This window comes from Candidatus Hydrogenedentota bacterium, from assembly GCA_035416745.1.
In the GTDB taxonomy this organism is placed as follows: Bacteria; Hydrogenedentota; Hydrogenedentia; order Hydrogenedentales; family SLHB01; genus UBA2224.
On sequence record DAOLNV010000024.1, the window covers coordinates 1 to 57,671 of the forward strand.

The following is a 57,671-nucleotide window of genomic DNA, read 5'->3' on the forward strand; positions in this document are numbered from 1 at the left end:
ACGGGTTGCGTTCCGAGAGGGTCACATTGCGAAGACCAGAATGTTCTGGCAAGGCGCCGATTCTCAGGGTCCGTGCTGCAGGGGGCCTTGGGGTTCTTCGGGATGCCGCCCGAGGAGAGGCCGCGCTATGGGCTCGAGCATGGTGCTCAAGGCGCGCAAACCTGACGTCGCTTCCTGCGAATAAGCGCACAAAGCGCCCAAACCGTCATCAGGCACAGGACCGGACAGGACACCCACAGTCCCATGCGCAGCGAGGCCGGTTGGAAACGAAATTCGATGCGTGATACCCCCGGGTCCACGAGCACGCCCCGGAAGTTGTGGTAGACGGGAAAAACGGGAGTCTCTCCCCCATCCGAGTACGCTCTCCATCCGGGATAGTAGGCATCGGTCAATACCAGGACGGAGCGTGCGGGCGCATCGACGCGAACGGCGACCTTGGCAGGCGTCCATTGTTCGATGATAGCCGTGCCAGGGGCGGCCGGGCGGGTGTCCAAGCCAAAGGGCGGGACCGGGGCGTCGGTGATCGCGGCGGCGGCCGGGTTGAACGATTCCTCGTGCATTCGCAGGAAGAGCGCGTCGGGGTCTACAACCGTTTCGAGGGACTGCACGAGAAACGCGCGGGGCATGGCCCGCGAACTGCGGTAGATATCGATGCCGTCGGCCGTGCCGGTTCGTTCGAGACTGGACAGATCGGCGGGGTCCAGTTCCGCGCCTTCGGGAAACAGATAATACTGCAACGAACAGAGGGGCTCGGCCTTTCGCCAGTCGTCGGGATACGTCTTCTCGAGAAACTCCACAATGCGTTTTGGATAGAGGACGTCGTATCCGTGCAGTTGTTCGATGCGGTAATGCTGCATAAGGCCGGAATCGATTCCGGCTGTCAAGACGCTGATGCGCACGGGGTGTCCCTTGGCCTGGAGTTCAGTCGTGAGTTTAGTTTCGGGGTAGAGTTGCGTTGCCGGGATGGTGGGCAGGAGGTCGCGCGACGCGAACACCAGGTCAACGGCCAGGACGAGTGCCAGGAGCCCGGCGACTGCCCGGACGGGGACGCGGAAACACGCTGCCGCCGCAATAGCCATTCCAAGCGCCGCAAAGCATGCCGCAAACAGGATTTGACGCAATACGTAGTCGCTCAGACCTTGCATGGCCAGTACGCGTTTATGGAACAGAAACAGGCCGGCGGCCAGCAAGAAGGGCACGGCAAGCACGGCAAGGGGGACGGCGAGCTCGCGCAGGCGGCGTTTGGCATCGAGCCAGTGCTGGACGCCAAAGGCGCCGAGGAGGGGCAGGCCGAACAACGGGAAGGTTGCATACCAGTACTTCCATACGGGGAGCGCGTTCAACGCGGAGACGGGTTGCGAACGCAACGCGAAGAAGATACCGGCCAGACTGGGGACGGCCAACGCCAATGCTTGCGCGCGCATGCGGGCGGAGAGCTTGCCCCGGGCGAACAAGAGTGCGAGCGCCGTCCATGTCACCGCTCCGATGTACAGAAACGCGGTAGTATTCGAGTTGTCCGCCTCATCCAGCCAGAAGGTCTCGTGCGCGGAGATGCCGAAAAAGCGCGGAATAAGAAGGCAGACAAGGGTCTGCAGGGGAATTCCCGAGAACCTGGAGATCGTGTGTTGAAATGAGTCCAGCGAGATGTTGCTGTTGCGCACGTACTCGAGGAACGGCAGGATTTGGGGGGCACAGACAAGCAGGGCGAGCGCCCAGGCGCCGCCCGCGAGCATAACGGTTTTTCGAAAGGTGGTTGCCGGATGTTTTTCCAGGGTCACACGCAGGAAGAAATAGGCCCCGACGCCAAGACAGCCCATGAAAGCGGTTTCGGGATGACCGGTCAGCAACATGAGGATTGCGCCGACGGTCAGTGTGGTGAATCCGGCCCGGGCCCTTCCGAGGGCGAGGTACTCGGCCCCGAGGACAACCACCGGCATCAATGCCAAGACCTCGGGCAGCGGCCAATAGAACCAGTTCAGGCAGATGCCGCTCATCATCCACGCGAGCGAGAAAAAACGCGACGGTCCCGCGCTCAAGCCGATACCCCTTCCGCAGAGGTACGCCGTAACGCCGCAAAGCCAGAGACGCAACAGGAGGAAAACCGTGTCGGCGGTGAAGGGGTCGAGAAACCAGTGGGGGATGCGCAACGGAAAAAGAACAGCGCTCTGGTAGTTTGCAAGCAGGGGGACGCCGGTCGATTCGAGGGGGTTCCACAGGGGCCACTGGGCGTTTTCGTGGGCCATTTGTTCGGCGGCGTGGAGTTTGACGAAGAAGGACAGGTATTCATAGGGGTTTCTGTTCTTTGCCGGCGTCAGGTCAGCGGGACGGTAGTATTTCCAGGGCGCGTGCTCGTAAAGGAGCGCGCCCGGGATGGTCCGTTCGCCTCGAAGAAAAGTCGCCGGAAACAGGCAGGCGACCATGACAAGCAACAGCAGCGCGTGTGCCAGCAGCTCTTGCCATGTCATGTGATGCGTATCGTGATTCACGTTTCCGGTCCTTCTTCACTCCGGAGCCCGTCCGGCGCGTGGCCGGACGCTACTCAGCAGCGCCCCAACAGCCATCAACAGGCCGAATATCAATGCCAACGAGGAGATCGTCAATCCCACATAGAAAACTCCGGGTTCCATGCGGAACGTGACGGTGTGCCCGCCTTGCGGCACGATGACGCCCCGGAATACGTGGTAGACGGGCAGGAGTTCGGTCCGCTGCCCATCCACATACGAGTGCCAGCCGGGATAATACGCTTCCGAGACCACTAGAAGACAGCGCTCGAGCGCATCTACTTTGACGACGAGTTCGTTTCGCGAACGGCGGGTGACGTTGGCAGTCCCCAGCTCGGTGGCCGGCGTGTCAGGCAACGGGGATTGAGGCCGCACTTCGGTAAGCGCGACGGCTCCGGGGTCGTAGCCAAGGGACCGCATGCGCTCGAACAGGGCGTCTACGTCTTCAATAACTTCGAGCCGGGGCACGAGGAACGCCCGGGGATATGCGCGGGTGTTTTGCATCACATGAATGCCGTTGAGGGTGGTGACGTGCCGAAAGTACGGGTCAGCTGCCGCGAGATCGTACGATTCTTCTCGAAACAGGTAGTAGTTGACCGAGCACAAGGGTTCGATGGTCTCCCATGCTTCGGGGTGGCATTCCTCCATAAAGCGCATCATGCGGCCCGGGTAAATGCCGTCGCAGGTCCAAAGCTGTTCGAGGTCGTACATTTGGAGAAGACCGGGTTTAATACCTGCTGACGCCATGCTGAAACGCGCGGGTTTCGGCAGACCGGAAAGATAATCTGTAAGGGGTGTCTCGAAATAGAAACAGCTGCGCGGGGCTGTAGGGAGCATATCGCGAGCTGCAAGGCCGAGGTCCCCAGCCAGCAGGGCCGCAAACAGCACAATCACAGCGCGCTTTCGCAGGACCACCCACGCCATGGTGGCCACGACCGCTGCAACCAGGAAAAACGCGGCATAGAGCAACTGGTGGTGGACATATCCTTGAAGCTCCGGCTGCATGGCAAGGACGCGGCGGTTGAAAAGGTATAGCGCCGCCGGTATCAGCATGATTGCAGGAATTACAGCCAGCGGCCGCCAGATGTCCGCAATCCTGCGCCGCTCCCCAAACCAGTGTTGCAGTCCTAATGCGCCCAGAAGCGGAAGCCCGAACATGGCGAATACACAGTACCAGAGCTGCCAGACAAACCGGAAGCCGGGCAGGTTGTGCAGCGGCTCGAGCCATCCGATTTGGAAGACCAGTAAGAGCGACAATGCACAGGGTATGGCAAGACACACCACTTGAGTTCTGCGCTTGCGCGGCCATACGCCCCGGGCCGTGAGGAGGGCGATGCAAGCCCATACGACAATGCCCGGATAGATAAGTGTGACGTAGTTCGAGTTCTCGACCGGCGTCATCCAGAAATTGTCATCAGCTGTCAGACCGAAAAAACGCGGCACGAATAAGAGCGCAAGGCCACTGATCGGGATGGCTTTTTCAGCCGCGGTAGCGCGGCTCAATTGTTCAATGACGGCACTGCTGTGTTCGACATATTGAAGGAAAGGCAGAATCTGTACGGCGCACACGGCAAGAACGATGCACCACGCAGCGCCTGCGGCGGCCACGGGTTTCCAGAATGCCTGACCGTGCGGGCGTTGCCAAGCGAGACGCAGAACAAAGTACAGGCCTACGCCCACACTGCCTGTGAGAGCGGTTTCAGGATGTCCCGCAAGCATCATTGGAACCGCGCCTGCCAGCAATATGAAGAAGCCCTTCCGATACCGCGCGTCGAGGATGTATTCGGCGCCTAGAAAAACCAGGGGCAAGAATGCGATTACGCCTGGCTCGGGCCAATACTGCCACGTGACGTTGTACCCGCTCATCATCATGCCGATCGAGAAGAAGGCGGCTGGTGCGCGGTCCAAGCGTATTCCGCGGCCGCAAAGATAGGCGTTGAACCCGCAGAGCCACAGCCGTGCCAGGTAGTAGATGGTCGTCGCGAGATACATTTCGAAGACGACATGCAACAGCCGCAGCGGAAAGAATATGGCGCTCTGGTAATTGGCCAGAAGTGGCATGCCCGTGAACTGCAGGTGGTTCCAGAACGGCCACTCGCCGTCCCCAAACGCCTCGCGGGTAAGCTTGAACCAGAGATTGAACAGCGATAGAGCCTCCGAAGGCAACCAGTTCCTGGAAGGTACAAAGTCAGCCGGCGCGTATTCTTGCCAGGGCGCCATATCGAGCAATACGCGGCCCGGCAGGATGATTTCCCCCTTCACAAATGTTGCGGGAAACAGCACAGCCAGCAGGAGGACCAGGAGTATCCCGTGAAAAACGAGTTCGTGCCAGGTAATCAGTTGTGTTTTGACTGTCACGGCGCTCTTCTGCCATCTTTGCAGGGTAACAAGCAACGGTAACAGCGGGATTATACACATGTTTGCGTCTTTGCGGCGCTATTGCGCCAGAAAAGCCAAAACAGGAGCACAGACATGGCGTTTGACGACCAGCGCTACGAGCAACTGGACTATCGGCGGTGCGGAACCAGCGGGCTGTTTTTGCCCCCGATATCGCTGGGGATGTGGCACAACTTCGGCACACGGGCGGACCACGACACGTGCCGCGAGATGATGCGCACGGCGTTCGATTCAGGCGTGACCCACTTCGATCTCGCCAACAACTACGGTCCCGAACCCGGTAGCGCCGAGGAGCGTGTGGGACGCATATTGCGCGAAGATTTTGCCGGGTACCGCGACGAGCTGATCATCTCGACCAAGGCGGGCTACAGGATGTGGCCGGGGCCGTACGGCGAATGGGGCAGCAAGAAATACCTGGCGGCTAGTCTTGATCAATCGTTGAAGCGCATGGGACTCGAGTATGTCGACATCTTCTATTCGCACCGTCCCGACCCCGGCACGCCGCTCGAGGAAACCCTGGGTGCGCTCGATCTCATCGTGAAACAGGGTAAGGCCTTGTATGCGGGCGTGAGCAATTACCGGGGCGCGTTCTTCGTGCAGGCGGCCGAAACGGTGAAACGTCATGACTGGACGCCCATCACCATTCACCAGCCCTGCTACAACATGATGCACCGCTGGATCGAAGCCGGCTTGCTCGAATACACCGCTCAGTATGGTGCGGGCGTGATCGTGTTTTCGCCGCTTGCGCAGGGGCTGCTCACGAACAAGTACCTGGACCCGTCGAATCCCATTCCCAGGGCCTCGCGGGCGGCTGATCCGGATGGGTTCCTGAAGAAAGAGGCTGTGACAGAAGATGTTGTGTCGCGGGTGCGGAAACTGGCGAATCTGGCCCAATCCCGGGGACAGACCGTGGCGCAACTTGCGATTGCGTGGGTGCTGCGCGACCCGCGCGTCACCAGCGCGCTCATCGGCGCGCGTACGCCCGAGCAGGTGAAAGATTGCCTGGGCGCGCTCGATAACTTGGCGTTTACCAGAGACGAATTAGCGATTATCGACGCACTCTTCCCCGCGTATTGATAGCTTGTGCGGATAGCCGCCTGAGCTGCCAGAGTGCTCCAAGGAACGCAAACGACAGGGTTGCGGTCGAAATCGCCATGCCCAGACGAAAGCTCCACGGGGTGAATCGGAACTGGATGGTATGGCGGCCTTCCGAGACGCGCACGGCGCGGAACAGGCCATAAGCAGGGAACACGTCTGTGCGGGCGCCGTCGACCGAGGCGCGCCAGCCGGGATAGTACGCATCAGTCAACACCAGGATGCAGTCCTGCCCGGCCTGGGCTTCGATCACGACCTCGTTATTGCTTCGTTTGAGCACTTCGGCGTGTCCGGCGGCCGCATTTTCACTGGCAGGCAGGGGGGCCGGAAGGGGGCTTTCGAGCAGGCAGGTTTTTCGCGGGTCGAACGACGGGTCCATCATCTTATCGAACATGACGTCCAGGTTCTCGGCCGTTTCCGCATGCGCTACCAGAAAAGCGCGCGGAAACGCCCTCAGGTTCTCATAGACTTCAAGCCCGTCCGCTTTCAGCACCAACCTGAAGCGGTCGGGGTCATCATACGGCATTCGGGGGGGCTGTTCGGGGTCGTGGAGATAGAAACGGACACTGCAGACGGGCTCCATGGGCGCGGCGGCTTCGGCGGTGGGAAGGCCCAAGCGCCCGAGGAACTCGATGTTCCGCTGCGGATAGATGCCGTCGTAACCCCAGAGCTGCTCGATGCCGCATTGCGGAAACAATCCCGGATTAATCCCCGCCGTGACGACGCCCACGCGCGGAGCGGGGGCTTGCCCCTTGAGGAAGCGGGTAGTCTCCGTCTCAGGGAATACCCAGGAGCGCGGCGCGGTGGGATGGTAATCTCTAGCGGCGTAAATGAGGTCCCCCGCCAATACCACCGTCAAAAGAAATACAAAAAGTCTGGGCGGCAATAGCCGCACCGAGGCGATGAACAATCCCGCGCAAACGCCGATGAGGACGACGAAGGTCATAACTTCCCGCTGCACATAGGCGGCGATGCCAAAACTCTGCATGAGGGGGGCGTAGAAGGATTTTGTTGCGAAAACCACGGCGACGGGGACGGCGAGAAGCAAGGCAGCGACCCCTGCATGCCGCCATTTGCGCGGCCTCCTGTTCCATTGTTCCAGGCCGATGGCAGCGAGAAGCGGCAGTGCAAACGCCGGAAATACGACGTACCAGCAGCGCCACATGGCGTTCAAGGTCGAGAATTCCTGGATCGGATGCATGAATGTGAGATCCAGCGACATCAGGAATGCCAAGACCGCCGGGACCATCAAGGATACGGTCATGGGACGAAAAGACCGTCTTCCCCGAGCAAACAGGGCCGTGATGCCGCACCAGACCGCGATACCGGGATAGACGAGCGAAACAAACGTGCTGTTGATGAAACGCGGCTCGAGCTCCGACCAGAAATTCCCGTCTACCGTCGAGCCGAAGAAACGCGGCACCCATAATGCAATCAGCCCTGCGAACGGGAAAAAGCGTTTGTCGAAGTCGCTCTTATCGCGTGAGCCGGCTGTGTTTGAGTTGGCTACATACTCGAGGAATGGCACGATGACGACGACTGCGATGAGAATCGCAATGGCCCAGGCCCCTAAGGCCAGCAGCACCGCCCGCCCCACCGGTTGCCTGTTACCCGCCATCCAGATGACCCGCAGCAGAAAATAGACGCCGAGCCCCAGTCCGAAGGCAAAAGCGGTCTCGGGGTGGCCGGTCAACAACGTAAGAGTCGCTGAAACCGTCAGGAGCGCGAATCCGCGGCGTGAGCGGTCCCGCAACAGCCATTCGGCTCCGAGAAACAGCAGAGGCGCCCATGCGGCGTTGTCCGGCACCGGCCAGTACGCCCACAGGAGATTGAAACTGCTCAACATCCACGCCAGCGAGAAGAACCGTGACGTTCCGGGGTGAAGCCCGATCCCGCGTCCACAGATGTAGGCGTTCATGCCGCACAGCCAGAGCCGCAGCAAGACCGTCAGTGAGGTGGCGGCATATATCCCGAGAAAGGCGTGGAGCAGACGGGCGGGATAAAACGGGTTGGACTGGTAGTTGGCCAACTGGGGCATTCCCATCATCTCGTAGTTGTTCCAGAGGGGCCACTCCCCCGCCTTCAACGCTTCCTGGGTGACAAAGTAGGTCTTGGTGAAGAACACGAAGACTTCGTTGGTGAGCCAGTTTTTCGGGGCGACGGCTTCGGGCGGCATGTTTTGGGACCACGGCGGGACGGTCGTCAACCAGCCTCCGGGCAGCGCGAGTTCTCCGCGAAACGCCACGCCCGGAAACAGGATTGCCAGAAGCGCCAGCAGCACGAGGGCGTGCATGAGAAGCTCGCGCCATCCGAGGGCCGGCGGCGTTCTGTCTAGTCTGTCATGCATCGTTTCTCCCGTTTTCGCAACGACACGATGGCGAAAGGCAGACTTATCAGCATGGCGGCGGTGGAGATTGCCAGGCCGCCAAAGAACGATGCCGGCCGGTATTCGAATCGCACCTCATGCGTACCGGCGGGCAGAACGACCCCGCGAAATGCATAATTCGCGGGGAATACCGCGGCGGGCCTGCCGTCGATAGATGCTTTCCATCCCGGGTAGTAGGCATCTGCCAGCACAAGGATGCCGGGGGTTTCCGTTTGGGTTCTGACGTGAACATGGGTAGACCCGCGCTGCGTGATTTCAGCGTTGCCGGGAGATGCGCTGAAGGCGTATTCGCCGGCGGCGGGAGGCCAGCCCGCGGGCTGCTGCTGCAGCAAGACCCGGCGTCCGGGGGCGAAGTCCGGGCTTCGCATTATGGCGAACAGGTCATCTTCGTCAGGCACAGCCTCCGATTCATGGACGATAAACGCGCGGGGAAGCGCCATGTTGTTCTTATAGACCGCGATACCGTCGAACTCCGCGAGCCGGGTAAACCGTCCGGGCTCATCGAGCGGGAAAAGCGGGTCGTAGTCGGCGCGGTGAAGATAGTGTGACAGGGCGCACGCGGGCTCCGCGCTCACCCAGAAATCCGGATCGAGCCGGGCGCAGAACGTGCGGATACGCCGGGGAAACATGGCGTCGTATCCCCACCATTGCTCGAGTCCGTAAGGCTGGAACAGGCCCGTGCGTACGCGGGTGGAAAGCGTGTGCAGACGGCTTGGTGACGGCAGCCCCTCCAGGTACCGGGTCAACTGCGTTTCGGTGTTGAGCCAGCGCGCCGGGGCCGACGGCAGCATGTCCCGTGCCGCGAAAACCAGGTCGCCCAGCAACACGGCGAGAATCAATGCGGCAGAAATCCGCGCGCGGCGACTAAGGGGATGCAGCGCGAGGGCGCCCAGACCCAGCGCCACAAACAGGGCTGCCGCCGCCATCTGTGTTGAGACAAAACCCGCTTGGCCCTGCATTTCGAGCACGCGCTGATTAAAGCGGAAGAGGCCATAGACAGCGAGGCCAACCACGACAGCCAAAGCCGCGGGCCATAGGAGTGCGCGCAGCTTCCAGCGTTCCCGCAACCAGCAATCGATGCCGAGCGCGCCAAGGTAAGGCAGAGCAAACATCGAGAAACTGATGTGCCAGCATCGCCACATCGCGTTGAATCCGGGAAGCCGATGGATGACCTCGAGGAATCCCCAGTCGTACGCCATCAAGAAATTAAGACCCACGACCATAATCATGGCAAATACGCGATGGCGCTGGGAAGACCAGCGTGCTCGCGTAGCCGGCAGAAGCCCTATCCCAAGCCAGCAAACGATCCCGATATACGTTCCGGTTGCCAGCGTCGAGTTGTATTTCCCCCAGAAACCGCCATGCGTTGGGTCGCCGAAACCAAAGAAACGAGGCGCCCACAGCGTGGCGAGATGCGACAGCGGAAATGCGTGGGGATCCGGGGTCTCGCTGCCGCGGAGCATCGAAAGCGGCACGTATTCGATGAAAGGCAGAAGTTGCGGCGCGGCGACGCACAGTGCCAGCAGCCATGCGCCGCCCGCTGCCAGGAGCGGCTTCCAGGCGAGGTTCCAGGACGGCCGCGCGAAAGCAAGCCGCAGAAGGAAGTAGGCGCCCGCGCTGAATCCCATGCTGAAGGCGCTTTCGGGATGGCCCCCCAGCAGCATAAGAGCCGCCCCCCCCGCCGTTGCGAAGAAGCCTTTCCGGTACGAAGCCTCGAGGAGCAGTTCCAGTCCCAGGAGCAGCAAGGGGAGCCATGCAATGACGTCTCCATCCACCCAGTAGAACCATGTGATGTTGTAGCCGCCGGCCATGAAGGCTGCCGCCGCCACCGTGGCCGAGACTGGAAGCAGTCCTGTGCGGCGCGCAAAATAGTAAGCCGTCATGCCGCAGAACCATAGCTTTGACAGCATGAGCAGGGTGGTGGCCAGGTTTACGTTGAAGACCGCCAGCAGGAGCTTGGGCGGATACAACATGGCGCTCTGGTAATTCGCCAGCAACGGCATGCCAGCGAATTGGAGGTGGTTCCACAGGGGCCATTCGCCGTTCCTGATGGCATCCGCCGCGATGTGGTACCACACGCGGAAAAAGACCAGGTTCTCCTGCGCAAGCCAGTTCGTGACGGGACGGAAGTCTTCGGGGACGTATCGGTCCCAGGGCGGACTATCGAAAAGAAGGCCGCCGGGGACGGGTGTTTCGCCGTGCAGAAACACGCGCGGGAAGAACACCGCGAGGAGCGCCAGCATGGCCAGCCCGGCAATGCCCAATTCCCGCCATTCGGCCCGCCCCTTCATCGCGCGGGCTCCTTCGCTGACTTCGTGCGGATGAGACGGACCGCCGCGACGGCGGACGCCAGTAGCGCGATGACGGATACGGCCAGACCCAGCTTGAAACTCGTGGGAAAGTACCTGAACTCCACGGCATGGTCCCCGGCAGGCATGAGGACGCCCCGGAAAGCATGATTGACGGGAAACACGCGGGCCTGTTGGCCGTCAATTGCCGCTTCCCACCCCGGATAGTAGGCATCCGCCAGCACGAGGACGCAGCTCGCCTTCGAGGATGCTTGCAGGCGTACGCGGGTGGCGGTGTGTTCAAGAATTTCAACGGGGCCAAGGTCCGCGAGTTCAGCCGAGGGTGCTGGTCCCGGCAGTGGTTCCTCGACCACGGCCGTGTAACGGGGATTGAATCCGGCGCTCGACAATACGCTGAACCGCGCTTCGGTGTCGGGCACATCGAGGGCGCGGGCAGCGAGAAACGCCCTGGGCATAGCGCAGGTGTTTTCATAGACGTCGATTCCGTCCAGCGTAGCCATAGGGTTCAGGCATGCGGGGTCGTCTTTGGGCGGAGACGGCTGTGCGCCGGCAACGTAGAGGTAGTGCGTGATGGCGCATGCCGGCTCGGCGGCGTGTCCCGGAGCGTCTCCCAAAGCAGCTCGAAACTCCGAGATCCGCTTGGGATACATCCCCTCGTACCCCATCCAGGTTTCGATGCCGTACAGGGGGAAAAGCCCCAACGTTATGCCCGCAGTCTGGACGGACACCCGGGAAGGCTTCTCGAGCTTCTGAAGCCAATTGGTCAGGGCTGTGTCAAACAAGATTCGCTCTGACGGCGCGGTATGGTGGTAACCGTGGGCGGCATGCACCAGGTCCACGGCGAGAAGCACGGTTAATGCGGCGCAAAGAACACGCGGCCGGTTCCAGACGCTGCGGAGTCCAAGGAGAACCAGGGTTCCCGCAAAAAGGGCCAATGTGACCATCATGCGGCGCGCAACAAACGCGCTGAGCCCTTGCATTGATAGGACGTTATGCTCGAAAGCGAAATAGCCGCCAACGATAGCGGCGATGAGAAGTCCAATTGCGAGCGGCGCCGCCAGTAAGCGAAAGGGCGGCCGCCGCTGCCGCCAGTTCTCGAGTCCGAGCGCCGCGGTCAACGGCAAAGCGAACATCGGGAACGCCGCATAGTACATGGCCACGACAGAATTGAGCACCGGAAGACGGTTCAGGAAGTCGAAAACGGGGTGCCTCCAGGCCAGGAGCAGGAGTACAATCGCGGAACCCAGCAAGGCAAGCGCTGCCGGCATTCGCGACCGCCTGCTCTCGTTGTCCTTCCAAAACGCCAGAGGAAGGCAGGCCCAGACCGTTGCGCCAGCGTACAACATGCCTAGATAGGTTTGATTCAGCGAACCGTGCCAATAGTTGGCATCGGTGTCGGAACCAAAGAAGCGCGACACCCACAGGGCTGCCACGGCGGAGGGGGCGTACTGAAATGTCTCGACACCGCCCTGCATTCGTGTCTCCGCGGTAACTGTGTTTCGAAGGTATTCGAGAAACGGAAGTATTTGAGCGGAACAGATGAGCAGGATAGACACCCAGGTCGCCAGTGCGAGGGCGATCGGGGTCCACAAAGCGCGCCCGGTTCGGCGTTCAAAGGCAAGGCGCAGTAAGAAGTAAATCCCAAGTCCCAGTGCAAACACGAAAGCGATTTCGGGTTGCCCGGCAAGCATGAACAGCGAACCGCCCATTACAAATGCCGCGAATCCTTTCCGATAACGGCCTTGCAGCAGCCATTCGATGCCGAGGAAGACGATGGGCAGCCATGCGGCAACGTTGGTGGGTGTCCAGTAACACCAGACAATCGAGAACCCTCCCGCCATCCACGCGACCGAAAGAAACCGGGCTGTTCCCCGTGACATCCCGATTCCCCGCCCGAGAAGATAGGCATTGAATCCGCATAACCAGACATTGAGCAGAACGTAGACGGTCGTGGCGAGCGGCAGGGGCAGGAAGGCATGAAAAAGCCGCAGCGGATAAAACACCGTGCTCTGGTAATTGGCCAGAAGGGGCATGCCCGCGTTTTCGAGAGGATTCCAAAGCGGCCACTCGCCGTCCTCGAGCGACCATTGGGCGAGAGCGTAGGACTTGTGCAACGTGCAAAAGGCCTCGATCTCCGCGTAGTTCGCCCCCCGCCCCGTTGTCGGCCCGGCGTAGGAGCGCCACGGCGCAAGGCTGTACAACAGATCTCCCGGCAGGGCCATTTCGCCCCGCAGAAATACACCAGGAAAGAAGATGGCGAGAATGAGCAGCAATACCGCCGCGTGAAGCGCCAACTCGACAAGCGTCAGGCGCTCGTCCGGCTCGTTTATGGCTTTACCGTCCTTATCACGCATCGGCTGCGCTCCGTAACGTTGCCCGCCAAAGGAGCGTAACACCGAGAACCGCCGCCAGCAAGAGCGAAACGACGGATACCCAGAGGCCTACGCGAAAAGAAGCGGGCTCGTAAGCAAAGACGACGGTGTGCGCCCCTTTCGGTACGATGACGCCTCGGAATGCCGAGTTCACGGGAAAAATCTCCGCACGTTGCTCGTCGAGCCACGCTTTCCAGCCGGGGTAGTAGGCTTCGACCGCGACAAGTACCGCGGGCGTTTCGGCAGTGACGGCTATCTCCATGCGTGTCGAGGTGCGGGCGGTGACCGTAGCGGTTCCGGGATTTCCCATGGTTGGCTCGGGCAGATTGGGTGGCGCGGGAGCTTCGAGCAGCGCCATGGTATGGGGGTCGAAGGCGCCGGTCCGCGCAAACGCAAACATGTCGCCGACCGAGTCAAACACCTTGAGGTTATTAACGAGATACGCCCGCGGCATCGCCGTCTTGTTGCGATACACCTCGATCCCGTCGAATTCGGTGAGAAGTTCGTAGTTGCCGGGGCGTTCGCGGAGGGGGAAGAGCGGATTCTCCAACTCAGCGAGATGGAGGTAATGCGAGATCGCGCAGGCGGGCTCAAAGGTGTCCCAGAGTTGTTTGCCGAAGGTTACTTGCAGCCGCTTGACCCGAAGGGGATACAGTCCATCGTATCCGAGCCATTGTTCGATGCCGTAGACAGGGATCAGGCCGGTCTGCATGGCCGAAGTGGCCGAGCAGACGCGGTTGGGCTTCTGGATGGTCCGGAGGTAGTCCGTCAGGGGGGTCGGTGGAAACATCCAGGATTTCGGCACCGTGACATGCTGGCCATGCACAGCTGCCAGGAGGTCGCATGCGAGCAGTGCCGCAATACCCCAGCCGAGAATCCTCCGTTTGTCAGCGATGCAGTTAGCCGCGAGCAGGGCCAAGGCGGCTGCCGTGAAGACAACTGCGATGAACAACTGCCGCCGAACGTAGGGTGCGCTGCCTTCCATGATCAGCACGCGCGATTCGAACCGGTAGAATCCGTACACAAGCACACCCGCCAGCAGCGCCAGGAAGACCGCAGGCAACAGCTCCTTCAGCGAACGTTTCCGGGCGTACCACTGCTCGATGCCCAGCGCGCCCAACAGAGGCAGCGCGAAAACCGTGAAGCCGATGTGCCAGATGTACCACATTGAACTGAACACGGGCAGTTTCTGAATGGGTGCGACAAGCAAGCTGTTGAAGGCAAGCAGGGCTGCGAAAACCGCGGGGATGGCAACGCAGAGGGGCCGGACATAGTCGCGTTCGCCGTTCTTGCCGCGCACAAGTACCAGTGCGGCCCCCAGCCACGCGGCGATGCCCGGATAGATCAGGGTCGCGTAATTCGAGTGGTCGAGCAGCCGAAAATTCCCGTGGGGGGTGAATCCGTGGTACCGCGGTACCCAGAAGCAGAGGATAGCTCTTGGCGAAAGCGTGGTTACGGTCGATTCGCCTTCGGGCCGCGCCAGGAACGTGTAGCTTTGTGTGAGATACTCGAGGAACGGCAGCCATTGCACGCAGGTTATGAGCAATGCCACGCCCCACGCAAGGGCGGCGGCCGCGAGAGGCTCGGCCAGCCTGTGCCGCCAGTTGTGACGCAGAATCAGCCGTAACACAAAATAGATGCCTGCGCCGTAGCTCATGGTGAATGCCGTTTCGGGATGACCGGCGAGAAGAATCAGGACCGCCCCCGTAACCATGCAGGCAAAACCCTTCCGGATACGTCCCGCGACAAGCCATTCCGCGCCGAGGAACAGCACCGGAAGCCATGCCGAAACGTCCGGTTCCGGCCAATAGGACCAGAGAAGGTTGTAGCTGCCGAGCATCCAGCCAACGGACAAGAACCGCGCTGCGGGCACTCCCAGGCCGATTCCGCGTCCGCATAGGTAGGCTGTGGCGCCGCAGAGCCACAAGCGCAACACAAAAAACAGCGTGATGGCCGTGTAATTGTCGAACAGCACGTGGAGAAGGCGCGGCGGGTAGAACACGGCCGTCTGGTAGTTGGCCAGCAGGGGCATCCCGGTGTTTTGAAGGTGGTTCCAGAGAGGCCACTCGCCCGCTTCTAATGCGTCCTGGACCTCCTTGTACCAGAGGGTGTGTTGGCAGATGGAATCGAACAGAACCGGGTTCTTGTGGCCCTCGAAAGTCTCCGGGGCATGAAACTTCCAGGGGGCGGCAATGAACAGGATGTCGCCCGGCAGCGTGATCTCCCGCCGCAGGAACGTCCCGGGGTATACGGGCACGAGCAGCGCCACAAGCAGCGCCGTTTGAATAATCAGTTCACGCAAGGTCACGCGATTGGCATTCATCCGGCTCGCGCTCCCCGATTTCGCCGCCGGGTCCCTTGAATGACCCGGAACGCGCTGTACGCCCCGGCGAGCAGTGCGCCCGTCGAGGTGAGCAGGCCGATGCGCAGGCTGAGCGGGAAATAGGAATACTCGACCGTATGCCGCCCGGACGGCACAAGCAAGCCCCTGAAGGCGTAGTATGCCGGGAAGATTTCCGCCGGTTCTCCATCGATTCTGGCATTCCAGCCGGGGTAATAGGCGTCTGAAAGCACGAGAACGCAAGGATTCATGGCCTCCACCTCGACAACCACGCGTGTAGGTTGCCGCAAGGTAACGTTCGCCGTGCCGAGTACGCCGTCCTTGGGGGGCGTCAAAACAACAGGCGGGCCTTTTTCGGTGACGACCGCGTTCGAGGGGTTGAATTCGGGATCGCGCATGGTCTCGAACAGCGCGTCAATGTCCGGAATCACTTCCAGTTGCGGGACGAGGTAAGCCCGGCCGAAGGCACGCGTGTTTTCGTAGATTTCCATGCCGTCGACGGTGTCCACATATCGGAGATACGGGCGCTCGTCAAGTTTCAGCACGGGCTCCAACTGGGGGTAGTTGAGGTAGTACCCGATTGAGCAGACCGGCTCCATGGCGTTCCAGATACCGGTACCCATTTCGAGCTGAAACCGACGGATACGTTCGGGATACAGGCCGTCATAGCCGAGCCACTCCTCGATGCCGTAGTTGGCCACTGTGCCGGGCGGGATATACCCTTCCGCGACCCCGAAACGGCGGGGAGGCTCGATAGATTGTAAACGTTTAAGGAGTGCGGTCTCCGGAAACACCTGTTCCCGGGGCAGACTGGGGCGCAGGCCGCGCGTGGCCAGGGCGTAGTCGCCCGCGGCGAACAGCGTGAGGCAAATGAGCAACACGCGCGGACGCCGCACGAAGCAAGAGATGCCGCACAGAACGAGGCCGGCCGATGCGAGCCCGGCAGCGAGCCAGGATTCCCGGACCACGTACCCCCACATGTCTTTCATGACCAATACCTGTTTGTCGAACCGGAGCAGCACGGCAATAACGAGCGCGCCGGCGATCAAGGGCGGCAGGGCCCAGGCTGTCTCACGCAGGCGGCGCGGCCGCGAGAACCAGCGCTCGAATCCGAGCGTTGCCAACAGGGGAAAAGCAAACATCGCGAAACAGGCGTGGTACCATTCGCGCAGGGTATTCATGAGCGGCAGGCGGTGAACAAACTGCAAGGTGGGAAAATAGAAACTCAGAAGCAGGCCGAACGCTGCGGGAATCGCCAACGCGATGGCCATGTTCCGCCGTTCGCGGTCCTTCTCGCCGCGGTTAGAGCGCGTGAACATGAACATGGTCCCGAGCCACACCGCCATACCCGGGTACAGCATGCTGATGAGGTTGGAATTGCTGTTGGCGCCCGCCAGGAAATTGTCCTCGGCCCAGGTGCCGAAGAAGCGCGGCGCCCAGAACGCCGCTACCATTCCCGGCATGTAGATTTCGCCTCCCTCGGCCTCGTTGCGGGCGAATTCGCTGGTGCTGTGCACGAGGTACTCGAAGAACGGCACAAGCTGCGACGCGCACACCAGAAACACGAGCAGCCAGGCCAAAACACATACACCTATGGGGATAATCAGGCGCAGGCCCATGCGTCGTTGTTGAAACAGGCGAACCACAAAGTACCCCCCGAGACCGAGGCAGAACGTAAACGCTGTTTCGGGGTGGCCGGCCAGCAGCAGCAACGTCCCCGAGAACGCCACCGTGAAGAAGCCCCGCCTGTACTGCTCGCGGAGAACGAACTCGAGCCCGGCAAACAGTGGCGGCACCCAGATCGCGACGTCGGTTAGCGGCCAGTGGCACCAGAGCAGGTTGTAGCTCCCGAGCATCCAGGCTACCGAGAAGAAGCGGGCGAGCGCAGTGCTGAACGCGAGCAGGCGGGCACACACGTACCCCACCATCCCGCACAGGAAGAGTTTGAGGATGACATACACCGTCAAAGCCCAGTCAATCTGCAACACCAGCTGGAGGAGATGAACGGGGTAGAATACCGAGCTTTGGAAATTCGCAAGCAATGGGATACCAGTCAACTGGAGATGGTTCCACAGGGGCCATTCCCCGTTCCGGACCTCCTGTTGGCACAACAGGAAATTGGGGCGGGTGAAGAAGATGTGGTCAAACACCAGCTTGTTTTGCGGGAAATCCCACCCCTGGGGGGCATATTTGTCCCAGTGCGGGAGCGCAAAAAGGATATCAGCGGAAGAAATGACCCTGCCCAGGAAAAACGTGCCCGGAAACAGAACGGCCAGCATCGCCAGTAAGAGCGCGCTCTGCAGGAGGGACTCGCGCAGTGTCGGCCTGTTGTTTGAAGACTTCATTCGATACCGTATACAGCCTTGCTGCCGGAAAAACCACAGGATGTGCCGGACCCGAGACCGGCACGCGTCGAGTGCTAATTATTGTGAATACCGGCGATATCTTCAACCTCATGCAGCAACTCATGGAGCGCAAAAGGCTTGACGAGGCAGGCGCGGGCGCCCCGTTTAAGGGCGGACTCAACCGTGCGCGGGTGGTTGTCGGCAGTCACCACGATGACGGGGATGCCGGGACGAATATTCTGAATCTCCGTAAGCATGTTGGGTCCAGGCACATCTTTCAGTTCAAAATCCAGCAGGACCACGTCAAACAGGGCTGCTGCCACGGCCTGCATGGCGCGTACCGCATCCTGAGCGGCAATCACGGAGAAACCCCGGTTGCGCAAGGTCTCTTTGAGCACCTCACGCGTGGTTTCATTCTCGTCGATCAGGAGCAGCGAAGGCATGGGCGGGGCCTCGGGGTCTTCGAAGGGTGTTTCCCGAGCGCGCTTCACTTCCGGAGCGGGTTTGGGCGGTTCAGGCGCGGGGGAAGGCGGCTTCTGCCTTTGGGGCGCTGCGTCTTCCTGGCCGGACGGTGTTTCACGGCGAGCCGTGCTTTCCTTGCGGTCCGATATCATCACGGGCGCTGGTGCGGCCGGCGCCCCGGCGCCTTCCCTTTCTACGGGCAGCGTAATCTCGAAGGCAGCTCCCGCGCCAACCACAGGCGCCAGACGCAGCTCTCCGCCATGCTTGCGCACAATAGCCCGGCACACCGCCAAGCCCAGGCCCGTTCCCGGCACGTCCTCTCTCAAGCTGACAAAGGGCTCGAAGATCGCCTCCGCGTATTTTTTCGGAATGCCCGGTCCGGTATCCTCGACCCGGATATATATGCTTTTTCTATCTTGGCCTGCTGCCGTCTCAATCCTCAGTTGCCCGCCGGTCTGCGACATGGCCATCTCGGCATTCACGATGAGATTCAGAATGGCGTGCTCGAGTTGGTGCTTATCGGCGTTCACCCTGGGCAAACCGTCCTCGTAATCTTCGACGACAGTGATTCCCTTGGCGGCCAGGCGGTCGGAGAGGGTCGACATCACTTTGTGGAGAATGTAGTTGACAACCGTCGGGGCAGCCGTGGGCGTGCCGGGCCGTGCAAAGGCCATCAGGTCGCTCACGAGCTTACCCAGCGCGCGGTCTTGTTCGAGGATGGCTTCCGCGGCCCGATTCTCTTCCGGCGTATGAGTACGCCGAAGCAACAGGTGGGCCTGATTCGCGATGACGTTGAGGGGCCGCTGGAGAGCATGTGAAACGCCTACGGCGAACTCCGTCATGCCGTCAGCTTGAGCGCCGGGTCCGGAGGAAGCGGTGCGCGCGATTGCCTCGGCGAGTTCCTCACTCAACTCCCGGAGTTCGTCGTATGCGTGATGCCGTGCAATCACAGCTCCGCAGGCCCCCGCGAAAGCCATCAGTTTGAACTTATCCCACGAATAGTCCTCGAGCTTCTCAACGGGTGTCTCGAACATGACTTGGCCGTGGGTGACCCCGTCGGCCACCAGGGGAAGCATGAGAATCCCGTCTTTCAACTCGGGTTCAAACCTCTCCGCGCCTCGCCATCCGTTTTCCCCCATGCCGATGCCCAATTGGTCGAGGGCTTCGAGGGCGAGGATTTCCACCTCGTCCAACTCCTCCTCGGTGGTGGGGGACATAGGAATGCGGAAGCTCTGCGGAGGCGAATCTGGCAGGTCCCACGTCATTCCAGTCAGGTAGCGGTTTCTCTCGTCGAAGGCGCAACACATGCCGGGAGCCGCTTCCAGACACTCTCGGACCGCGGCGGCAATGAGCCCGAGTACTTCGTTAAACGTCTGCGACGGCCGAAGGCTGGTATTGAGCCGGCTGAGCGTCTGCAGCCATTTGATTTCTTTCTTGAGGGACGCGTTCTCCGCGTTCGCGTCCGTTTGCGTGAACGTGAAACTGGCTGCGGCTTTTGAGCGTTCTTCCACGGGCGCCGGCCCGCCGCCCGTGTCCGATTCCAAGATTGCAAGGCGCTGTTCCACGGCAACGCATGTTTGTTGGTGGAGGGATTCGATGCTTGCGTAATCCAATCCCAGACGCACGGCACGAGCGCGGACCTCTTTATGAAATACCACGGTAGGTTCCGGAACACCGCCGAGAATCCAATGGCTCATGGCATTAGCGAACCCCACCACGGACACCAAAGAGATGAGGCCGCGGTTTCCAAGAAGGGTGCCTGGCGGAAGGTGATGAAACCATATGGCCTGGCTTACCTGCCTGGGGAGGGCCCATCGTTCCGCAAGCCATTTCCCTGCCAATGCATGGTCCGCGTCGAACTCGTTCTTCTCGCGGGGCTCCATGTTGGCGGCGTCGCTGCTCTCAAGAAACGCGCAATAGTCCTCGGGCATAACCGTGACCATGGCAAGCCGGCCGATGTCGTGAAGCAGGCCTGCAACATACGCTTCGTCCGCCGGGACGATGCCGGTGTACGACGCGGTCTTTGCGGCGCACGTTGCGCATGTCAACGCATGACGGAGATGGTGCTCGATATGCGACTGATAGGGCTGGAGCGGCAGGCTGGCTGAGGTTGCGCCGAGAACTGCCCGGCGAAGCCCTTCGATGCCTGCCTTCCGTACCGCGTCCCGAAGGAGAACCGTCTCGGATGCGGCCGCGGACGCCGGCGTGTTAGCCATGCGCAATACGCAGCACGCGAGGGCAGGGTCCATCCCCGCAAGGGCTCCGGCGGTTTCGATATCAGGTCGAGAGCTGAAAAGAACTGACAAGGCCCGGCCCGCGGCCTTCATCGTGGTTGGCAGATGATCGATACCGGCAATCATCTGTTTGAGTTCCGGCTTGCTCACGCAACGAGTACCCCCGCGCAAAGCATAGCACGAACGGGTTGCGGAGGCGAATCTCATGATCGGCCGCACGGAAGACAAGCATGGGGAAAGATGGCGCGCCGTCTCCCGTACCCAAGCTCAAGGGGAATAACCCCCGTGAACTATTCCCCGGTCATCTGCGGGGTCCGCATACGGCGAACAACGAGACCGGCAAGCCCCAGCAAGAAGCCAATGCACAGGCAGAATATGCCCCCCAGGTATATCCCTACCGCCAATTGCCCGACGCGCATGCTCCAGCCTGCCGCAACGCAGCAAATGCCGATGACGCCGAGAGTGATGCCGGTAACCATATAATCAACGCGGCCATGACTGGAAGGGGCCGGTACGGGCAAGGCATCGCTCCCGGCGCCGCCGGGTTCGGTGAGTAGGCCGGGGTGGCGGTCCAACTCCTTTAGAACCGCTATCCGAACTTGGTAATCGACCCATGAATGCAGCAAATAGCGCAACGCGCCGGTGAGAAGCAAAGCCACCAGGCCAACAGGAATCACGATAGTGAGGAGGTCTGCCATTCTCTGTCCTTTCTCAACCATTTGGACGGGCTCAGCAACGGCCCGGTTTCACAGTCTTTCATAAGCTCTTGAAAAGTCGTTCACTTAGTTATCAGGTGACCTCGCCAAGTTAAGGAAACTGTGGAGCTGGGTCGCCAAACGCCCGTTCGGCTGACAGCAGAAGGATACCGAAACCCGTGACATATCCCGATCGCCTGTCATGGCAAGTGCCTGATATAACGTGAGATTCGCTCCCTCGCGGGAAAAACCTCGGGAATATTCGGTTAGCACCTGAATTGATTGGACTTGGCATTCTCTAGCAGTGAGAAGGACGGCGCGAGGCGAAACCGTACGGTCAGGCACGGCGTCTAAACGGATGTGATGAAAACGTACATCAAAAGTATCCTCTTGGCGGGCATTATCGCGGCGGTTATCGTGTTTTTCACGGTTCATGCCGTGGCCCCGACCCTTCCCCGGGTGGTGGGCCGGCCGGCCATCAAAGAAACGCGCAGTTTTTCGTGGCCGGGCTCACAGCGCTTCGAACTGGTCAATCGTGACGGCGAGGTGCGGGTATGGCCCCATTCAGCCAAAGAGGCCGCCGTGACCGCCACAGTCCGAATCTATGCTGTCGAGAGGGACGGCGGGGCGGTTGCCCGGACATATGCCGATTCCCTATTCGCCGTGACAGCCGAGAAAGACCGGATCAGGATTGTCAGCGAACCGGGCGAAAGGCCTGACCTGATCGATATGCGCGTGGATTACGATGTGTATGTGCCGTTTGGTACGGACCTTGACGTGGTCAGCGCGAATGGCAATGTCCTCGTTGCGGTCGGATGCGGCCAGGTAGACGTGCAGGGCCGCAACGCCGACATCTACATCAAGAAACCGGGCGGCATGGTGACGGCCAAGACCACCAACGGGCGCATCAACGTCATGGACGCGCCGGAAGGCGCGCTTCTGGAGACGGTAAACGGGAATATCTACGCCTACATGCAGGGCGGTGCGATCAGCGCTGATACAACCAATGGCGCAATCGTTGCGCATGTGCCTGACGAGAACGTGAATCGCGCTGAATTGAACAGCATGAACGGGGGGATTACATTGGTAATGGATGAACGGTGTTCCGCGATTGTAGACGCCCGAACCATGCACGGCGGAATACGTTCGGACTTTGCGATTGATACGTCCTCGGGAGTGCAGCGCCGGCACCACCTTCGCGGAGAGATTGGTTCGGGACGCGCCCTGCTCAACATGCAGACGCTTAATGGCAATATCTGGCTTGCGAGGGGACGGTGATGGCGATAGCGACAGCCACAGCAGGATATTTGCGGGGCATGGAATCCATCCGCGCGAGAGAACTGTCTGACGAAGCGCTCGTTGAACGCACGCAAGCGGGCGAGGTCGAGGCGTTTTCAGAACTCGCCCGGCGCCACGAACAGACGGTCTACAATCTTGCCCTTCGGTTCATGCGAAACCATTCGCTCGCCGAAGATATGGCTCAAGAAGCCTTCCTGAACGCGTTCCGGAAAATTCGCAAGTTTCGCGGAGACGCACGGTTTTCAACATGGCTTTACCGGATCGTCTGCAATACCTGTCTGAGCGAGCTGCAGAAGAGAAAGCGGCGCGGCGAGCTGTCGGCAACCATGGAGGTCGGGCTTCCGGAAACGCCGGACAGGGCCGCGATTCATGCCGACGAAGCCGAACTCATCCGCCGGTGCGTGGCCCAGCTGCCCAAACGGTACGCCCAGGCAATCACCCTCTATTATTTGAAAGACTGCTCGTACGACGAGGCTGCCGAGATCATGGAAGTTCCCCAAGGCACCTTGAAAACATGGATGCACCGTGCGCGCAGGCATCTGCGGGATATCGTGGGGAAGGAACTGAGGGAAGACCATGAGACTTGAGGATGATGCCCGGGATTCGCTTGACCAGCGAATCGATGCCGCGTTGCGGTCAGAAGCGTCCGTCTGTGTTCCGGACGGCTTTCATGCCCGCCTGAAGCGCCATCTTTGCATCGCGCGCATGCTGGAGCGTGAGCGCCGCGCGTTTCGTGTTCGGATGGTTCGTGTCGCCGGAATGACCGCTTTGGTTGTGGCAGTAGCCATTCTTGTCGGCAGTTATCTGGATGTTTCGCACGATTTTCTTTGGGATGCCCCGGGTTTTTGGGGACGCCTTGACTATCTGGCTGCGGCTGCGAACCGGATATGGTTGATGTCGGAAAGCCCCGCCCTATCGCTTTCTCTGACGGCCGTAGTGGCCACCCTGTCCATCTCGGGGGCGTTCGTAGGGTTTTTCCGGGAGCCCCGGCGTCCCTAATCTTCCCCCTCGCCGCCGGAAACTACATAAGTTACTTTTGGAAAAAGACTTATGAATAGCCCTGGAGTTTCGGGCCAAGGCTTTCCAAAGGGCAAGACTTCTGCTATAATCTCGCTCCGCTATATGGAGAACAGTCCCGAAACGTTTCAAATCAACGAGGTTTTCAGAAAATGCCGGTTAAGTACGAATGTCCAAAATGTGGCCGGCGCTTCACGGAATGGGGCGCCGAAAAGGTCGGATTCAAATGCCCCAAAGACCAATGGTGTACGAAAGAGCATCCTGATGATGTGGAGCTTGTGCGTGTCGGGTCTTCGGACGAAGGACTTTCGCGCCGGCCCACTTTGAAGCGGACGCCCCGGAAGATTGCGCAACCCAAGCAACCGGTCATAGAATTTGATGAAGACGAGGCGCTGGTTCCGGACGTGGAAGAACTCGAAGCGGAAGAGGAATTCGAAGAAGAGGAAGAAGAAGAACTCGTAATAGAAACCGAGGACGAGGAGACGGTAGCGGCACCGGAAGAAGAAGCTGGCGCCATTGAAGAATTGCCCGATGAAGAGGAAGCGGAAGCGGAAGAGAATGTCGCCGATCTCGGGGACAGTGAAATTTCGGATGAGGAGGAGATGGTCTAGAACCCGAGAGTAGTTTTCCCTGGAACAAAACAAGCGCCCCGGCGGCCCTTCCTCTTATGAGATATTGGGGCGCCGGGGTGATTCATTGTGTGGCGTAAACGGACGTGTGCGCTTACTGTTGCCCTTGCCGGGGACTCTCGCCGGCTGCTTCGCCGCTCGCGTCTTTCTGTTCCTTGCGCATCTTTTCCGCCGCCTCTTTCGTGGTTACTAGCATGCGGTCGGGTTTGTAAACGATATCCAACCGTCGCATTTCGGGTTGTTTGAGCAAGTAGTCGTGGAAGAACTGGACCAGGTTGACCGTGGCGCCATCCTTGACGGTCACGTCGACTTTCAAATCTTCCGTCTTAGCCATTTGCCGGAGAGGCGTGTCGGCCACAATCTGGACATGTGTGGCCAGGCTAAGGGCTTTGAGGACCTCGAAGAGGCTTTTGCCCGACAACCCCGGCACCTGTTGCGTGATGTCTTTTCGCAGTTTCCCCACGAGTTGCGCAGGGACCTTTACGCCCGGCAGGACCTCGATATTGCCGTCTGCATCCCGTGTCATGCCTTCAGGAAGCGTTGACTCCGCCGTAGAGGGTGGCGCAGCCGGTTCGCCGCTGCTTGTATCCTGTATATTGAGCCCGAGGGGATCGTAGTCGTCCCATTCAATGTCGGAAACGACCGTTCGGGGAAGCGCCATGGGTGCCGCGCCCTTTACAATCTCTATCTCGTAATCGGTAGGCGTGCGGCGCAGCACCTGGACGTTCTCGATCCGGCGTCCATCCTTGAGGATTACCGTATCGCCCGCGTGCTGTTCAACTGGCTCGCTGTACATTCTGAAGTCGTCTTCTTTGGTGGCAGCGGCCTTGTTGCTTTCGCTTTCTTCGGCAGAGCTGGTGTCGCCGCCGGCATCCGTCGTGATAACGGGTTGGTCGCCGCCGCTTTCCCGGTCCGTGTCCGCTGCCTGCGCCATTCCGGCAGCTGCGGCAAGCATCATCACAGAAGCGAGCAAAAGAACATATCGCATGGTCAGGGACCCCTTTCTGCAAAAAGCAACCCGCGATTTCATCGTTCGACATATTCATTCGTCTCTGCTGCCATTCTAGGTAGGGGGGGGCTGTAAGTCAAGAACAGGAATCCGCCGAAACCGTCTCACACGGAGCCGCGGAGAACGCACGGGAACAAGAAGGATACCGGCAGGGCGATGCAGGCCTCATAGCTCTTTTCCAGTTGTTTTCCGAGGCTGTGCAGCTCCCATTCCGCATATCTTCGATTGCGCGGGGGACGAAGAATGAGCGCGGACCTGCCTGTTCGCGGTGATCTTATGTGCGGGTAACAAAACCCGCCCCCCCGTTGCCGGACCGCTCTTTGGTGTGCGACCGGTGCCCTTGATAGTGTCGAATGGGCAATTGTGTGATAAGGGTGTCAGGAAGATGTAGTGCACGGTGCCAAATGTTATAATCGCCTCCTGGGAATGCAAGGGAGGAGAATTTCATGGCTCGTATTCTGGTTGCCGATGACGATTCCGCCTCATACGAAGTCCTCTCCGTCACACTCGTAGCCGAGGGTCACGAGGTCTTCTATGCCGCCAATGGCCAGGAAGCGCTGGAAATCGCTGTAAAGGTCCAGCCGGACCTCGTCTTCCTGGACGTCATGATGCCCGTTTTTGACGGATATGAAACCTGCGAGCAAATGCGCAACAATCCCGACATCCCGGGCAATCTCCCCATCATCTTCCTCACGTCTACGGATGAGAATCAGCGTAAGATGAAAGAGGTTGGAGCCTCGGACTATCTCACCAAGCGTCACATGGTCGCGGACCTCCAAGACATGCTTATAAAGCATCTCGGGCCTAAGGCGTTTGCGGATTGAGGCATTTCGGGGTGGGGACTGGCTGATTCCCAACATGCCGCTGCGAGAACGTGGCGCAACGCTCGCGGTGAAGCAGCTTACTTGTTCGTGCCGGCCTTTGTCGCGGCACGGCCGATGGCGATTCTCAATTCCTGCAACATGCTTCGAACGTCATCAAGTCTGCTGGGACTGAGGGAATCGGTATAGTCCTCCCACCGGCAGAGCATCATGGTTTCGGGCCCAAGGAGAGCTGTGTCCACGCCGATATTCATCGCGGCGCGAATGTACTCGAAATCCTCAAGGCCGTCACGCAGGCGGTGCAGGCGAATCGACGGCGTCACTGTCTGTTTCCCGGGATAAACGAGGAATTGCTCGCCGGTGCCCGCGGCGGGCCAGGTTCGCGGGGTCTCCGTTCTTGGTTGCCCCCACCCCTTAGGCCATTGGTTGAGCGGCTGGCCGAAAAAGCCGTCCAGCTCGTGTCCCCAACATAGCCACGGAGCAAGACGTGCCTCGACCGGATGCGCATCAACGTGAAACGACGGAAACGGAGCCGTGGTCTGCTCGAACCACACCTGCGCACCTGCCGAAAGGTACTCGATACTCGTCGGATCAGGCGCCCGGCCCAGTTCCACTTCAGTGACGCTGACCGGCAGGTTGTTCGCGGTTTGGGTGAACGAAATCCGTATTCCGATGAAGCGCCTTTCCCTGTCGAAAGCGCCCTCTGACCAGCTCTGCTCGAACCGTCTGGAGGAACCATGATGTTTCCACGTGACCCGCGCAGGAACCCAAAGGCTTCCGTCCGGGGACACTTCGATTAGCGGGTCCACGGCTTCATGACCGGCGCGCCAGCCGATACGGACTGTTTTTGTGGCCGTTGGCTCGCGCAAGCGCAGTTCAAGCCATTCTGGGGCAGTTTTGGTGGGTATATTGGCCGACGTCCATGCCGTATAAAGACTTGCATCGCATGCGTCCATTGCGGTCGATGCATACGGCATGTCTTGCGTGGGGATACGGGCACTCGAGGATGCCTTGACGGTTTCTAGAGGGTAAGGCAGCTCCGCCCACAGGGCCATCCCGTTTCTAAGTCTTTGTATTGCAATGGGATCGAAAAACCGAAGCGGGATCACCCAGATTCGGGCAAGTTCCTGGATCTCCGGATGTGGGACGCATTCCAGAAGGCGTGGAATTGTCGGCGCATTCTCTGCAAATGCGGCGTAGCGTGCCTCGAGTTCCGGCCAATGCGAGCGCGGGAGAGGGGGCATCGGCTCGGCATAGACGCGCCGGGCCCATGCCTGACCAGCTACCGTTTCCGCAATGGCTTGAAGGGTGGCGGCGGACTCAGCGCCCGTAGTCCGGTTCGCCAAGGTCTCCCCCATTCCCAGGCAGACGGCGGACATACGGGCGGCATCTGCAACATACAGAAGATGTTGGAGATAAAGCTCTTTCCCCTCTGGCGAATCCGGATACGGAAGGGCGCTGTTGTAGGCGATACGCCAAGGGTTCAGAGCATTGTAAAGAGGTTCCCATTCCTCGAGAGTATCGCCCGAGATACCGCAAAATGAGCGGATGGCGCCCGGAGCGAGGTGCATCGCCGCAGTGACGCTCGGGGTGGCCGGGATTTCAAAGTCGAATACTTCCACCGTTACGCCAATATAGCGCTTGGCCCGGCCGCCCAGATGGACGGCGACCCGTCCTTCATAAAGTCCTCCCGGGCACTCGGGCGGCACGTAGTAGGTCACCCACAGCGCCCCCGTTGTTTCTTGTTCGAGTGCGAAGGGCTCGAAGGCCGACAGCGGGTCCGGACGCGCGGTCTGTTCCCCATAAGCGCGCGAGGACCGGGACGTTACGGAGAGGTAATCCACTCGCCGAATCTCGGGAGGCCCGATTGTCTTCGACAGGGCTTCAGGGGCGGCGTCGAGATTGTCGATGGCGCGTCGCGACGAACGTACGCAGATCTGGAACGACTCGTACTCGCCTTTTGCGGCATAGAGCCGGGCATGGGGTTCCGCTCCCGGCGGCGGCATGCTGTCGGGATAGACGTTTTCGAGACTCGACGCCGTCCAGATGCGGGTGGCGGAAACCATGGCGCACAGGAGGCCTATGGGGAGACTGTACACTTGCACCGACCTCTTGCAGGAGCGGGCCCTCGTCCTGGATACAGACGTTTTACTCGCCGCGGAGGTTGACGTATGCCCGCACGCTGCCTAGCATGTTGCCTGGAATTGAGGGGTATTTTCCAGGAAGGACCAAAGACCATGGGCAAGGTTAGAGTTGGGTTTGCAGGCGTCGGGTTTATGGGGCAGGTGGCGCATCTGCGCAATTATGTGCGGAATCCCGAATGCGAGGTGGTTGCGCTCGCGGAACCCCGACCGGAACTGGCGCGGCGGGTGGCTGCCAAATACGGCATCGAGAAGGTGTACCGGAACCACCACGAACTGGCCGAAGACCCGGACGTGGAAGCCGTGGTCGCCAGCCAGCCCCATCTCATGAACGGCTATATCGCCCTGCCGCTGCTGAAAGCGGGCAAGCATGTTTTCGTCGAGAAACCCGTGGCAGGGAGCGTCGCCGAGGCCGAGGACATGGTCGCGGCAGCCGCTGGCCCGGGCGTAATGCTCATGGCCGGATTCATGAAACGCTACGATCGGGGCGTGAACCTGGCCAAAGAACGCCTGGACGCGGCCTACGCGAGCCGCCTGTTCGGCGCAACACAGTTGGTGAACGCGTGGTGCATGGGCGGCGACTGGTTGCGCAACGTCGAGCGGCCGATCATGACGGGCGAGCTGGTGCCTCCGCAGCCGGGATTCGCGCCCCGCAACCCGGACTGGATGTCTCCCCCGCAGCAGGCCACGTTCAACACCTATATGAACATATTCGCCCACAACCTCAACCTCGTGCGATACCTCTTCCCAGGCAAGCTCACGGTGCGGAGCGCGCTCTTGCGCGAAGGGATGCTGAATCAGAGCACGCAGCTCGAAAGCGGCGGGGTGCTGGTGAATCTTTACGGCGTGAGCGTACAGTCCGAGTGGTGGCTCGAAAAGACGGAGGTGTTCTTCGAACGCGGGTGGGTGCGGGTCGACACCCCCTCCCCCATGTCTGAGCAGGACGCCGCGCGCGTCGAGGTTTACAACGGCCAGACCCGCACGACCGAAATCCTCAACGGCGAACCCTGTTGGGCGTTTCGCGCGCAGGCTGAGCATTTCATCGACTGTATCAAGAACAGGAAAGCGCCTTGCTCGAACGGCGAGGATTGTCTTGAAGACATGCGCCTCATGGAAGACGTCTTCAGAAAGGCCCAATGGGTGTAGCGGTCACGTCCGCGCGCCGGTTCACGGAGCGCGAGCACCATGCTGACGGCATCTCGAAGAATGCCCGGCTGTGCTGCGGCCTCTGGGTCATTGTGACTTGGCGGTACGCTGGTCCCAGCGTTTTTTGAGGTCGGGGTCGAGTGGTTCGCGGTTGAAGCCGTAGGCCTTCTCGAATTGGACCATGAGGGCCTCCACTTCTTCCGCGGACATATCCGGATTCTTCATGATCCGCGCGGCTGTGGCCATGTTGACCGCCCAATAATCCTCGGGCAGCCAGCTCCGGTAGAAGATACACACGGGGTCGAGGGAAAGGATTCGTTTTGCGACCGGTAGAAACTCCCATGGATTCAGCACGTCTTTCGCGTCGAACCCGAGAATCGCCCCGCTCTTGACGTAGAAACCTATATTGGCGCGGTCTTTTCGCAGGCGTTCGCAAATCTCAGGCGGCGGGGCGGGCCAATCGGCCCAGACGACCGTGAGGCGCTGGTCCACGCGGCGGTTGAGTTCGATGATGCGCTCGTTGTCCGTGTACGGGGCCTGACCGAAACGCGGCATAAGGTATTCGCAGTTGAGCCAGAGACCGGGGTACTTTTCGAGCAGGGCGTCCGCAGCGAACGTGAGGTGGAACAGAGGCCACTCGATGGGTTTGTTGTCGTAGGGCTTTTCGTCCGCGCTGTTGAATCGCTTCTGGCACTCGGCACAGTGGCACGTGACATAGTCCACGTCGGCGGTCTCGAAATTGAAGCCGTCCACGCCGGTTTCAGCGGTGCGCAGAAGCATGCGTTCAAGTTCGGCCAGGGCCGTATCCTGGGACGGACAAAACACGCTTTTCAGGCTGTCCTTTCCTCTATCCGTGGTTTGCCAAGCCTCGGGAATGGTGATGCGGTGTCCGGGCTCCATTTGGACGATATGCTGGCCCTCGTGATAGCCGTTCAGTCCGAATCCGTGAATGACTTTCACTCCGCGTTCGTGCGCATAGGCAACCACGTCGCGGCAGACCTGGTTATCCTCTTTCCATCCGTCCAATCCCCAGATGACGACCCCATCGACTTTCTGGCCTGCGGCAAAATCGATGAACCGGGGCCACGCGTCGCCGATATTGCGAAACCAGAGCCAGTAATAGTGCCCGTTTCGCGGGATCTCGCCCGCGCTTGACGGCACGCACGCATAAGCCGCCAACAAAGCCGTCACAATAAGTAATGTCGTTTTCTTCATACTCCATTCACATCGTGGGCTTCGTCGAGCATGGCCAGATAATTCTCGAAGGGCACATAGCTCGGGATCGAGTTGCCCGAGCCGATGGCGTAGCGGCCGCGCGCCCCGCAGGTCTCGATGAGGAAGCGCGTGTGAGCGCGGACCTCGGCCGGTGTGCCCGCCGCAAGCCGGTTGATGTCGACACCGCCCAACACGGCTATCTTACTGCCATAACATTCCTGGAACGCTTCGGCGGGCATGATCGCGTCCTCGAACGAATGTTTGCCGTCAATGCCCACGTCGTCAATAAGAGCGTCGATAATGGTGGCAAGATTGCCGCAGGAGTGCAGAAAATAAGGCGATCCGGCGTCATGGGTGCGCCGCGCCAGGCGTTTATGCCAGGGCAAGGCGTAGCGTTTCATGTCGTCCGGAGCGATGAGCGTTCCGGTGCGGAATCCCATATCGTCGCCTTGCAGGATGGCGCAGAGGTTTTCGAGCCCGAAAAGGCGTTCGTAGTACTCTTCGAGCAACGTTCCCACCTTGTCGAAGACCGCGGCGACGAGGTCCGGCTGTTCGTACGAGGCGATGCAAAGCCCTTCGATGGACATGATCTGCGAGACGTGCTCGAAAACTCCGGCTGCGTGGCAGGTCACGAACCCCATCCCGTCGGGCAGGTTTGCGCACACGTATTCGAGGGGAAAGAAGTCCACATTTTCGGGAGACGGCCAATCGTAGCGCTCGAAATCTTCCCACGAGGCGATGGCGCCCTCGTGCTGGTTGTTCCAGGCGCGCTGATGGTCGGATACAGACACGACGTCGTCGTGAAGGATACGCCTCTCAGCGAAGGGCAGGCCGATTTCCAGGCGGACGATGTCGTAGCCCATTCGGTGCCAGAACGCGATGAAGTTGTCGAGATAGGCCTTCATGGAAGCGCGGTCGGAGGGTTCTCCAACCCATTCCCGGCCGAGCAGATTGGTCACGACAGGTTTGAGGACAGTGGTGTCCACGATGTACTCGATGAGCGGGGGCGGTCCCTGACGCCTCCCCATCAGAATATCGACGAATCGCTGGGCATCAGGCCGCGGATTTCGAAGTGGCAGGTGTTTCAGCGTGTGCGTGCTCATTTCGGCAGTTTCACTCGAGGGGCCGCACCGCCCAATTAATAAACTCGGCCGTGCCGTTCAGAGTCTGAAAGCCGATGCCGCCGATTCGCGTGTTGTTGGTATCCGACACGTAATAATCGTCGGTTTTGAGCAGGACGTTCCCGGCCGGATCAGAGACCCGGACACTCACGCGGTCGGTCACGACAATGCCTTCGACGAGATACGACGTCCCGCCCGTCCATACGAAGTCGGGCTTTTCATAAAGGACGCGTCCCGATAGGGTGCGTAGCAGAAGGCCTTTTTCGAGACGTATCTCGAAGCCCTCCTTCATGTCCGGCGAGACCTGAAAGAGGAGGCTGACCGCCTGTGCGTCTTGTTGCGGCGTGATCGTGGCGCTGTAAACGCCCTTCGCGCCGGTCACGGCTTTGTTGACGGCGGCTGCGAGGCCCTCTCGTGCGTTTTGGAGGATAGCCTCGTTGTGCCATGTCCACACGCCGCCGCTGACAACCCATTCGGAACCGAGCATCGAGGCTGCGGGGCCTTCGACGGTGGCGGCCGCCTCGCTCACACGGGTCGCGTCGGAAAAGTCCCAGAACCGGCCCTTGCCGATGTATGTCATGAGGCCTAAATTGCCCGTAAGCCCCTTTTCCTTTTCCAACAGGTCTAATTGGGGGCTTTCGACGACGAGTGTGCCATCGGCTTTCATGAGTTTGCCGGAGACTTTGCCGTCCTTGACCGTGCCTTCGAGGATGTACTCGGTATCGTAATGCCATTGTTCCTGGGGTCCGCACCACAACTGGCCGTCCGGAATGCGGTACAGCATCAGCGAACCAGCGCCATGGTTGCCCCCGAGCCAGATACTGAAACCAGTTTGAATTTGCGGATCGGTCCGGAGAATGAGGCCGCCGCCCCCCGCGCCTTTCTCGAGCAGGATACGGCACCGCCATGTGCCTTCGCTGCCGCCCAGGTTGGCGTTGACAACTGACGAACGGAACACGTCCGCCCCTTGACGGAGGATTTTCTTCTCGGGGGTCATCCACTTCCACTCGCCAGGGCCGATGATGGTCCACTCGGTGTCATCGCTGGTGACCAGACGGAGTTTGCTGGGCGAGTCGGCGACGATGGGCGACAGCGGCGATACCGCTGGTTCCCAACGGTAGAACCGCGCGATCCCGTGAGCATAGAGACCGCACGCCCGCATGGTGTCCGGAGCGCAGCCCGGCGCATCAATCCAGTCGCTTTGCGCTTCCAGTGTCGCTCCGTCCCAACGGAACACTTCCACGCGCACGCGCCCCGATTCGGCAACGCCCTCCAGCACGTACGGCGTATAGTAGGTCCAGGGCGCGTATTTGTCTTCCCAGAGAAGCGTGCCTGAGGCGTCGTGAAGCTGTACGCCCCCGAGGCCAGGATTGCCTCCGAGCGTTAGACGGTATCCGCTGGCGAGGTCCGGCGTTGCAGCGAACCAAATCCCCGCGGAATCGACTGTCGGGGCCGGCTCGACGAAGCAGCGCCAGACGATTGCGGCGGTTCCCGGGATAGTCTGCACGGCCGATGCGGCGACCCCGGGACTTCCCTGCCACATCACCGCGGGGGTGCCGGGCAAGACCTGCCACGCGCCCTCCCCCGCTGTTTGCCACGCGTCCGCCGGTGTGTCCGCGCCCGCCAAGGCCGCGGAAGCAATCCAAGTCAACGCAGTTGCCGCGAAATGCATCGGAATTCCTCCTGCATCGTTGTTACGCAAGGTCGAAACTGGGGATTTCGAGTTGTTCGCCGTCTTTGAACGACGATTGTTGGGCGACAATTCCGGGAACGGTCAGCGCCAGCGCCTCGTAAAGGTCGACTTCGGGCTCGCGGTCCTCGACGAGGGCCATAACGAACTCGTTGGTGAGGAACGGGTGCGAGCTGCCATGGCCGCTGTCGTAGCGCATCTTCTCGGGCAGCATGTGCCAGTAATCGGGCAAGGTGTTTATCGACCGGTCAGGCAACTGGAGCACGAAGGGCTGGCCGCCGGAGCCCGGCATATACATCGCGGCGTTGGTGCCAAGCCATTGTGCGCGTTCGCCGTGGGCGTGAATGTCCCAACAGACGTTGCACCGGAAAGGATGGCCCTCATCCGTCAAGAACATGGCCATGGCGTTGACATAGGGGTTGTTGTAGGCATTGTCCTGAAACCCGGGGTCGTCCGGCTTCTTTGTCCCGATACACGAGACCTTGACCAGGCGCTCGTGGGTGACGCTGACGAGGAAGGAGGTGCTGTGAGTAGGGTAGGACATGGGCGGGAGCCCCCAGCGCCAGGTCCGCTTGCCGTCGCGCATCGAGAGGTCGTTGTTCGCCCACCCTATGCCCGGGTGATAGTACTCGGCTTCGCAATAGACCAGTTCGCCGAAGAGGCCGTCCTGGTGCAGTCGCCGCGCGGTGATGGTTTCCCAGCGGTAATGGCTGGTTTCCGCCATCATGTACTTGAGTCCGGTTCGCTCCTTCACCTCCTTCATGCGGGCGGCTTCCTCGAGGGTGCAGCAGGCCGGAACCGCGCTAATCACGTGTTTGCCGTGTTCCATGCAGTCGATGACGTGCCGTGCGTGGTTGGGGGCCTCGGTGAAGACCGCCACGGCGTCGATGGCCGGATCGAGAATGAGTTCTTCTAGCGATTCGTAGGCCTTCTCGCAGGCGTACTTGCTCTGCAGGCGTTCACGGCGCTCCGGGATGAGATCGCTGACGGCCTCGACGATGCAATTCGGGTGTTCATGCCAGTGAAAGGAGACGCCGAACCCCCCTCCCACGACCCCGATTCGGATCTTCTTCTCGGAGGTCTGCTGCCAGGCCGGTCCCGACGCGAGGACGTCAGAAGACGCGCCTGCCAGGACGATGCCGGAGGCCCCGGCCGCAGTCGTCCGCATGAACCCGCGCCGTGAAAGTCTTGAGGTTTCTGGTGATTCGTGCTTCTTCATTCGGATTTCTCCTGATGGTTCGTGTTTTCACGCGGGGGCGAGTCCAGGCGGGTCAAAGCTCGGGATGGCCAACTGTTCGCCGTCTTTGAAACAGGATTCGTGAGCCACAATTCCCGGGACCGTGAACGCGAGCGCTTCGTAGAGGTTGACGAAGGGTTCGCGGTCCTCGACCAATGCCATAACGAACTCGTTGGTAATGAACGGATGCGAGCTTCCGTGGCCCGTGTCGTACCGCATGGCCTCGGGCACCATGTGCCAGTAGTCCGGCAGGCCGTTATAGGCGCGGTCGGGCAATTGGAGCACGAACGGCTGTCCGCCTGACCCCGGCATATACATGGCGCCCTTGGTGCCGAACCACTGGGCGCGCTCGCCATGGGCCTTAATGTCCCAGGCCACGTTGCAGCGGAAAGGATGGCCTTGGCCGGTAAGAAACATGGCCATGCCGTTCGTGAAGGGGTTGTTGTAGGCGTTGTCGCGGAGGGCGGCGTCTTTCTCGGTGTCGCCCCAGCCGATGCACGATACTTTCACCAGCCGCTCGCCCGTGACGCCCACCAGAAAAGCGGTGCTGTGGGTCGGATAGAGCATCGGCGGATACGCGTAGCGCCACGTACGCTGACCGTTGTAGAACCAGAGGGCATCGCGGCTGGCCTTGTCCATCGGGTGGTAATACTCGCCCTCGGTGTACACGAGTTCGCCGATGAGGCCGTCCTTGACCAGCCTCCGGGCGGTAATGGTCTCCCACCGGTAGCTGCTGGTCTCGGCCATCATATACTTGAGGCCGGTACGCTCCTTGACTTCTTTCATACGCGCGGCGTCTTCCAGCCTACAGCAGGTGGGCACCGCGCTGATCACATGTTTGCCGTGTTCCATGCAGTCGATCACGTGCCGGGCATGGTTCGGCGCTTCCGTGAAGACCGCGACAGCGTCGATCGCCGGGTCCAGGATGAGTTTCTCGAGCGACTCATAGGCTTTCTGGCACTTGTACTTGCCCTGGAGCTGCGACAGGCGGTCCGGTCTGAGGTCGCTGACGGCTTCCACGATGCAATTGGGGTGTTCGTGCCAGTGAAACGACTGGCCAAACCCGCCCCCGACGACGCCGATGCGTATCTTCTTGTCCGAGCGTTGTTCCCAGGCCGGGGGAGCCGCGAAAGGCTCCTCAAGCGCTTCCACGGCCGCCGACATGGCCAGCGAAGCCGTAGCGCCAGCGAGAAACCCGCGCCGGGAAATGAAAAAGGGGCGGGATGGGCGGTTTGTGTCGATGTGATCGTGCATCAGAGAACCCCCTGGGCGCGCGAAGCGCGTTCTGCGTTCATGCTCAAAGCGAAGATTAAACCACAGAACCGAACAGCGTGCAAGAAGGCCTTGTAGGGAATCACCGCAGAATTGCAGGGACTGGGGAGGGCGAAGACTTGGCATCTTCCCGAGTCCCTCATGTTTGAATCTTCTTGTTGAGTGGCGTTGATCCCGAGTGCGTGTATGGTGCTTTCAACGTCCCAATTGCGGCGGAAGACGCAATTCGATAGAGAGTCATTGCGCAAGATCGCGGGTTCCGCGAGAGGCGTGAGCGGTAGTCGTTCAGAAATACGTTTGCATGAACTTGTGGGAGAGGACGGCAACGGCAGGCATCGCGGGGAAGGCGTCTTTGTAGCGCACGAACTCGACATGGCCGTCGGTGTAGATGACCTCGGCGCCCATTCCGCCGTTGCTCGACTCTGACATGTCCGAACTGAAGAAGCTCCATGCGAGCACAACAGTCTCTTTCTCGGATAAAAGGTCGATAGGACGGAGCTCAAAGTTATTTCCTTCGGGGTCCGTGGCAATCAGGTTGCCGTCGCCGTCGTATACCAGCGGGTCCGTAGCGGTGGGTTCAAGCAAGGTGTTGTAGTATGCGCGGAACTCGGCTTCACTCTCGACGACATACCGCAGCTCGGTCACGATCATGTCGTCTCTGCTCACCTTGATTTCATGGCGGAAGGCTTCGATGCATTCGTCGCGGTCCGGTGTGCTGGTCAAGGTGGTTCCCGCGTTCGCGCCGTCGGCCACCTTGCCGATATGGTACTGGCGAAGGCCTTCTTTCTCAGCAGTTTGCATGGCTTTCTGTTTCGCCTTGCTGAGCACGGGGAGGTAGAGCGCCATCAGAATGCCGATGATCGCGACACAAATCATCAGTTCAAGAAGACTGAATCCCTTGCTACGCCGCATGACCCGCTCCCGTCAGCCTTAATCAGCGCACTTACACTAACAAATCGAACACTCGAAGTCATCCTTTCAAGCGGGTATCACGTGGACCCAGACCTTGCGCGTGCGGGGCCCGTCAAACTCGCAGAAGTACAGGGACTGCCATGTGCCGAATGCAAGATGTCCGCCCCGAACGGGGATCGTCTGGCTGAACCCCATCATGCTCGCCTTGACGTGGGCCGCGGCGTTGCCTTCGGCGTGAGCGTAACCGGCGTTCCACGGGACCGCGCGTTCCAAGGCGTGGATCATGTCGGCCACCACGTCGGGGTCGGCGTTTTCATTGATGGTGATGCCAGCGGTAGTGTGCGGCACAAAGACGAAACAGATGCCGTCCTGAATTCCGGTCTCCCCGATGGCCTCCTTGATCTTTTGGTCGATGTTCAAGAATTGGGTGTGGTTCACGGTGCGGACAGAGATCTCTTTCATCTTAGAACTCCATTTGTTCGAGGTTGCGCAGCCCGAGCCGCATGGGGATAAACGTGGCGGCCGCCGTCAGGACCGCCGTGAACCCCACCACGCCGGCAAATGTCCACCAGTACGGCATGGACGCGCCGGGCCCGACCAGTCGTTTCCATTGGAGCATGAAGGTCTGGCCCGCGACAACCGCGGCGATGTACCCGATGCTCAACAGGAAATTGAGCGTGCCGCCCATGCCGGAGACGATGCGGGCGGGGTTGTCCTCGTTGAAGTTGGGATACAGGCTTCCGAGGCCTACCGACATGCCCGCCAAACCCAGATTCACCAGGGCGATGCTGTAAAGCGACAGGAAAGACGCCAGCGGTTCCATGCGCAGGATGATGCACGACAGGGTGACAATCGCCATGGAAAAGGTGGCCGTGGTCGCGACGCAGAGCCAGTATTTCTGCCAGATCAACTGACGAAACGTCAGAGGAGCGAGGCCGAGCAGCCAAAACCGTTGTCCCTCGAGGCTTACCAGCGGGTACACAAACCGGCTGGTGAGCGTTGCGGTGATGAGCGAGCACGCGCCGAGGTTCAGGCTGACAATGAAGGTGCGGTAGGCTTCGGCGTCCAGCATGGCCGAACGGTTGCGGAGGTTGGCTATGTAGACGGCCATAATCCCGAAGAAGATCAGGAATTGCGACCACTGGGTAGGGTCGCGCCAGAAAAGTTTGATGTCCTTCACTATGAGAACGCGGGCAGGATTGGGCAGGGCCGCGAGGAGCTTGTCCGTCTTTCCCAGCAGGCCTTTGTCGAGGGGTTTGACCCGTTGGCGGTCGAGCCCTTTCAAGGCAGACCACCCGGGAAAGAAGACCCGGGCGGCGAGCTGCATGGCAACCCATGAGAAGAAGAGGGCGTTGGCCAAAAGCAGCATCAGGTCGAAGATGCTTTCCGTGTAGCGGCCCGCGGCGGCCGTGAGAATTCCGTGCGCGGCCCAGTGACTGGGCAGAAACGGCGACTGGGTCTTGGTGGTGGCGTCGAATACAAGGGAGAGCATGCCCTGGGACGCATCCTGGCCCGCCATGAGCTTTCCGCGAAGGTAGAAGAACACGGCCAGAACGGCGCATCCTCCAATCGCGACAAAGACCCATTTCTTGAACATGGGAAATACGCGCACCAGCAGCATGGTGGCCATCGAGCCCAGGGCCGCTGGAATAGTGACGAAAGGGACGAATACCAGCGCGGCAGCTAGGTACAACATCGGTGACGCGCCCGTGACGAGGCCATAGGCCAGGATCAGCGGGGAACCCAGATAGGCCGAGGCCCAGGAGCTGAAGGATACGCATTCGACGAAACGCGCGATGAACAGCGATTGGACAGGCAGCGGGCTCTGCATCAGGTAGGCCATGTCCCTGGTCCGGTAGAAGGTCGAAAAAGCGATGAGGACGTTGGAGAACGTCAACATAAGAAACAATGCGAGCATCAAGACGGACAGCAGGCTGCCCATCAGCAGTTTTCCCAGATTCAGGCCCGCGCCGGAGGGGTCCAACCCAAAGTTCTGGAGCCATCGGAGGCCCACGCAGAATGCAATCAATGCGCCTATCCATAGGAGAGATGCCGCAACCGAGACCACTCCGACCTTCAACCTGGATTGGTGGCGTACGGACGCGATGGTATGTGCGGCCACGCGCAGTTTGACCCAGATGGCGGCCCCGAACGGCGTCATGAGACCGCCTCGCCGTTCGTGAGTTCGAGGAATACGTCTTCGAGCGAACCCGGATTGCGGCTCAAGGCCTTGATCTCGCTCAGCGAGCCCGTGTGGAGGAGCCTTCCATTGTGGATGATGCCGATGCGGTCCGCGGTCTCCTCGATCACACTGAGCGAGTGGGTGGACATGAAGATGGTCACGCCGTCGCGGGTTTTCTCGCGCAGGAAGTTCTTGACGAAACGGATATTCTTGGGGTCCAGCCCCACCCAGGGCTCGTCCACGACCACGACCTTCGGGTCGTGCAGGAAACAAGAGGCGAACGAAAGCTTCTGCCGCATGCCGTGGCTGTAGTCCTCGATGAGTTGATCCCCTACATCGCGGATTTCGAACAAATCGAGGAGTTCGCCGGTGCGGATGGACGCGATTTCCTCGGGCACCTGGTAGAGGCCTGCCACAAAACGCATGAACTCGCGGCCGGTAAGTTTCTCGTACAGGAAGGGCATGTCGGGGATGTACCCCAGCAATTGCTTTGCCGCGACGTGTTCCCTCTGGATGTCGTGGCCGCCGATAACGGCTTCGCCGGAGGTAGGTTTGAGCAGGCCCGTAAGGAGTTTGATGGTCGTGGTTTTTCCGGCGCCGTTGGGACCAAGAAAGCAGAAGAACTCCCCTGCTTCTATCCTCAGGTTCAGACGGTCCACCGCCGTCTTTGTGCCGAAGCGTTTCGACAAGTCCTTCGTTTCAATCATCTCGTTGCGTAATCCCTGGAGAACTGTTTCTTCAACATATGGCGAGCACGGTCTAATCCACTTCCGTGACCTCGATCCGCAGTTTTCCGAGGAACGGAAGCAGGCGCGGCCATCGTTCGATATCCCCGGTCAGCAGTTTCACGTGGGTAGCATCCGCCACCGTCTGCCCAAGGGTTGGGTCCATCCAGAGCCATTCGCCTACGAATACCTCGGGCCATGCATGATAATAGAACCCGTCAAGTTCCTCGCTCCAGACCACTCCAAGGGCGATGCGCGTCGGGATGTCCACCGACCGGGCCAATGCAGCAAAAAGCACGGTATGTTCGTTGCAATCGCCTACGCGCGACTTGAGGACCTCGAGGGCCGAAGGAATGCTGAGCACGCCTTCTTTTGCTACGTTCCTGTAAACCCAATCGTGAATCTTGACGGACTTTTCCCACGGGTTGGTGCTGTTCTCGATGATATCAGCGGCGGTCTGCCGAATATCGGGGTGGTCGGACTGTATGAACGGGTGCGGTGCGAGATACTCTGCCATATTCTCAGGCGCGCGTGAGGCGTCTTTGGCGGTGTCTGGCGTAAGAGGTTCTATAACCACCTTGCCGTGCTCAAGGACGCACTGGTTGGCGTCTTCGGGAAGCGAGGCCGTGTCCGCAAGGCCGGATACCGATATTGCCATGCGCTTCGCGCCTCGCGATGGGCGCATGCCGGAAGGGCGGATGGCTACCGATACGACAATATCCTGCGGGGTTTCGCGGGACAGGGACGCCATGGCCTCCTGTGACGTGGTCCGCTGGAGCGTCAGGCCAAACGGCGTCTCGGCGCGCACCGTTTCCCCCTGTTCGTCGACCCATGCTTTGGTGACGACGTCTTGCACGGTCACGGCAACGACGCGGGTTTTCCGGGCCGCTTCTCCTTCTCCCAGGGTTTCGAAGCCGAGACATTTGACTCGTGCCGTACCCATGGTCAACGTCATGGGATCGAACGCCTCGATGACGACTTCCTCGCCCGGCGCGAGGTCGCTCAGTTGAAGGGTCGCCGTCCCCGTGATGCCGCCGATAACCAGTTCGCGGTCCATCGGTATGGAGATGGGATACACCTCGCCGGCCGTGTGCAGCCGCGCATCGAGGGCCCCGTTCTCGATGACGCCTTCGAAACGCGCCCCATAATCCTGGGAGTGGACGGCGAAGTCGAAGTTGCCCCGATCGCCTGTGCGCGCAATCCATGCAGCGCCAGTCATGTACAAACGCATTGGCTGCCCGAGGAACTGCATTTTCAGGGTGGCGTTCAATAGGATGCGGGTCCCCGGCAGCCCCTCCATCGTTTCAGGGGCCGTCTGGGTATTGATGAAACCGATCGGCTGGTCCTGGGGCGAGATAATCTGCATCCAGGTGTCAGTTGGGTTCTGTTTGTAACTTGCCGAGAGGGAAGGCCCGAGGAACAGCGGCATCAGCTCCCGGTAGGCGAGCAAGCCCATCATGACGAGCCAGAAAAGAACTACGGCTGCTCCGGTTAGTTTCTTGCGATGGTGCCGCAGCACTTCTTGAATTTCTTGCCGCTACCGCAAGGACAGGGATCGTTGGGCTTGATGTCCGGGCCGGTTCTGCGGATGGGTTGCTGCTTCACGCGCGGGCGGGGCTGGTCACCCGGGTCACGTTGTTCGGCGTCGGGCTGGCCGGCCAAGGCGAAACGGCTGGTGTCAAAGCTGGCGAAACTGCGGTCCTGCTGCTTGTCAGCCTGAACATACGAGTAATGAGAGAGTTTTGCAAACGGGTCTTCACTTTGCGTAAGCGTTCCGCGCTGGGCCTGCAACCGGCGGCGCTGGCGCACCTCGGGGTCGGAGAGACGAAACAGGGTCTGGGAGACGTCCTCCTCGATCGACGCCATCATGGATTGAAAGAGTTCGTACCCTTCGGTCTTGTACTCGACCAGAGGATCCTTCTGTCCATAGGCCCGCAAACGCACCGAGTCGCGCAAATAGTCCATCGAATAGAGATGGTCGATCCACTTGTCGTCCACGGCCCGCAAGAGGGCCATCATCTCGAGGTCGTGGGTCCGTTTTCGGGCGATCCGGGCGAAGTCCACCTGCGATTCGTCCCCTCCTATCTCGGTGCGGAAACTCTGGCGGATCTCTTCCTCGAGGGACTTTTCGCGCCGTTCGTATTCGTGAAGGACCTGTCCGACCAAATCGTCAAACAGGGGTTGCGGTTCGGGGTCATGAGAGGCCGCTGCCTTCGGCTCGAAACCGAAGATTGCCCGGAATCCGGTAGCCAGTCCCTCGAGGTCCCATTCGTCTGGAAGCACCGTCTCGGGAGCGAACTCGTCCACCAGGCGCCCTATGATGTTCTCGAACATCTCGTGAAGCTGTTCGGTGACATCGCGGTCCTCGAGGACATTGCGGCGCATGTCGTAGATGATCATGCGCTGCTTATTCATGACGTCGTCATATTCCTTGAGGTGCTTGCGGATTTCGAAGTTGTATTCCTCGACCTGCCGCTGCGCCCGCTCGATCGAGCGCGAGACCATTTTCTGGCTCAGGGGTTCGTCGTCCATCTGCTGGCTTCCGAACCAGTCCAGCAAGCGCTTGACCTTATCGCCTCCAAACAGGCGCGCCACCTCGTCCTCGAGGCTGAGAAAGAAGCGCGTGTTTCCGGGGTCGCCCTGGCGGCCGCAGCGGCCGCGGAGCTGGTTGTCGATACGGCGTGATTCATGGCGCTCGGTTCCGACAATGGCGAGGCCGCCCAACTCGCGCACGCCGTCGCCCAGTTTGATGTCGGTTCCGCGGCCGGCCATGTTAGTGGCTATCGTGATTGCGCCGCGTTTGCCGGCGTTGCTGATGATGCTGGCTTCCCGTTCATGGTACTTGGCGTTCAAGACCTGGAAGTCCTTCACGCCCAATTCCCCGAGCAATCCGGCCACCTTTTCGGATTTCTCGATGGAGACCGTGCCGACGAGGACCGGACGCCCGGTCTGGTGGATATCGGCGATCTCATTCACTACGTGGCGAAACTTGCCTTCTTCCGTCGCGAACACAAGGTCGGAATGGTCGTCACGGATCAACGGCAGATTGGTGGGAATCTGTACGACTTCGAGTTCGTAGATCTGGGCAAACTCGGGCGCTTCGGTCGCGGCTGTGCCGGTCATGCCGGCGAGTTTCGCGTACAGCTTGAAGTAATTCTGGTACGTGATGGTGGCGACCGTCTGTGACTCGAATTGCACGGCTACCCGTTCTTTGGCTTCGAGTGCCTGGTGCAGACCGTCGGAATACCGCCGGCCTTCCATCATGCGGCCGGTAAACTCGTCCACGATGAGGACCTCGCCGTTGTACACGACGTATTCGTCGTCTCGCTTGTAGAAATTGTGCGCTCGCAGCGCCTGCTCGACCATATGCACCAGCCCGAGATCCTCGGTGAAAAGGTTTTCAACCCCCAGAAGGGTCTCCAGGGTATTCATGCCTTCTTCAGTAATGAGGACGTGATGCCCTTTCTCTTCTGTTTCGTAGTGCGTGTCTTTTCGCAAGCGCCGCACCACATCATCCACCTTGTAATACAGGTCCGTGCTTTTCTCCGGTCTGCCGGAAATGATGAGGGGGGTGCGCGCCTCGTCGATGAGAATCGAGTCAATCTCGTCGACGATGGCGTAGTTGAGCTGGCGCTGTACCCTCATTTCAGGACGAATGGCCATGTTGTCGCGGAGGTAATCGAAGCCGAATTCGTTGTTGGTGCCGTAGGTGAGGTCCGCGCGGTACCCGACCTGGCGTTCGGCGGTGCCCATGTCGTGCTGGATGAGCCCTGTCGTGAGGCCCATGAACTGGTAGATGGGCCCCATCCATTCCGAATCGCGCCGCGCCAGGAAGTCATTCACCGTGACAATGTGCACGCCGTTTCCGGTCAGGGCGTTGAGATAAACAGGCATGGTGGCTACCAGGGTTTTCCCTTCGCCCGTGACCATTTCGGCGATCCAGCCATTGTGCAGCACGATGCCGCCAAGTATCTGGACGTCGAAGGGGCGCATGCCCACAACGCGTTTCCCGGCTTCGCACACGGCCGCGAACGCCTCGGGGAGGATATCCTCCAGACTCGCCCCTTGCGCCAGACGCTCCTTGAAATCGGCGGTTCGTGCGCGCAGACGGTCGTTGGTCAACGAAACCATATGGGCTTCGTGTTGGCGCACCTGGTCCAGCAACGGGGCAACCTTTTTGAGTTGGCGCTCGCTGCTTGTCCCGAAAATTGAACGCAACACCGAGTTCAGCATGCTGAATTGGCCTCCAATCGGCCTCGAGTGTTAGTATTTCGCCTTGTAACCCGCATCTTCGCAAACATAAGACGGATCATACCAGAGGTTTGGCGGCGTCACAACAAAGGAGCGCGGCTCGGGGACGTGATAGCAGTATCAGTATATTTGGTCACGCTGTGCCTTTCGGCGGGGGTGGTGGGCGCATTCGCACACAATCTGTTGGCAGGCGTGGGCTTCGCGCCGACGTTCGAAGTCGGTTCCCGCCTGCTCCTGGGGGTGGCTGCGGGCTATGTTGCCGTACAACTCCTCTTTGCGGCGCTGGTGAAAGCGCTTAAACCGACCCGTTCAAGGAAGTTCCTTTTTGTCGAAAGCGCTTCGCATGCGGCAGCGGTCGTCTTGATTCCTTTCCTCATGCACATCCAGGTTGCCTGGCCTGACCCCGTTTTGCTGAAGGCGGAACCGCTTGTCTATCTGGCGGCGTATCTGGCGCTGCACGGCGCTCTCAAGCTTTTTTCATTTTACACGGCGTTGTATAGCGAGCCATCCGGGCGCCTGCATGTTCTCGCCTGGATAGGCGCCGCATGCCTTGCCGGGGCGGTCTCGTGGCTGGGGCTCCAGCAATGGCGTTCGGGGATAGAGAAAGCGCGGCCGGAAGCTACCTCGATGCCTTCGATCTACCGCATTGGCGACACCTATTCGGAAGCGCGGCCGGTGCACGAGGGGGCAATGGCGCGTTATGATCTTCCCTTCTACGATAACCGCGGCATCACACTGCGCTGGGCCAATCCGCCCGATGTCCCCGTAGAGGATGCCGTTGCCCAGGCGCACGTGACGGTCGTGCTCCATGGAAAGGAAACGGAAAGATACCGGGCAACCGTGAATCTCGAGGGGGATGGATGGGCAAGCGCGCGCGTGCTGGCGGAGGACATTCCCGCGGACGCAACACGCTGTACGGTTTTCTGGACCCAGCAACCTGCCCCCAGTTGGTTGCGCCTGCTCGGTTTCACACCCGTCGTGAGGTCCAACCGGCAGTTGCTGCTCTCCGGCCCGCTGCTTCACCAGCGCCGGACAGAGCAAACGTCTCCAAACTTCATCATTATCGGCATCGACGGGCTGAACCCGTGTCACATGTCCGCATGGAAATATGAACGCCGGACGACGCCGATGCTCGACCGTTTCGCCCACAACGTTGTCGCGTTTCCTTACGGATACTCTCCAGCGCCGGAACCGCGCGCCGCCTACATGTCGGTGCTGACCGGCGTCAACCCGTTGTGCCATGGCCATTTCGGCGATAGGGACGGGCCGATGCCCGAAGGATGTAAAACGCTGAGCGACATGCTCCGCAGGGACCATTACGCCACCGCCGCGTTTACGGAAGGCGAATATCGCCAGGACCTGGATTTCGGCAGCGGGTTCGAGAACGGGTTCGAATGGTTTGATGCCGGGTATGCCGCCGAAGGCGAAGCGGCCGGCAGCGAACGCACCGTTGAGAAGGCGCTCGATTGGATGGAGAACCACCGTGATGTGAAGTTCATGGTGTTCGTGCGAATCTCTGAGTTGGAGGATATGAAAGTGAGGGCGCGTTACGGCACCCGGTTCCTCGACAAGCCGGACGCTCCCAAGGATGTGAATCTCTACGACACGATGCTGGAATACGTGGATACCGCCGCCGGCCAGGTGCTCCAGTACATACGGGACTCAGAACTCATCGAGAACACGTGCGTCATTGTCTTTGCGCCGTATGCCATGCGGTTCGGGAAGGACGGCAAACGGCTCGCTTTCGATTTGTCGGAGGAGTCGCTGCGTGTTCCCATCCTATGCCACAAGCCCGGGGTCCCGCGGGAAATGCGCACGTACGCGGTCGCTCTCGAGGACGTAGTGCCTGCTCTGACGCGCGTGGCTGGCATACCGCTGGATAGAACCGTTGACGGGCGGAGTTTTCTGCTGGGGCCGGTCGGCAAAGACCCCGTATCCATGGCGGCTGACCCGTTTCAGGTCTCCGTGCGGTCCGGCAACTACCGGTATATCTGGGAACCCGGGACGCGGGCGTTTGGCGACGTGCCCATGCCGGGTGGAGGCAATTCAAGGCTGTTCCGCGTCGGAACGTCTACCCAGGCCGTGTCGATTACCGGTGAACAGGAAAAACTGGCGGACGATTTCCAGCGGAGCCTGGCTGAGTACGTTCATTCGAGTTACATGTGGCGCGGGATAAGTGCCGTGGCTCCAAAGCAAGATGCGCTGTCCGCGCCAGCCAAAGAAAAAGAATAGGGGTGCCAGCATGGGCGAGGATATTTCGAGAAGAACAGCGATCAAATGCGCGGCGGCAATAACGGGAACCCTCGTTCTCGGTTCGGCGGCGCGGGGCCAGGATACCGCAGCGCCTCCGGCGGACGACCTTGCCCGGATACAGGCGCTGCTGGAAGGGAATCAGGCGGTCAAATGGGTCTTTGCGGGCGACAGCATCACGCACGGGGCCCGGCACACCAGCGGCTGGCGGGATTATCCGCAACTGTTCGAAGAACGCCTCCGCTATGAGATGGGCAAGGAGCGCAACCTCGTGATTCGCACCGCTACCAGCGGGTGGACCATCGAACGGCTGTCAGAGGACCTCGAGTGGCGGGTGCTGCAGTTTGCCCCCCAGGTAGCCTCGTTTCATTTTGGGATGAACGACTGCAAGAAGGGAACAGAGGCTCTCCCCCGCTTCCGCGAGTTGTATTCGGATATTGTGCGGCGCGTGCGCGAAGGGTGTGGAGCCGCCATTCTGATTCATACGCCCAATCCTGTCTTGCCTGATTCCGAAAAAGACCGCGGGCCGTATATCGACGCGTATGTCGGGGCCATTCGCGAGGTCGCGGCCCAAACCAGCGCAATCCTCATCGACCACTACGCGGCATACGCTGAATATGAACAGAATAGCGATATCTATTACCTCATGAACGACCCGCTGCATCCAAACGAGTACGGCCACCGGTTCAAAGCAACCCTGCTCTTCAAGGCCCTGGGGATCTATGACCCGGAAAGCGCGGTGTGCCGGTTGTTCATTCCCCGCTGAGGTTCCGGAGGGGTCTGCTGGCGGCCGGTTCGGAGAGTCTAGTATCCCAGCAAGGAACCTGCCTCATTAATGGCGGAAACGCTGTGCCAGAGGTAGGCAAAAATGAGGTAGCAGAGTATCATGAGGATCGCCGTGAGGGTTGTCACGACCAGGGTGAATGCGCTCTTTTCCAAGCGCGACATTTTCGGCGACAGCCATGCGAGAGGAATCGCAAGCGCGCCGAGAATGAAGAGTCCAAGCATCCATACCCAAATCGGTTCGTAGTACCAGGTGGCGCTTGTCTTGAGCTTCCTGCCGCAGCGGCGGCAGAACACGTCCGTCTCCCCCACTTCGAGCTTGCAGACGGGGCACACCGATGGCGCGCTGGAAGGAATTGCCGCTCTGTCGGGTTCCGTTTTCACGGACGGTCCTCTGCGGGTTGATGATTAGCCGCGGCATTCTAGAACGCCGGTGCATATGAATCAAAGAGCGCGGTCAGGAATCGCTGGAAGGCCAGGGATATTCGCCGGGGATCACGAGCAGATGCGGACCGCCCCCGGTAAACGGTGTTTCCAGACGAAAGCCCCGGCCGGCATGCTCGTGCACCGACAGCTCCGGCGGCGCGTCGAGCGGCACAATATCGACCGGTTGGGCCCCTTCGACGAGTACCGCTACGGTGCCTTCCTCCACCATGCTCTTCAAGCGGACGCCTTTTCGCCCGAATATGTTTATCCGCGGAACCGCGATGATGCCCCCGGAGAAAACGGGCAGTTCGGGTCTGTAGGGTATGTTTCTCTCTCCGAAAACAAGGGAGGTGGAAAGGCACAAGGGCGTCCCATCGAGGTATTGGATGTCTGGCGATACAAGCAAGGATTCGCCGGGCGCCCGGGCGCCAGCCTGTCCGGCCGCCTGTCGAATCTGGGCGTGAAACTCCTTCAGCATGCCGCCAGCGATTCGCCACTGCATGATCGCATGCGCCTGCATGACCATGAAAAAGGCACACAGGAGGGAGGTGCCGGAAATCGTGATGCGCCTCCACTTGGGGTGGTCCATGATTCGGTGGAACAGAGACGTCAGGCCGACGGCGAACAGCGCGTTGGCAAGGAGTAACTGGCCGCCGCCAATAAGATGGACCGGATCGATCTCGCGGCCTCCCCCAAACACCCTGACCGCCAATATCGAAAGCATCGCGAACAAAAGCACCGGCCGCCGCGCTTTCCTGTATAGGAGGACCAGTACCGTGACAACCGTCGCGGCTGCCACCCACCCCAGCCACGGGCTTTCGTGAAGACACTTGACCGTGGCGGGCAGGAATCCGATGGGATAGAAGATGAAATAGAGCGGTCCAAACATCGCCGCCGCGCTGCCGCCGTGCGCAAACAGGGTCTCGCGGTGCAACCAGGCGGCCGCCAGGACGACCGGCGCCATCGGCAAGACCCGGAGAAGGCGTTTGGGTGCGCGGTCCGATGAAAGGAGCGACTCGAATAGGGCAAAAACGATGACGAGCCCGATGTTCTCGGGGCCGGCAATCGCGGCGAGACCGAACAACGGAACCGTCAATACAAGCCAGAGCGCATTTCCCGAGCGCGCCAGAAGGCAATACGCATCCAAGGCCAGGAGTGCAAGAAAGCATGGCAAAAGGTCTACCATACCGCACAGGTTCGTTACGGATTCAGTATGCACGGGATTGGCCATGAACAGCACCGCCGCGAGCGTGCCAAGCCACCACGGGCCGTTGTATGCCAGTTTCATCAGATAAAAGATCGCGATCATGCAGCCGTATAAAAGGAGGATATTGCCGGCGTGATACACCCAGAACGTGTCCCCTAGCGCGTTTTGCAGCCCCGCCCAGACCGGAGCAAGCCCCGCAGGCAAGTCTTGCTCGACGTAATCGCGCCCCATAGGGTAGATGTTGAGGGTCCAACTGAACACCAACAACACATAGAAGGCCATTGAGACCCAGTCAAACAATTGGGGATACCGAACGCGCAGGTGCGCCTTCGCGGATTCGGTATGCTGACCAGGAGCCTTCATAGCGGCAAAGTCTACTGGCCAAACGGCGGCGAGGTCAACTGACCGGCGAAAGACTTCTCCGTGCGCTCGTCTCCCTCTCCGCCTGGACCCCGGAGGCGGTGTTTACGAGGAACAAAGCGGATGAAGCTGTGTGTTACACGGATGTATGGAAAAGCTAGTACTCACAGAGGAGCGCCGGAGGACGGAGCACGCGGGGCATCCCATACCGTGCGTCAGACGGACGGCCATTATCGGCGTGGGCGCAGTTGGCTCCACGACCGCTTACGCAATGCTTCAGGCGGGGACGGCCGATGAGCTGATACTCTATGACTACGACCCTCATCGCGCCGAAGGCGAATACATGGACCTCCAACACTGTCTACCCTTCACTCATCATTCGGCCATGTCGGTGCGCAATGTGGATGAGATCGAGGATTGCGGTCTCGTGATCGTGACGGCCGGCGCAGGACAGAAGCCCGGTGAATCGCGTTTAGACCTGGTAAAGCGAAACGCTGACATATTTGCGACGTTCTTTCCCTTGCTGTCCGAGAACAACCCCGACGCCATTTTCTTGATTATTACGAATCCCGTGGATGTCATGACGCGCGTCGCGTTGACACTTAGCGGCTTGCCCGCGCAACAGGTCATCGGCTCGGGAACGGTGCTCGATACCGCGCGTTTCCGCACCCTCATCAGCTTGCACTGCCGCATTCTTCCCCGTCACGTGCACGCCGTGGTCATCGGCGAGCATGGCGACAGCGAGGTCATGGTGTGGAGCCGCGCGAGCATCGGCACCTACCGTGTCAGCGAGTACTGCAACTACGTGGGAATCCCTCTGACCGCCGAAGACATCGAGCGCATCAACAGCGACGTTCGCACTGCGGCCTACAAAATCATCGAGCGCAAAGGCGCCACCCATTTCGCTATTGGAGTCGCCACCAACATGATCGCGCAGGCGTTGTCCACGAACGAGAGCTCGATGTACACGGTGAGCCGCCGGTGCGAAGGCATATTCGGCTTGCAGGACGTCTGCCTGTCGGTGCCTACGCTCATGGACCAGCGTGGCGCGCACACCCACATGGAGATAGGCTTGTCGCCTGCCGAACATAAAGCGCTTCTGCGCAGCGGCGATGTACTGAACGAGGTCTACGAAGGCCTCGGTCTCTGATAGCGGCTCTCTCCGCCAGACACGGCCCGCTTGGCGCAGTCCCTCGTACTCCAAGGCGCTTTTCCTCTTGCCCATGGTCTCGTGATACCATGCGGCGATTTTGAATTGTTGCGTGGGAGGACTGCCGGTGTTTGGTGTTTCCGCATGTCTTGTGAGCGGGGTGCTTGCGATGGTATCTGGTGCTGCAACGGATGATTTCGGTGAGGCCAAGTGGCTGCGGGATCCTATATTCGAGAATATCGGCGTTATCGATGTGTTTCACAAGGAGAACGCTCCCAAACCCGAGCTATCGGGCCCGCGCAACGTCCATACGCTCATGCGCAAGGAAATCGCGCTTTCCGGCGCGCCGTCCGCGGCGACACTGGTTATCACGGGGGACGACTACTATAAGTTTTACATCAACGGAGCGTTTCTGGTGCAGGGGCCCGAACCCGGCTATCCGTTCGCCTATCCCTATTACAAGCTCGATGTGACTGCGGCGCTTCAGGCCGGCGATAACACACTCGCCGCACACGTCTACTACCAGGGACTCCTGAATCGAGTCTGGAACAGCGCCGACAATCGCGCGGGTTTCATGATGACGCTGAACGTCATATATTCCGATGGTTCGAGCCAGACATTTGCCACGGACGAGTCGTGGAAACTCTACACGCTGACCGCTTTCCCCACAGGCCGCACCATTGGCTACGAAACGCAGTTCGCCGAGGATATCGACATGCGCGCGATCCCCGTGGGCTGGCGCGAGACCGGATTCGACGATACGGGATGGCAGGCGCCCCTGTGCGGGAGGCAGGACCACGTGTTCGTCAAACAGATGACCCCGCCCCTCGAACATTGGCGCGCCAACCCCGTTGTTGTCGAGAAGAAAGCCGAAGGCCACTATTTCTACGATTTTGGACAGGAGATTGTCGGTCATACGCGCATCCGGATTCGGGGCCCTGAGGGGCACAAGCTCGAGGTGCGTCATGGCGAGGAACTGTCGGAGCCTCTCACCGTACGCTATGACATGCGCGCCAAATGCCTCTACCAGGAGTTCCCGATCCTCTCGGGGCGCGAGGAGACCATCGAGTTTTTTGACTACCGGGCGTTTCGTTACATGGAAATCCTCAACGCGCCAACGGAACCGGAAGTCTGGGTAGATGTGCGGCACCACCCGTTCGACCCCGAGGCCGCCACGTTCAATGCTTCCGACGGCCTGCTCATGCAAATCTGGCAGCTCTGCAAGAACGGGGTCCAGTGTGGTGCACAGGGCAGCTTCCTCGATTGCCCGTCCCGCGAAAAAGGCCAGTACCTTGGCGATGCCCTTATCACGGGCCATTCCCACGTGGTGCTTACGGGCGACGGGTCGCTTCTGGCGAAGGCCATCCAGGATTTTGCCTTGTCCCGGCGGGTTTGTCCCGGATTGATGGCCGTAGCCCCGGGAAGTTTCATGCAAGAGATTGCCGAGTACTCCCTGCAATGGCCCTTGGTGGTCCGCAACTATTACGACTACACCGGCGACGGTGTATTTGTTCAGCACATGCTCGACGAGGTGCTTCCGGGGCTATTTGCCTATTTCGGGGGATTCGAGTCTGAAAGCGGTCTCCTGACAGGCATGACCGAGAAATGGGTGCTGGTCGACTGGCCCGACAATCTCCGCGACGGGTACGACTATGACTACGCGAAACACCGGGAGAATGCGGTTCTGAACGCGTTTTACTATGCTTCGCTGCAGGCGGCTGCCACTTTGTGCCGTGACCTCGGCCGGGACCCGGAACCGTATGAGGGCAAAGCGGAAATGGTGCGCGCGGCTTTCGTCCGACGTCTTCTTGACGCAGATACCCGTTTGTTTGTCGACGCCCCGGGGTCCAAACATAGTTCGTTGCATGCAAATGCGTTGCCCCTTGCGTTCGGACTTGTCCCCGAGGACTCCGTTCCCGCTATCGTGAACCTGATCCGCCGGAAACGCCTGAGTTGCGGCGTGTACATAGCGCCGTTCGTTATCGAGGCGTGTTTCCGCGCCGGCGAGCCGGAGCTGGCCTACGACCTCATCACGTCGAAAGACGAACACTCCTGGCACGAAATGCTCCGCAACGGCGCAACCACCTGCATGGAAGCCTGGGGACCCGAGCAGAAGTGGAATACGAGCTGGTGCCATCCATGGAGCAGCGGTCCGGTCTATCTGATTGCCGAACGCGTGGTCGGATTGCGTCCGGCTGAACCCGGATGGCGGCGCATCGCCTTCGAGCCGCGTATCCCCGCCGCACTGGACCGAGTCGAGTTTCATGTCTCCGTCCCTCAAGGCACGATCGACGTGAAATTCAGCCGGGACACGGGATTCGCCCTTACGGCGCCACCCGGAGTTCCTGTCCGTAGTGATGTGCCGGACGGGACCCGCGTGGTCATCATGCATACGCCTCAACAACTCTCCGGGCGCCAACGCGAAATCCTTCAGGCGCAAGGCTGGCAGGACCGTGTCGGTGAAAATGCAGGGCTTTGGGTCTCGGTGGATGACCAGACCCTGCGCATTGTGCGCGGCAAGAACATCATCTGGGAAAGCCCCTGTGCGACCGCCGAAAAAGGAACGGGGTCGGAGATGGACAGTCTCAAGACCCCTCTCGGATGGCACGAAGTGTCCGCGAAAACCGGCAAAGGCGCTCCTTGGGGCCAGGTCTTCCGAAGCGGTGCCCCAACCGCCGAAGTGTGGCAGGACGGGCAAGATACCACCGAAGACCTTGTGCTCACGCGAATCTTGTTTCTTGACGGCCTTGAACCGGGGCTCAACAGAGGCGGCAACGTCGACTCCCGGGGTCGCTATATCTACATCCACGGAACCAACAACGAAGCCGCCCTCGGCACCCCGTCATCCCACGGCTGTGTCCGCGTCCGGAACGACGACGTCATCGCTCTCTACGAACTGGTCACCGAAGGCACAAAGGTGCTCATCACTCAAAATCAACAGAACAGCCAATAGGGGAAAAAGGCCGTGCATGCGGCACGGTCACGGCGCGGGCGCATCCTGGGGTTCTGGGGGAACGGGGAGCGCCGACTCGTCGTTGGGGACTTCCTCAGGTACGGGCATTACCTTGAAAATACGGGTCTGGCCGGCTTCGATGGGTACGGTCATGAGGCGCTTTTCGGACCATCCCACGGCGGGATCGAGGAGGTCCTGCACTTTGTAGACGCCGCCAAGGTCGATAATCCGTTCTCCGCTTGCGCCAGCATGAACAGCCAGCGAGTTGCGGCCGAAATAGTAAAAATCCTCGGACGCGGGCGGGGCGCTTCGCACGTACTGAAAAACCTCGAGGGTGCGAAAGATCTCCCGGAGCAGCCCCACTGGCATCACGGGTTCAGCGCAATAGACCGACGTCCAGCTCTTCTCATCGGCCTCGTCGCCAAGGAAGGCAATGGCGACACTGGCCTTGTCGCTGCCGGTGCGTCTCGCGATCACGTTCACGTCGTCATCTTCGATGTAGAACGATGGCGACCAGGCAACCCCGTCGCCGAATTGGGTTCCTGTCGGAATCCAGGCGCCGCCCAGGGTGACAACCGACCCGGAAGGCACAGGCTTGTCGAGAGGTTTCACAGTCATTTGAACGGTAGCGGCGATGTTGGCGGCGGCATTGGCTTCGCCGTTGCAGTATCCCGGCGCATAGACCCATATTGCGGTCGCGCCTGTGTCGCGCAGGAGGGCGTGCAGCGCTTCGCGGTTCTCTTGGGGCAGATGAAACGTGTTCAGGAACAGGTAACACGGAGTAACGGGCACGGTTCCCGCCAGCAGGTCGCCGAGCAAGCATATCTGCGTGGGGACGCCCATGCGCAGTACGTTGGACGGCAGGGTCTGCAGAAGGTCTGCGTTCAAGGCCGTGTCGCAGACTTGATTGAACCTGCTGGTCTCCGCAAGCACGATGGTCATCAGCAGGTTCTCGTTGCGTCCGAACGGCGTCATGCCATCGGCCGGTTTGGCTTCAGTGATAGGGCTGTACAAGGTCTTGAGGCTTTTCAAGGTGTGCCACGAGTTTTCGGCGGGGGATTCCTGCGTGTCGACGGGAATGCGCCACAAAAGGCCCATTCCCTGGGTCACGGCGACCGCGAATACGTGGTCGAGCCTCTGGCGCAATTGTTTTGCGGCGGCCTCGTCGGATTCCGCCTGGGCGCTCGCGTTCGCAAGCGTGTCGTCCAAGAGAAACCACGACTTGCCATGGCGCAGAGCGCTGTGTACGGCCCCCAGGATTCCTCCGCTCTTGTCAATGCCGTAATCGCCAAGCCCGGGAGGCGACACAAACCCGTCTATTTCACTGTCAAGCAATAGGTTCAAGGCTGCGTGACCCGCGCAGTTGGTAGTTGGACCGAACGCGAAACCATACGGAGCAAGAACGCGGGTGTCGTGGCCTCCTGTTGCCTTGATCTGAGAGGCCAGCAGGGCCAGGGTATCCGCGATGTTTTCGGATACGTACCGCAGATAATCGATGTTGCGCCGTTCTCCCGGGAATCTGTGGAATACCGTATGAGCATCGCCGCCACGTATCTCTTTGGGCACGGGGGCGGTCTCGAAGGCGATATCTTTCTCGTTCCAGGCAGCGCGAAAGGCCTCGACCGTCTCATAACGAACCGTCAGCCACTCGCGAAAGCCTGTTACATTGGCCTCCGACCTGTCGTAACCCTCCGGCTGAATCCAGAACCCGTTTTGCAGGCATCGCAACACGTAGCCCGTGACATTCGGGCCTCCGGGAGCATCTTCCATGGCCTTGACAAGAGATGCCAGGTTGCCGAGCGCGGCTTCGCGCCATTTCTTGGATGCCACGGATACAAATGGCTGCTTTTCCTCGCCGATGGTCATGACCGCGTCTGGGTTGGCTTCCAGCCATGCGGTGGGCGGGTCGAGCGCTACAGAGAGGATGATCTCGGCGTCGGGGCATGCCTCCGCGATGGCGCCAACCGCCGCCAGCGCGGTATCCGCCGCCATCCCGTGTTCCGGCCATGGCAACGGCGCCTCGACGGCGAACCGGAACAGTCGCACGGCCGCGCCGTCGTCCCTGGGCATCTCGGCCGCGGCTTGCCGCACCTTGGCTTTCAGTATTTCCGGCTCGGCTTGCCCAAGGTAGACATAGATGGGCGGTTCCGGCCAGTGGACAGGTTCGGGTATCTCCACCAGCGCCTCTTCTGCCTGGGGAGCCTGGGCATCGCCCTCGACAAAACGGTCCAGCTGCGGGGATCTGCCCAGGAGACCCCCCACCCAGAATCCCAGCGCTCCGGATGCGCCGATACACAGCAGAGCCAGCAATACATAAACGTACGCCGGACGCTGTCTAGTGCTTTCGTTTTCCGACATACTCTGCAAGTGCTTTCAATACCATGGCTTCGGAACCCAAGGCATCCAATGCCGCCTTGGCGTCTTTGACCAGTTCGGTGACTTTTCTTTGCGCCCCATCTTTCCCCAGGTGCGTTGTGAACGTGCTGCGGCCTGCATCTTCGGGAGCGTGACCGGCATCAAGGAGATCGTCGGTAATCTGGAACGCGAGCCCGAGGCTCTCAGCGTAGCGTTCGAGGGCATGGACCTTGGCCTCCTCGACCCCCAGAATCCTTGCGGGGATACGTACAGCCGCCAGAAACAGCGCAGCCGCCTTGTGCGCGTAAATATCCGTCAGCTGCTCCAGGGACGCTCGTTTCCCGCCCAATGCAAGGTCCGCGTGTTGTCCTCGCACGATCCCCTCGTGACCGATCGCCTTCGACAACTCCGCAATCGCCGGAGCGACAGGCCGGTCACGCTGTTCCGCGTTCATGGCAACGAGGCGGTAAGCTACGGAAATGAGGTCCATGGCGGCGAGAATAGCCGTGGATTCGCCATAGACAACGTGAGTGCAGGGTTGCCCGCGGCGCGTTTGCGCATTGTCCATCGACGGCAAATCGTCAAGGATGAGTGATGCGGCATGCACCAGTTCCACAGCGCACGCCGCATCGGAAACCGCGGTTCGCGCGTATCCGTTCACCTCCGCCACGATAAGCGACATTACTGGCCGCAACCGTTTGCCGCCGCCCAGGACACCGTACCGCATGGCGGCAAAGACTGCCTGCGGCTCATGGTCTTCCGGGGGCAGGATACGCTCCAGTTCCTGGTCGACGAATATCTTGCGCTCCTGGATGTAGGTGGCAAGGTCAAATCCGGCCATGCGCTTTTCCTATCTCGGGTTCGTCCGTGTATACGCAGCAGCGTGCATCATCAAGAGGTTCGAGACGCATCCATCCGCCGTAATCGCACAGTTCGCCGGTGTCGTCCGCGTCGAAAATGCGTTTGGCGCGGAACTCGACAGGCCCCTGGGGAGCGGTCACGACTTCTTCCGTGCGGCGCGCTGTAGCCAGTCGTGCGATAACTTGGCCCCCAGCAAAGACTTCGACTTCCGCCTCGCCCAACGAAGAATAGCAATTGACGAGGGTAATCCGCAACTGACCCCCTTTCCAGTCCATCGTGGCCGACTTCGACATGGGACGGACCGCTTCGCCCCGCACTTCCCGCTCCGCATACCAACCATTTTCCGGCAGCTCGACGCCGCGGAAAAACAGCGTGTTGCGTTTGACTTGTTCCCAGAAGCGGGCGCTCGCGCCATACTGCTTTCTCGCTCGCCAGGCCTCAGGCAGATACGCCAGACTCGAGCCCCACGACTTGGCGTGCGCCCATAGTTTCCAGTGATCGCCGTCCAAGAAGCCGCGGCCCACGGATTTCGCTTCGCCCAACAACATCCTGGGGATGACCCGGTGCATTTGTGTGGCCGGGAAGTTTCGCATCACTACCCGCATGCGGTTGCGCGTGTTCAGGTAGTATTTCTGTCGAAGCCGTTTGCCTGTGCCCATGGTGGCGCTGAATTTATGCCGAACGACCGCCTCGGGACAGTTCCAGATTTCGAATCCCGCATTCCAGATACGGAGGCACAGATCGAGATCATCGAGATAGATCTGGAAATCCGGCAGAAGTCCCGCCCGGCGCAGCGTTGCGCAGCGAAGGAACATCGCGCCGCCGCAAACGCCGAGGACTTTCCGGGGCACGTTCCACTTGGGTCCGTCGAGACGCCCTACGCCTATATCCCACGACGAGCCGATGATCGAGCATTCGATACCGAGCGAATTAAGCAGATGCGGAGCGCTGAACAACACCATTTTCGGCGCGAGGGCGCCGCACTCCGGCTTCGCTTCCGCGGCACTCACGAGCTTCTCGATGGCATCCGGTGCGGTGGATGTATCGTTGTTCAAGAGGAAGACGTAGTCGGCCCCCGCATCGAGAGCGCGCTCGATGCCCCGGTTGTTGCCCTCCGACCACCCGATGTTCTCCGGAAGCGGCAACACCTCGATGCGCGGATCGTCGTACCCGCCCTTAACAAATGCGATTGAATCGTCGCTGCTGTTGTTATCGACCAGCACGAACCGGCAATTCCGGTACGTGCCGGCAAGCAGCGAATCAAAACAGTCCGCGAGATGTTCGCGGCCGTTCCAGTTAATGACAAGCACGTATACAAGCGGTTTCGGCATGATGAGAGGCAGTATAGCAGGGAGCGCCTCATTGGTGAACTTGAGCCCGTGGTTCGTCGAATGGATAACGAACGGGCAATCAGCGTAGACTCCGGGTGGCCGTAGCAGTAGTTAAGAGGGTAGGAGGCCAAATCGTGTTCCACGCGCCCAATCATCGGCGGACACCAATCCGCGGGCCGCGTTTGCCGCTC

Annotated in this window: 38 protein-coding genes; 11 read left to right on the forward strand and 27 right to left on the reverse strand. The window is 60.2% G+C overall.

What is annotated here, in order from left to right; genetic code table 11:
* Nucleotides 1-146 precede the first annotated feature (146 nt).
* A complete protein-coding gene (locus tag PLJ71_09675; protein HQM48948.1) occupies nucleotides 147-2,486 on the reverse strand; it encodes a YfhO family protein in 2,340 nt (779 codons plus the stop codon).
* A gap of 15 nt (nucleotides 2,487-2,501) precedes the next feature.
* The gene (locus PLJ71_09680) at nucleotides 2,502-4,859 is read right to left on the reverse strand and encodes a YfhO family protein (protein HQM48949.1); all 2,358 of its coding nucleotides are present in this window, start codon (nucleotides 4,857-4,859) and stop codon (nucleotides 2,502-2,504) included.
* A gap of 114 nt (nucleotides 4,860-4,973) precedes the next feature.
* On the opposite strand from PLJ71_09680, the gene PLJ71_09685 reads away from it, so the two are divergent.
* Nucleotides 4,974-5,975 carry an aldo/keto reductase gene (locus tag PLJ71_09685; GenBank protein ID HQM48950.1) on the forward strand — a complete coding sequence of 334 codons (1,002 nt, stop codon included), beginning with the start codon at nucleotides 4,974-4,976 and terminating at the stop codon, nucleotides 5,973-5,975.
* On the opposite strand, the gene PLJ71_09690 is transcribed toward PLJ71_09685, so the two are convergent.
* The 7 genes from PLJ71_09690 to PLJ71_09720 all read right to left on the reverse strand — a co-directional run bounded on the left by PLJ71_09690 (nucleotide 5,947) and on the right by PLJ71_09720 (nucleotide 21,140).
* Entirely contained in the window at nucleotides 5,947-8,340 is a 2,394-nt protein-coding gene (locus tag PLJ71_09690; GenBank protein ID HQM48951.1) for a YfhO family protein, read from the reverse strand. The genes PLJ71_09685 and PLJ71_09690 overlap by 29 nt on opposite strands.
* Complete coding sequence (locus PLJ71_09695) at nucleotides 8,325-10,670, reverse strand: YfhO family protein (protein HQM48952.1); 2,346 nt, start codon at nucleotides 10,668-10,670, stop codon at nucleotides 8,325-8,327. The genes PLJ71_09690 and PLJ71_09695 overlap by 16 nt, the downstream gene beginning before the upstream one ends.
* The gene (locus PLJ71_09700; protein ID HQM48953.1) at nucleotides 10,667-13,042 is read right to left on the reverse strand and encodes a YfhO family protein; all 2,376 of its coding nucleotides are present in this window, start codon (nucleotides 13,040-13,042) and stop codon (nucleotides 10,667-10,669) included. The genes PLJ71_09695 and PLJ71_09700 overlap by 4 nt, the downstream gene beginning before the upstream one ends.
* Complete coding sequence (locus tag PLJ71_09705) at nucleotides 13,035-15,383, reverse strand: YfhO family protein (protein ID HQM48954.1); 2,349 nt, start codon at nucleotides 15,381-15,383, stop codon at nucleotides 13,035-13,037. Before PLJ71_09705 ends, PLJ71_09700 begins: the two co-directional genes overlap by 8 nt.
* Complete coding sequence (locus tag PLJ71_09710) at nucleotides 15,380-17,746, reverse strand: YfhO family protein (protein HQM48955.1); 2,367 nt, start codon at nucleotides 17,744-17,746, stop codon at nucleotides 15,380-15,382. Before PLJ71_09710 ends, PLJ71_09705 begins: the two co-directional genes overlap by 4 nt.
* A gap of 74 nt (nucleotides 17,747-17,820) precedes the next feature.
* Complete coding sequence (locus PLJ71_09715) at nucleotides 17,821-20,592, reverse strand: HDOD domain-containing protein (GenBank protein ID HQM48956.1); 2,772 nt, start codon at nucleotides 20,590-20,592, stop codon at nucleotides 17,821-17,823.
* 140 nt (nucleotides 20,593-20,732) lie between these two features.
* Nucleotides 20,733-21,140 carry a hypothetical protein gene (locus PLJ71_09720; protein ID HQM48957.1) on the reverse strand — a complete coding sequence of 136 codons (408 nt, stop codon included), beginning with the start codon at nucleotides 21,138-21,140 and terminating at the stop codon, nucleotides 20,733-20,735.
* Between the two features lie 360 nt (nucleotides 21,141-21,500).
* On the opposite strand from PLJ71_09720, the gene PLJ71_09725 reads away from it, so the two are divergent.
* The 4 genes from PLJ71_09725 (at nucleotide 21,501) to PLJ71_09740 (ending at nucleotide 24,064) form a co-directional block, all read left to right on the forward strand.
* Nucleotides 21,501-22,415 (forward strand): hypothetical protein, encoded by a 915-nt coding sequence (locus PLJ71_09725; GenBank protein HQM48958.1) that lies wholly within the window; start codon nucleotides 21,501-21,503, stop codon nucleotides 22,413-22,415.
* Complete coding sequence (locus tag PLJ71_09730) at nucleotides 22,415-23,023, forward strand: sigma-70 family RNA polymerase sigma factor (protein ID HQM48959.1); 609 nt, start codon at nucleotides 22,415-22,417, stop codon at nucleotides 23,021-23,023. The genes PLJ71_09725 and PLJ71_09730 overlap by 1 nt, the downstream gene beginning before the upstream one ends.
* Complete coding sequence (locus tag PLJ71_09735; GenBank protein HQM48960.1) at nucleotides 23,013-23,435, forward strand: hypothetical protein; 423 nt, start codon at nucleotides 23,013-23,015, stop codon at nucleotides 23,433-23,435. The genes PLJ71_09730 and PLJ71_09735 overlap by 11 nt, the downstream gene beginning before the upstream one ends.
* A 170-nt stretch (nucleotides 23,436-23,605) precedes the next feature.
* Nucleotides 23,606-24,064 carry a hypothetical protein gene (locus PLJ71_09740; GenBank protein ID HQM48961.1) on the forward strand — a complete coding sequence of 153 codons (459 nt, stop codon included), beginning with the start codon at nucleotides 23,606-23,608 and terminating at the stop codon, nucleotides 24,062-24,064.
* A gap of 112 nt (nucleotides 24,065-24,176) precedes the next feature.
* On the opposite strand, the gene PLJ71_09745 is transcribed toward PLJ71_09740, so the two are convergent.
* Nucleotides 24,177-25,070 (reverse strand): hypothetical protein, encoded by an 894-nt coding sequence (locus PLJ71_09745; GenBank protein HQM48962.1) that lies wholly within the window; start codon nucleotides 25,068-25,070, stop codon nucleotides 24,177-24,179.
* Between the two features lie 467 nt (nucleotides 25,071-25,537).
* Between PLJ71_09745 and PLJ71_09750 the strand changes: the two genes are divergently transcribed.
* The gene (locus PLJ71_09750) at nucleotides 25,538-25,915 is read left to right on the forward strand and encodes a response regulator (GenBank protein HQM48963.1); all 378 of its coding nucleotides are present in this window, start codon (nucleotides 25,538-25,540) and stop codon (nucleotides 25,913-25,915) included.
* 77 nt (nucleotides 25,916-25,992) lie between these two features.
* Here PLJ71_09750 and PLJ71_09755 read toward each other — a convergent pair whose 3' ends face one another.
* Nucleotides 25,993-28,011: a DUF4091 domain-containing protein gene (locus PLJ71_09755; protein HQM48964.1), complete on the reverse strand. Its 2,019-nt coding sequence runs from the start codon at nucleotides 28,009-28,011 to the stop codon at nucleotides 25,993-25,995.
* Nucleotides 28,012-28,149: 138 nt separating this feature from the next.
* Here PLJ71_09755 and PLJ71_09760 point away from each other — a divergent pair, with 138 nt between their 5' ends.
* Nucleotides 28,150-29,199 carry a Gfo/Idh/MocA family oxidoreductase gene (locus PLJ71_09760; GenBank protein HQM48965.1) on the forward strand — a complete coding sequence of 350 codons (1,050 nt, stop codon included), beginning with the start codon at nucleotides 28,150-28,152 and terminating at the stop codon, nucleotides 29,197-29,199.
* An 87-nt stretch (nucleotides 29,200-29,286) separates the two neighbouring features.
* On the opposite strand, the gene PLJ71_09765 is transcribed toward PLJ71_09760, so the two are convergent.
* From PLJ71_09765 to secA, 11 genes are all read right to left on the reverse strand, one after another.
* On the reverse strand, nucleotides 29,287-30,414 hold the full coding sequence (locus PLJ71_09765; protein ID HQM48966.1) for a hypothetical protein: 1,128 nt from the start codon (nucleotides 30,412-30,414) through the stop codon (nucleotides 29,287-29,289).
* The gene (locus PLJ71_09770; GenBank protein ID HQM48967.1) at nucleotides 30,411-31,517 is read right to left on the reverse strand and encodes a uroporphyrinogen decarboxylase family protein; all 1,107 of its coding nucleotides are present in this window, start codon (nucleotides 31,515-31,517) and stop codon (nucleotides 30,411-30,413) included. The genes PLJ71_09765 and PLJ71_09770 overlap by 4 nt, the downstream gene beginning before the upstream one ends.
* Nucleotides 31,518-31,527: 10 nt before the next feature.
* Nucleotides 31,528-33,207, reverse strand: a complete 1,680-nt coding sequence (locus PLJ71_09775) for a hypothetical protein (GenBank protein HQM48968.1) — start codon at nucleotides 33,205-33,207, stop codon at nucleotides 31,528-31,530.
* 22 nt (nucleotides 33,208-33,229) lie between these two features.
* Nucleotides 33,230-34,444, reverse strand: a complete 1,215-nt coding sequence (locus PLJ71_09780) for a Gfo/Idh/MocA family oxidoreductase (GenBank protein ID HQM48969.1) — start codon at nucleotides 34,442-34,444, stop codon at nucleotides 33,230-33,232.
* A gap of 27 nt (nucleotides 34,445-34,471) precedes the next feature.
* Nucleotides 34,472-35,716 carry a Gfo/Idh/MocA family oxidoreductase gene (locus PLJ71_09785; protein ID HQM48970.1) on the reverse strand — a complete coding sequence of 415 codons (1,245 nt, stop codon included), beginning with the start codon at nucleotides 35,714-35,716 and terminating at the stop codon, nucleotides 34,472-34,474.
* Between the two features lie 303 nt (nucleotides 35,717-36,019).
* The gene (locus PLJ71_09790; protein HQM48971.1) at nucleotides 36,020-36,646 is read right to left on the reverse strand and encodes a type II secretion system protein; all 627 of its coding nucleotides are present in this window, start codon (nucleotides 36,644-36,646) and stop codon (nucleotides 36,020-36,022) included.
* Nucleotides 36,647-36,712: 66 nt separating this feature from the next.
* Nucleotides 36,713-37,108, reverse strand: coding sequence for a secondary thiamine-phosphate synthase enzyme YjbQ (locus PLJ71_09795; GenBank protein HQM48972.1), 396 nt, complete (start codon nucleotides 37,106-37,108; stop codon nucleotides 36,713-36,715).
* A gap of 1 nt (nucleotide 37,109) precedes the next feature.
* Nucleotides 37,110-38,807, reverse strand: a complete 1,698-nt coding sequence (locus tag PLJ71_09800; GenBank protein HQM48973.1) for a hypothetical protein — start codon at nucleotides 38,805-38,807, stop codon at nucleotides 37,110-37,112.
* Nucleotides 38,804-39,535, reverse strand: a complete 732-nt coding sequence (locus PLJ71_09805; protein HQM48974.1) for an ABC transporter ATP-binding protein — start codon at nucleotides 39,533-39,535, stop codon at nucleotides 38,804-38,806. Before PLJ71_09805 ends, PLJ71_09800 begins: the two co-directional genes overlap by 4 nt.
* Before the next feature lie 52 nt (nucleotides 39,536-39,587).
* Nucleotides 39,588-41,072 (reverse strand): transglutaminase-like domain-containing protein, encoded by a 1,485-nt coding sequence (locus tag PLJ71_09810; protein ID HQM48975.1) that lies wholly within the window; start codon nucleotides 41,070-41,072, stop codon nucleotides 39,588-39,590.
* A complete protein-coding gene (secA, locus tag PLJ71_09815; GenBank protein ID HQM48976.1) occupies nucleotides 41,045-43,786 on the reverse strand; it encodes a preprotein translocase subunit SecA in 2,742 nt (913 codons plus the stop codon). The genes PLJ71_09810 and secA overlap by 28 nt, the downstream gene beginning before the upstream one ends.
* Before the next feature lie 126 nt (nucleotides 43,787-43,912).
* Between secA and PLJ71_09820 the strand changes: the two genes are divergently transcribed.
* Both PLJ71_09820 and PLJ71_09825 read left to right on the forward strand, forming a co-directional pair.
* Entirely contained in the window at nucleotides 43,913-46,036 is a 2,124-nt protein-coding gene (locus tag PLJ71_09820; protein ID HQM48977.1) for a sulfatase-like hydrolase/transferase, read from the forward strand.
* Nucleotides 46,037-46,046: 10 nt separating this feature from the next.
* Entirely contained in the window at nucleotides 46,047-46,820 is a 774-nt protein-coding gene (locus tag PLJ71_09825) for an SGNH/GDSL hydrolase family protein (protein HQM48978.1), read from the forward strand.
* A gap of 38 nt (nucleotides 46,821-46,858) precedes the next feature.
* Here PLJ71_09825 and PLJ71_09830 read toward each other — a convergent pair whose 3' ends face one another.
* Together PLJ71_09830 and PLJ71_09835 are read right to left on the reverse strand one after the other, a co-directional pair.
* A complete protein-coding gene (locus PLJ71_09830) occupies nucleotides 46,859-47,221 on the reverse strand; it encodes a hypothetical protein (protein ID HQM48979.1) in 363 nt (120 codons plus the stop codon).
* Nucleotides 47,222-47,294: 73 nt separating this feature from the next.
* Nucleotides 47,295-48,833, reverse strand: coding sequence for a hypothetical protein (locus PLJ71_09835; protein ID HQM48980.1), 1,539 nt, complete (start codon nucleotides 48,831-48,833; stop codon nucleotides 47,295-47,297).
* A 145-nt stretch (nucleotides 48,834-48,978) separates the two neighbouring features.
* On the opposite strand from PLJ71_09835, the gene PLJ71_09840 reads away from it, so the two are divergent.
* Both PLJ71_09840 and PLJ71_09845 read left to right on the forward strand, forming a co-directional pair.
* Nucleotides 48,979-49,980, forward strand: coding sequence for an L-lactate dehydrogenase (locus tag PLJ71_09840; GenBank protein HQM48981.1), 1,002 nt, complete (start codon nucleotides 48,979-48,981; stop codon nucleotides 49,978-49,980).
* Nucleotides 49,981-50,149: 169 nt separating this feature from the next.
* Complete coding sequence (locus tag PLJ71_09845; GenBank protein ID HQM48982.1) at nucleotides 50,150-52,933, forward strand: family 78 glycoside hydrolase catalytic domain; 2,784 nt, start codon at nucleotides 50,150-50,152, stop codon at nucleotides 52,931-52,933.
* A 27-nt stretch (nucleotides 52,934-52,960) separates the two neighbouring features.
* On the opposite strand, the gene PLJ71_09850 is transcribed toward PLJ71_09845, so the two are convergent.
* From PLJ71_09850 to PLJ71_09860, 3 genes are read right to left on the reverse strand one after another with little or no spacing between them, the layout of a single operon-like run.
* Entirely contained in the window at nucleotides 52,961-55,291 is a 2,331-nt protein-coding gene (locus PLJ71_09850) for a hypothetical protein (GenBank protein ID HQM48983.1), read from the reverse strand.
* Nucleotides 55,269-56,129, reverse strand: coding sequence for a polyprenyl synthetase family protein (locus PLJ71_09855; protein HQM48984.1), 861 nt, complete (start codon nucleotides 56,127-56,129; stop codon nucleotides 55,269-55,271). The genes PLJ71_09850 and PLJ71_09855 overlap by 23 nt, the downstream gene beginning before the upstream one ends.
* The gene (locus PLJ71_09860) at nucleotides 56,116-57,480 is read right to left on the reverse strand and encodes a glycosyltransferase family 2 protein (GenBank protein ID HQM48985.1); all 1,365 of its coding nucleotides are present in this window, start codon (nucleotides 57,478-57,480) and stop codon (nucleotides 56,116-56,118) included. The genes PLJ71_09855 and PLJ71_09860 overlap by 14 nt, the downstream gene beginning before the upstream one ends.
* Between the last annotated feature and the right edge of the window lie 191 nt (nucleotides 57,481-57,671).

Bases quoted from the DNA above. Each gene is read 5' to 3' on its own strand.
- PLJ71_09685 (HQM48950.1), top strand. From the start codon at position 4,974: ATGGCGTTTGACGACCAGCGCTACGAGCAACTGGACTATCGGCGGTGC.
- PLJ71_09690 (HQM48951.1), bottom strand. From the start codon at position 8,340: ATGCATGACAGACTAGACAGAACGCCGCCGGCCCTCGGATGGCGCGAG.
- PLJ71_09695 (HQM48952.1), bottom strand. From the start codon at position 10,670: ATGAAGGGGCGGGCCGAATGGCGGGAATTGGGCATTGCCGGGCTGGCC.
- PLJ71_09700 (HQM48953.1), bottom strand. From the start codon at position 13,042: ATGCGTGATAAGGACGGTAAAGCCATAAACGAGCCGGACGAGCGCCTG.
- PLJ71_09705 (HQM48954.1), bottom strand. From the start codon at position 15,383: ATGAATGCCAATCGCGTGACCTTGCGTGAACTGATTATTCAAACGGCG.
- PLJ71_09710 (HQM48955.1), bottom strand. From the start codon at position 17,746: ATGAAGTCTTCAAACAACAGGCCGACACTGCGCGAGTCCCTCCTGCAG.
- PLJ71_09720 (HQM48957.1), bottom strand. From the start codon at position 21,140: ATGGCAGACCTCCTCACTATCGTGATTCCTGTTGGCCTGGTGGCTTTG.
- PLJ71_09725 (HQM48958.1), top strand. From the start codon at position 21,501: ATGAAAACGTACATCAAAAGTATCCTCTTGGCGGGCATTATCGCGGCG.
- PLJ71_09730 (HQM48959.1), top strand. From the start codon at position 22,415: ATGGCGATAGCGACAGCCACAGCAGGATATTTGCGGGGCATGGAATCC.
- PLJ71_09735 (HQM48960.1), top strand. From the start codon at position 23,013: ATGAGACTTGAGGATGATGCCCGGGATTCGCTTGACCAGCGAATCGAT.
- PLJ71_09740 (HQM48961.1), top strand. From the start codon at position 23,606: ATGCCGGTTAAGTACGAATGTCCAAAATGTGGCCGGCGCTTCACGGAA.
- PLJ71_09745 (HQM48962.1), bottom strand. From the start codon at position 25,070: ATGCGATATGTTCTTTTGCTCGCTTCTGTGATGATGCTTGCCGCAGCT.
- PLJ71_09750 (HQM48963.1), top strand. From the start codon at position 25,538: ATGGCTCGTATTCTGGTTGCCGATGACGATTCCGCCTCATACGAAGTC.
- PLJ71_09760 (HQM48965.1), top strand. From the start codon at position 28,150: ATGGGCAAGGTTAGAGTTGGGTTTGCAGGCGTCGGGTTTATGGGGCAG.
- PLJ71_09765 (HQM48966.1), bottom strand. From the start codon at position 30,414: ATGAAGAAAACGACATTACTTATTGTGACGGCTTTGTTGGCGGCTTAT.
- PLJ71_09770 (HQM48967.1), bottom strand. From the start codon at position 31,517: ATGAGCACGCACACGCTGAAACACCTGCCACTTCGAAATCCGCGGCCT.
- PLJ71_09775 (HQM48968.1), bottom strand. From the start codon at position 33,207: ATGCATTTCGCGGCAACTGCGTTGACTTGGATTGCTTCCGCGGCCTTG.
- PLJ71_09780 (HQM48969.1), bottom strand. From the start codon at position 34,444: ATGAAGAAGCACGAATCACCAGAAACCTCAAGACTTTCACGGCGCGGG.
- PLJ71_09785 (HQM48970.1), bottom strand. From the start codon at position 35,716: ATGCACGATCACATCGACACAAACCGCCCATCCCGCCCCTTTTTCATT.
- PLJ71_09790 (HQM48971.1), bottom strand. From the start codon at position 36,646: ATGCGGCGTAGCAAGGGATTCAGTCTTCTTGAACTGATGATTTGTGTC.
- PLJ71_09795 (HQM48972.1), bottom strand. From the start codon at position 37,108: ATGAAAGAGATCTCTGTCCGCACCGTGAACCACACCCAATTCTTGAAC.
- PLJ71_09800 (HQM48973.1), bottom strand. From the start codon at position 38,807: ATGACGCCGTTCGGGGCCGCCATCTGGGTCAAACTGCGCGTGGCCGCA.
- PLJ71_09805 (HQM48974.1), bottom strand. From the start codon at position 39,535: ATGATTGAAACGAAGGACTTGTCGAAACGCTTCGGCACAAAGACGGCG.
- secA (HQM48976.1), bottom strand. From the start codon at position 43,786: ATGCTGAACTCGGTGTTGCGTTCAATTTTCGGGACAAGCAGCGAGCGC.
- PLJ71_09825 (HQM48978.1), top strand. From the start codon at position 46,047: ATGGGCGAGGATATTTCGAGAAGAACAGCGATCAAATGCGCGGCGGCA.
- PLJ71_09835 (HQM48980.1), bottom strand. From the start codon at position 48,833: ATGAAGGCTCCTGGTCAGCATACCGAATCCGCGAAGGCGCACCTGCGC.
- PLJ71_09840 (HQM48981.1), top strand. From the start codon at position 48,979: ATGGAAAAGCTAGTACTCACAGAGGAGCGCCGGAGGACGGAGCACGCG.
- PLJ71_09845 (HQM48982.1), top strand. From the start codon at position 50,150: ATGGTATCTGGTGCTGCAACGGATGATTTCGGTGAGGCCAAGTGGCTG.
- PLJ71_09850 (HQM48983.1), bottom strand. From the start codon at position 55,291: ATGTCGGAAAACGAAAGCACTAGACAGCGTCCGGCGTACGTTTATGTA.
- PLJ71_09855 (HQM48984.1), bottom strand. From the start codon at position 56,129: ATGGCCGGATTTGACCTTGCCACCTACATCCAGGAGCGCAAGATATTC.
- PLJ71_09860 (HQM48985.1), bottom strand. From the start codon at position 57,480: ATGCCGAAACCGCTTGTATACGTGCTTGTCATTAACTGGAACGGCCGC.